Raw genomic sequence first — 56670 nt, 5'->3', positions numbered from 1 at the left:
CTCCAGTCGACTTCGAACTTTGCAACAGACAGTACATTCCTGACATGGTTGTTGGGCGGGCTTAATTTCCAGGTAGAGCATCACCTTTTCCCGAAAGTAAGCCATATCCATTATCCTGAGCTGAACAGGATCGTCAAAGCAACATGCAAGGAGTATGGGATCATATACAATGAATACCCAACATTTTGGGCGGCATTTAACTCGCATTTTAAGGTTATTAAATCAATGAGAAAATAAAATTAGGATTATAATTAATTTTTGTTACCTTTGATTATAATCAGGCTCTGCCTACGCTTTCTGAAACCGATCAGTTAATCTATCTTTTTTAGTTTCGCATTTTCAGCTGCTAATTTGTTACCATCTAAACGATGCAGAAACTATTTGAGATTGGACTTCTTCAACCTCCTTTAACAAACATCCTTTCCTTGTCAACAGAATGATTATTGAAACGTTAGGTTTCAAAAGGAACGGCCACTGGCCCAACAGATTTTTTAATTAATTTTTATTACAATGCAAGAAGGAAAAGTAAAGTTTTTCAACAACACCAAGGGTTTTGGATTTATTACACCAAATGATGGCGGACAGGACCTTTTCGTACACAGTACGGGCTTAAGGGAAAACATTAGAGAAAATGACGATGTTATTTTTGATGTTGAACGCGGACAGAAAGGAATGAACGCCACAAATGTTCGTGTAATTTAAAAGTACTCCATTTGTTAATAATTGTTTGGCTTTGACTTAGGTTAAGGCCATTTTTTTTAAAAGCTATCAAGCTGAATGTGTTAAGCAAGAATTAGGAAGTGATTCAATAATATTTCTGAAACTGCTCTCGGAAACATTCTAAAATCAATAATTTCCGTCATACAATAACCTTTTTGCAGTTTTAACCATATTTAGGATTTGTATTTATATATATGATAAATAATTTATAGGTAGTTTTGGCTTATATATGAAAAAGAAAGAACGACAACATAATAAAAAGGATATATCAATAAAATCTCAACTTAAGGAGCCAAATAAAAAATACCTCAACTACCTTCAGGTACAGGCAAATAAAATGTCAGAGCTCCTAGGTGAAAAACAGGGAGAACAGTTTATGAAAGATTCTTTAAAAGAATGGCCACGCCTTTTAGAAAGAGAATTGAAAACTTTTAAAAAGTCTAAGGGTTAGAAAACCAAATATTCAATTATAGATTTATTATTATTAAAGTCTTTGATCAAGAATTTTTTTGGATTTCGGTTAATAAATCTAAAAATCTGCGGTACAAAAAAAACCTGCGATTATCTGCAGGGGCCACTTTACAAAACGCTCCCTTTTCTGTATTAGGGATTTCACTCAAATGCAAGAAATGGTTTTGTAACTCTCCTATTCTCGGACTGGCACCTTGACGAGTTTTCAAATATAACATGCCGCCGGCAGGGCATCATATTTCATTTGGGTTTTCACTCGCAATGATTCATGAGGTCTTTTGTAGTTGTAATCCTGAATCCATTCTTCTGAAAGTATCTGTATCCGCAATGTATCTTCGAATAGGAGGCATCAAGGATACTTTCCCGAAAATACCTTGAAATATTCAATGTATGGATTTTGCATAGGCATGCATGGTTGGATATACTGTATCTTTATTTCTTTGCTGGCACACCATCTCGAAATTCTCTGCTGATTAACTCTGCGCCGTTATCAGTTCGGAAACGTGAAGGTTTCCCTGCGTAAATTGCAGCCCAGGCATCAAAGGAATAGATGCCCTGTTTTTCCATTGCTCTTGGTCTGAGGTATTTAAATAGTAAGTACAGTTCTGTCAAAGAATTACTGATATTATTGCCGAGGGCTTATTGTTTTCCTTACAACATAAAATCAATTTTACCATAATACTATTTAAGATAATACCGAAAAGTTCACCATTTTGATTAGATACTAATTTGCGATATTTGTAGATTAGTTTACGGTAACAGGAAATGTCTGGCTTTAAGATATGAGTAAAAGGAGAACAGAGTTAACCCGTCAGTATTTTGATTTTTTAGACGGGCACATCGATGACGTGATAAATGGTCGTGCTTCGGCTTTCTTAGAGCTGAACCAAATTGCCGGACAATTATTCGTATCCCATAAACACCTCACCGATACGGTACAAAAAGAAACAGGAAATCATCCCTGTCATTTTTATGACTTAAAAATTCTTGAACAAGCAAAACAAATGCTTTTGGAAACTGAGAAATCGGTTTCTGAAATAGCTGGTATGCTTACTTATGACCCATCCAATTTTTCCAAATTCTTTAAGAAATTTGTAGGTCAAACTCCTGGACAATTCCGAAAAAAAAATAAAAATATAAAAGTTCCGAAAAGTTCACCATGAAATAAATATTACCTCTTGATACCTTTACAACATCAATTGTAAAATATTTAAAATCCAATAACATGGCAAGAAACGATTTAAAAGGAAAAGTAGTTTTAATTGCAGGTGGTGCAAAAAACTTAGGCGGTTTATTGAGCCGTGACTTTGCAAACAAAGGTGCAAAAGTAGCTATCCATTACAATAGCGACGGTACAAAAGCAGGTGCCGAAAAAACTTTGGCAGATATTACAAACGCAGGTGGAGAAGCATTTATATATCAAGCAGATTTAACGGATGTAAAAAACATCACCAAGCTTTTTGATGCAACAATAGAAAAATTTGGAGGTGTTGATATTGCAATTAATACAGTAGGTAAAGTGCTTAAAAAACCATTTGTTGATACAACCGAAGAAGAGTACGACAGTATGAGCGACATCAATACAAAAGTGGCATATTTCTTCATTCAGGAAGCAGGAAAAAAACTGAACGAAAACGGTAAAATCAATACCATTGTAACTTCATTATTGGCGGCATTTACAGGTTATTATTCCACCTACGCAGGAGCGAAAGCCCCAGTAGAACATTTTACAAGGGCGGCTTCCAAAGAGTTTGGTATTCGTGGCATTTCTGTGACAGCCGTTGCGCCAGGCCCGATGGATACACCTTTTTTCTACGGACAGGAAAGTGATGATGCCGTGGCTTATCACAAACAGGCATCTGATTTAGGTGGCTTAACTGACATCAAAGATATTGCTCCACTTGTGGAATTTTTGGTAACCGATGGTTGGTGGATTACGGGGCAGACCATTTTTGCAAACGGTGGCTATACCACTAGATAATAGCAAGTTATTTTTATTTATGAAAAGGTAAACAACATGGTCGTTTGCCTTTTCTTTTAAACGTGGAAGACGATGATCGTAAAACTAATCAACTCACTTTTAATAATATTCGCTGTGTTTATGGGAATAAAGCACGGTTGGAATATGCTTATGGCGAAACCTGAAATGTTGGAGACGTTTAGTAAATGGTATTTCAGTAAAAATGCAGTAGTGATCAATGGAGCCTTAACATTATTGGCCTCTGTCCTGATACTGTTTCCAAAAACCTTCTTTTGGGGAAATTTCCTCATGGCAGCAGGCATATTGATGATTATCAGTTTGCAGTTATTGACCAAAGATCTAAAAGGTGTTGCCGTGGAAATCCCTTTTTTATTGCTCAATCTGGTCATCATCTATTTGCAACATCCTTTGAAAAACTCATAAATGAACACATCAAGCCATGACAAAATACAACACTTTCTTCCGTGGACACGGCAAAAGATTTATATAATAATTTACTAGCATTGTGCCCAAGCTTTGTTTTATATTAGAGGTTGGAATGAGTTAGCCATTCAGTGGGTTCCTGTGGCGTTGATTGGTATAGCAAAGGCTTTCATATCAAGATTTTAAAACACACAAACCTGTAGCTATCCTTGGGAAGCATGACAAACTTGGGGTGCCATTATTAACAGTAATATCAGGTTGGATAATGACAAATGACTTTATTCGCGGTGGGTATAATGAGATAGAACAGCACAAAGAAATTAATTACTGAACTTTGCGTGGCTCCCAGCTTTTCGTTTCCAACTCCGTGAAACCAAAAGCTGGGAAAGCGTAAAAACAAAAAGTTACAACCGTGAGTATCTGAAGTACCTATAAAGTTCCTGAGTGAGAAAGTAATATGAATGATGAATTAAGATTGTTTCTTTCTGAAAACAAAAGGCAATAAATTCTTTCTGCCAAAAACAAGGTAACGCAAATTTTAGCACAACAATCAGGGCAATTAAAAGAGCTGAACAAACAAGGTGTCATCACAGATTATAATTATGTGGCATTGGAAAATCAATTGAAGGATTTGTACGACCGGCAAGGCAAGGCCGAAAGTCTCAAAAACTTTCCTTACCTCCTGTTTTGTTAGACACAGTCGAAAGAGAATGAGGCTTAAAGCCTAACTGACTGATGCACGCAGACAGTATGTGCCGCGATGAAGTATACGCCATAGAGCTTTGGAAATATTTGGACCTTTCCACTTGGGCGACTTAAACGGCTTCCCGTTGCAGGCATAACAGGAATGAACCCTTTTGCACATCACATTCCCGAGGACGGTGCTGTCATCGTTTTTTCGCACCTCTATTGGCATTACCAAAGACCGAACAATCGGAGAAATTCATCCTATCGGGCAAAGTAATAATTGCGATTGTTGCGAAGCAGTAAAAGGAGCTTTGGGGAAATTGCATGATGGATAAATTATTAAAGAAACACTTAGTCATTAAATTTTCAGATGAATACCTTTGTGCAGATTTTCAGGCATTAAAAAGTAAGATTTTTAAAAGCGGAAAATCAAATATTTGAAGCTACCGAAGTAATTTCCTAAGCGACAGAAGTCTTCGATCAAGAATTTTTTTGGATTCGGTAATAAATCTCAAAATCTGCGATACAAAAAACCCTGCGATAATCTGCAGGGTCCACTTTACAAAACGCTCCCGTTTCTGTCTTAGGGATTTCACTCAAATGCAAGAAATGGTTTGAGTTTAGACTTACTTATAAAGTAAATAGTTAACATCGTGAATGAGACGATATCAACTTTGGTAAGGTATGCCTTTAATTACCCTCCTGTATAAACCTTCGGATATATTCCTAGATTATATACTTCTTCTTCGATTTTAATTAGCCATTGTTTGCCATCTACTGTATACATTGTCCACATTTCCCCTGTTATTTCGTTAATTTGGATGTCAGGTGAATAAAAGGGTTTTCCTTTGATAGTAACGGGAAAAGTTATTTTCTTCCGATTGGTCTCAATGCCTTCATCCAATAATCTTTTTGCGGTTTCTATTACGGTATCTATTGGAATCTTTTTCATATATGATAAACAATCAATTAAGATATTTGTGTTAAATTAAATTCTTATTTAATAAATCGAAACATTCTATTGTTCAAGTGTTCTATATATAAACATAAATATGAAAGAACATTCAAAGTTAGACGTTAGGGCATTTGTAAGTAGATATGCAGTTTGGATAGCCAAGACCAGAACTCAAGATGAAGCTGAGTTATATGCCCAGAAATTATTAAAGGAAAATCCTGAAATTCTAAAACTTGTATTAGAAGACATAAAATTGGTGGTTCAAGGAAAATAACACCCCATCCTTCTATAATAATCCATATTAATCCTCAATAGACGAGAATTGGAGATTAATATAAAAAGGTAATTCACACTACTCCAAAAAAAATTAACATAGGACATCACTAATCACGAATTGTACCCAGTTTAATTAAATTCATTTTTTAGGATTAAGTGGCAACCATATGCAAATTTTAAGCGCTAATATTGAATTCCTACCCAAGAACGAGTAAATAAAAACTCCTACCAAATTTAACAGGGTTAAGAATAAAAAAGCTATTAAAATTTAATATAAAGTTAATACTCTCATCATCCATATCAATCATTGTGCTAAAGAAAATAATTAACATCAAACTTTACTAGTTTATAGATAAACCAACAAATATGACAACCTTGGATTATATTGATTTTTTGTTTAAAATAGCCAACAAAAATGAAATTGACGTAATAACCGAGAATACCTGCCATGTTATTAGATTTAATAGGGCAAACCCCAGGTCACTTGCAGTTGAGGTTAATAGAGATTTCTTTTTTTTCAAATAATACTATTTATATATTGATGAAAATAAATATAAAATTAACATTCAAGTGTATAGGACTATAAGGGATAAAATAAGAAGGTTAGCTTATTGAATTCAAAATAGTCAATTATTTACCTTAATAACTTGCGATTCATTGATTTAACCATCTATACTTCACCTCGATAATAACTAAATAACTAAAATCAACCTTTCATGAAATATCGATATAATCATCCCCATGATCATGCTTGAAGAACTCAACATCTTCAAATTCATTTGCTAAGACCTTGATCATTTCGTTTATCTTGCCTTGATGGTATGCCAAAACATCCTCTCTTAGCATTAACCATTTTTTTGACGGTTAGTTGCTTTGTTATTGTCTGTTTCATTTCAGTTACAATTTCAAACCAATACAGTTTTTCTGAAAATATAACCTATTCAACATCATAATATATGGTATAAATGTAATGGTCCGAATCTGGATGGAGTGAATGGTTATCAATACAGTGATCGAGGTATTCAATGTAGATGTACCTGTGCTCATCCCTAAGATCCTCTTGGATATTACGGATTATTCGTCTAAGGTAGCCGGGATCTTCTCCTTTATCCATTAGTTCCTTGGACACTTTAAAGGTGGTTGTGATGGTTTGTTTCATTTCAATTACTACAACAATCCATAACCGGTTTTGTTATTTTAATCGATATTGAATGGAAACACCTAGTATCCTTACTGTTCACATTATTGACGGTTTTTATGTAGAGGTTTTATCGTCCTACTACTATAGGGTCGGGATATGTTGGGGAATATTTGCCGTCTCTAGCATCGCTTCACTGGTGATTAACTTTTTTGACCATTAGCAACCTATCTATAAAAGCAGCTTATTCAATTCCAATAGTTTCATTGGGGCATGAATAGAAATTGGCTGAATCAGGATATCGATATTTTATTAAATATTCATAATTGGTATTTGAAGAAAATTCATTGGAAAGATTAATTTCCAAACATTAAAGGATACTGAGGCACAGAGGAAACTTCCAGAATACTTAGCATCCATTGGTCAATTATATCAGCTTAAGCTCAAAGGCAGTTCTGACCAATACAGCAGTATTCTTTGCACCCAGTTTCAAAAGCAGGTTCTTTCGGTAACCTTTGATAGTTTCAGGGCTAAGGAAAATCCTCTCGGCAATTTCACTGTTGGTCAGCCCTTCAGCTATGAGCTTCAACATTTCCCGCTCCCGTTGGCTCAACCATAGGTGCGTTTCATTGGGCCGTTTCATCATTATATCTATTTCATGGCAAAGAAATGTTCCTCCATCACATACAGCCTCTATTCCGGCAAGCACTTCTTCAGTCATGGCGTTTTTGACCAGGTAACCAGAAGCCCCGTTATCCATCATCTGCCTGACAACACTGTATTCATTGTGGGTTGTCAATCCCAATACTCTAATTTGTGGGTAGATTTCCTTTATCTCTTTGCATAATTCCAATCCACTGATATCGGGCAGACCCACGTCCAGGAGCAATACCTCGGGTTTCCAGAATCCAATGGATGCCCTGCATTCGGAACCACTGTGTGCGACACCGACCACGTGGGCGATCCCTGAATCTTCTATAAGACTGCGCAGTCCTTCGGTCAGGATCTTATGGTCATCTACAATGGCTACACTAATCATTTCCTTCATTTTTTGATAGTTCAAGTTCTACATGTACTTCTGTCCCTTTTTCCGTGGAGTAAATGTTCAATTCTCCCTGAAAAGCATCTACCCGCTGTCGGATGTTCCTGAGTCCCATTCCTTCGGTGACCGTTTCCCGGTCGTATCCCTTGCCATCGTCCTGTACGGTGAAGGATAGCCGATCGGGCTCCTGCACCAGTTGGACATTTATCTTTGTTGCTTCGGCATGTTTCAACGCATTGTTGACCAGTTCATGGATACAGCGGTAGACCATAATCTCCAGTTTTTCCGCAAGCCGCACCTCATCCCCGAAATAATGAAAATCGGCAATGGGTATGGACGTGCAGAAATCTGTCAGGGAGACCTTAAGTCCGTAGCGCAGTAGGGATTCGGGCATCATGTGGTGCGCCACACGGCGGAGTTCCTGAATGGAATCGTCCAACATACCCAAAGCGATCTGGAAACGTGTTACGTCCACTTCCTCCAGTAAGGCGTTGCCCTTTACCTGCGGCAGGTTTAGCCTCACTGCGGAAAGCATACCGCCCAGGCCATCGTGCAGATCCTTGGCCAATCTTGTCCGTTCGGCGGCTTCACCATCGAGCGTTGCCTGCACAGCAACCAATTGTTTTTCCTGTTGTGTCCTCTTAGTTTCCTCCTCGGCAAGCTTGCGCCGACTTACAGCTAGACGGTAGCGTACAAATCCGAAGGCCAAAATAACCAAGAGAATGGCTGCTCCAGCAATTCCGAGCCAGATATAGAGCTGTTTCTGGCCCTCCAGCACTTCTATTTTGAGTTCTTTCTTTTCGGTCTGGTATTTCACTTCCATAGCAGATAGTGAGTTTTGATAGGTTTCATTGCTGTAATTGTCTAGAAGTTGGCGATAGTTCTTTAAATACTGCTCAGTAAGTTTTGGTCGTCCCAGATAGGCGTTTGCCTGGAGCAGATTGGCATAGGCATTCATCGCAACATTCGAGTCCGTGGAATCGGTTTCCAAACTCTCTAATGCGTATTCAGAAGTTCGGACATAATCATCCAGATAAAAATAGGTGTTAGACACATCGATCAACGCATGTGCAGTCAGGTTAGGAAACCCAAGGGCCCTAGTTTTTTGCAATGCAGCTTGTGCCATGGGGAGAGCCGTTCGAGGGTCACCGTAGTAGTAATATATTCTAGAGAGCATCTGCAGGGCCGAAGCTTCGTTGAAACTGTCATTTATTGTCTTACTGATCCGTAGTGCTTTTTCTGCATATTGAAGAACATCCTCCTTTGCCTTATTCTGATGTAGTAATATATCACTCAATGATATATATATATTAGCCAGTGATGCCTGGTTGTTTTCTTTTTTGGCGAGTTGCTCCGCCTGTTTGAAATATATAAGAGCAGGAGGATAGTTTTTTAATATCTGGTAGATACCGCCTATATTGGAGTATACGCTGCATAGACTTTTTGTGTCTTTTTTACCTTCCAGAATTTTGGCGGCATTTAGGTAGCTTTCCAGGGAATTGTCATACAAACCCTGCACCTGATATATGGCACCCTGAGTAACGGCGATGATAGCTTCAAATTTATTATCATGTAATTGCCGAGCGAGCGGCAGGGCTTTTCGAAGATAAATTTGGGCCGTATCATAAACGCCACCCCTATAGTAGCTGGCACTTATATTGGAGTACAGCTTGAGCATACTCCTTTTATCTTCACTTTTCTCCGCTAATGCTAAGCCTAATTTACCATAGTTTACGGATTTATGAAAATCCAGATCCCTATAACCTATTACTAGCGAATTGTAAGTATTAATCTGGTCCGCCACATCACGCTTTTTTATCTTGAGTTGCCGCTCCAGCGAATCCAGTTTTTGCCCCAAACCTGTAATCGGAACGAATGCCAAGACCAGGCATAGAGCCAACCAACTTATATGTTGTACTTCCCTAAGTATATATCTTCCCGTCATACGAATTTGATTATCAGGTTTCTCTCAACACAAAGATAGCCATATTCGGCCTGGATAAAAACACCCTTTTGGGGGTAACGCAGATAATAAAGATGCCCTAATTTTGACCTAACAAACGATAAATAGGAAGAACAATAGCCTGTATCCGTTTGGACAATTCTATAAACTTTAACATAAGAGATATGGTAGGAATTATGAAAACAATAATTAACAGGGTAGTCTGGACCTGTATGGCCAGCGTAATCTTCACTTGCTGTGATAAGGCGGACGGTGCCCAAGGGGAAACCAGGCCAGAGAAAGGCTATGTCACCGGTAAAGTTGTCGATGGAAAGGGCGAGCCCATTGCGGGCGTCAACATTCTCGTGGACAACATGGCATACCATGATTCGCAGACAAAAGGCGTTACCGACGAAAAAGGGATGTACAAAATAAAAATTTTCCAGGGCGCATGGAAGGTGTACGCCAATTTTAAAACAACTTACAACGGGAAAAACTACTCCATACAAGCATATCCAGACGAAAGTAGCGTTGTGGGAGAAGAATGGGTAGTGCGCAACTTCACCTGGAAACTGGAAGGGGTTGACCCGGACAACGATTCGTATCGCTATGGAGGAAGGATTACTGTGCATTCGGCGGATGATTTCTATGAGAGCGAAGGAGATATCGAGCTCATTTTTACGCCTGTCGGCCCGCTCATTGACGGCTCAGCAGGTAAAATACTCAAAATTACGGGCGGTGATCATTATTGGTCCGAATACGGTTACATATCCGATATTCCTGTAGGGCGCTATAATGTTACAGCCTCTTTGAAAAAAGTGGGAGGGAATGTACCTCTAAAAATTCAGGACTGGTATACCAAAGGCGCCTTTGTTTCAACCCTGAAGCTAGATTTCCAACCCGATATCTCGGATTTCCGTCCCACAATCAACGCTTCTATTGCCATTGGGTATTAAAAACATTAACTATTAAAAATATTCTAAGATGAAAACAACAATCAACAAAATAGTATGGCTATGTTTCATAGCGATCGTCTCGGTTTCCTGTTCGAAAAACGATGACTGTGACCCCGAGGATGAAGACAGTCCCTGTTATGCGGGACCAACTGCAGGTAGCGACCTGCTGTTGATAGAAGAAAGGACAAACGGAAAAACGGAGATGAGATTTGAATACAATGACAGAAACCAAGTTGTGGTGCGGCATGTTCACGGCGTGGAGGGAAACGTCACACATGAAAACTTCACCTATAATGGGGATAAGCTCATAAAAGTGGAACGAAGGTCGAATGGGGAGCTTGTCATGAGCGAGGAATTCACTTACGGTGCTGGTAACAGGCCCACGAAGGGAATTTATAAAGACAATAAAGGGAGGGTCCTGGCCAATATCACTTATGCTTATTCAGGAAATAAGGTTACTGAAAGGTCCTTCAATAGGGAAGGCCAACAGGTTGGGATCAATTCCTATACCTTCGATACTATCGGAAAGAATATCATTAAACAGGTGACCGGCATCCAGGACATCAGCTTAGTTACCATTGAATATGGAGATTATGACAACAAACCGTGTCGCTATACGAATTACCCTTGGGCATGGAAGGTGGGTTCGGCGAACAATGCCCGTTCGCAATCTTTGTTCTCACAGGTGGGCGGAGGTGCAGTCGCCTCAAGGAATGACCGGTGGGAGTACACCTATAATGCTGCCGGTTATCCCCTTACAGCGAAAGTGTTAGATAAGGCATCGGGAAAACTGGTGGAAACCCGGACATTTACCTATAAAAAAGCAAATTAATAAAGAAGGTTATTTACAATACAAAAGAAAATGAAAAGAGCTATTTTTATTCTCATGGCACTTATCGCCACAGGAACTTATGCCCAGCAATTTCAAAAGGGAATTATGGCAGTGAATGCCGAAATTGGTCTGGGAACCGCTCTGGGCGGTCCTGGGAAAGCCCGTCCAGCCATCAGTGCTTCTGTAGATCGCGGGATATGGGATATTGGTTGTCCGGGAATAATTAGCCTTGGCGGCTACGTTGGGAATACAGGCTATAAATAAATGAGGTTGAGGGCCCCATCAAGGCCAGGAAGGGCTCGACCGAGACGGCCTCAGTGGTCGTTCAGAAACAGGACTATTATCCTTTCGGCAAGACCAAGGCCATTGTAACCGGGTGAATAAACAGCTATCTTTGCAATGGCAAGGAGAGACAATCAGAGTTGGGGGGACCAAATGGACTACAGAGCGAGGTTCTATGATGCCGAAATCGGCAGATGGAACGTGATTGATCCAATGTCTGAAATGTTTTTTTCTCATAGTCCTTTTTCATATAATTTTAATAATCCTGTATATTTTGAGGATTTTGATGGAATGGCACCAAAGCAAGGAAGAAATACTGATCCAATAAAACTTTATGGCAAGAAGGTGAATATGGACAATGCTCCCGCAGTATCTAGAGTTAATGGTGCAGGACATGCGCGTAATGGTCCTTGGTTCTGGTGACAGATGTTGAATCAAAATCCAGAAATGTTCAGTTCTGAAAATATTGCTGAAATCAGAGCAAAAAGATCTTCAAAGATAGATAATCAATGGATTAAGTACAACTCGGCTCATGCTGAATAATAGCATGGCAAATTAATACACTATCACATTGATCAGAGTAATATGGCTACTGGTATTCCTGAGAAAACTTACCAGAAATACTTTAAAGATTTACATGCGAATAGAGGAGGACGTTTAAAAGGAGGGTTGGGTAAGACTAGCAATGTTCTTGGTACGTTTGGTCTCGAATTCGATTTATTTAGTAGTGATCCGCATGCGTTGGGAATTCAATTTTCTGCAGGGAGTGAGTTGAATACATTATATTATGTCAGCGATTCTAAACTGTACTTTGTAGTGAACGCTCGGTCAAATATAAAAGATGGAAAAGGGAAAGTAATCGGTACAAAGATGACCTACACTACATTTGAAGGTTATTTTTATAATAAAACGACTCGTAAATATGAAGGGGTGAATAAGTTGGATACTTATGAAGCTGTTAGATATGAAGGAGAGGCGGCGAGACATTATTTACAGGAACTGGTGCTTTAAATGAAAAGATATATTATAATAGCATGATAGCAAGTGAATTTGTTGAAGGTCTGAAAGGTATCAATGTAAGATCTGACTTTTTGAAAAAACAAGGTGTTTCAGAGCAATTTATAGAGGATAGAAAAAGATCTTATTTTGATGCTTATAAAAGGGGGGGGAATATTTCTCAATACCCGTTAGTAGAGTTGGTAGAAAATTATGACTGTTCTAATCTTGAAATTGGCATGATTACATTTGATGAACGAATTGAAGAGAAAGGAAGATTTTTATTTTTTGGTAGATTTGAAGTTGACGATCTAGCCGTAGACATTACTACTGGCGGTGTGGTCATGCTAGAGTGTGGCCTGGATCATATTCTTTATGATTGTGCTCAGAATGATTCGAGTTTCTTGGAAGCGATTCTAAATACAGCTATTTTTCTTGAAAGAAGATGCTTTGAAGAAGGTCTTTACGAGAATGAAGAGGTAAATATACAGATGGCTGAAGAGTTTGGCGATATTGCTGGTGGCGAGAAGTATTATGATTTCTATAAGATGATGTTGGGTGTTTGATGTTCCCTTAATAATTTCTAGCTAAGCCTCCTTAACACCGATAGTAAAAGAAGGAACCCCCACAGTATCGATAACTCATGAGAGTTTTTCGGAAGGTAGTTCCTACTTAGACTTTCAGCATTTCGAAAAGACTCAATTACACCAGGTTTGGTAACGCCAAATCTTGAAGTGCATTCGGCATTAATCTACGGTCAAGAAAACGGAATGGAAAGTTGTCAATTCAAATAACCCTAAGCAGCATATCATTACTGCAATAGCTGTACTGATATTCGTTAATTTTAGGAGCTATTGCTCCTTTTTATAGAGTTCTGCAAAGCTGTCATCATAAAGTTTGTAATTAAACTCCTCCTACGGGAATAATAGGTTCCATTTCTCATTTATTTGGCCGATCATTCCCTTAAACCGAGCGTCTTTATTGGATTCAAATTTAATATTGATCGTGCTTACATTTCCCATGTGGCTTCTCAATTCCATTGGTTGGATGGCGTCATAGAAATTGGTGATATGGAAGTCCTTAATTACACCCATTATTGGGAAACACTTTTTCTTTGGCCTATGATCTTACCGATAGCTTCATTGGGGAAGTTGAATTCAAACATCGCAACCGCACATTCATTGATGACAGATGAACTTACTGTGTCGGAAGATGGTAGATTGTGACCGAAGATCAACTCTAAGCCATAGAGCTCCAGCTATGCAGTGTCTACAGACTTAAAGTATATCCGTTTCATTTTAGGATTCATCGAACCCTGAGGTTACATGCTTGAGTACCGAAGAACTTACCCGGTCCTCCATGGGTCTTTGACCTAGGCTGACATTTTTAATACTTGGGGTATTCCTCAGCTCTTCGATCAACGTTTTCCTTTTCGATCTGTAATGTTCAAAATCTCATAATTTATAGGGATGCCCATCGTGATCACTGCCTCCTTGTCAAATCCCAGTTCCTTATGGATTGTAAAGGCCCTCTGCTTGCCGATTATCAGTGCCGAAAAAATGAATACCTGCGCTACGGCAAATTGAAAGACGATCAGAGCCTTCCTAAGGTTAATCCTGCCCCTTGTAAGATTTAACTGTCCCTTGTTCCTAAAGATGCTCGCCGCATTTACCTTCGTAACGATCCAGGAAGGATAATCCCTCGCCATTAACATGGTAGAAATAAGAATGGATCCAAAAAAAAGGAGGAAATTGCTCGAATTAAAGAACTCAACTTTTGCCTGCTCGAAGAAGTCACCTAAGGTCCTTAATAATTAAAAAAGATGCAAGGATGGTTGTTTCAAGCATCATCTGAGAGATCAGATGACCGGCACTGCTTCCCAGGGCCTTACGGGCCTATCTCCTTATTTCTTTGCATCAGTTGCGCGGTGGTGAGGTTGATGTAATTCATACATGTGAGGACAATAGGAAAATGGCCGATCCAAAAAGTCCATATATAACTTTCTTGCGGATCCTGTCGATCCCCGTATCTTTGACATCTGTCGCAAAATGCGATTCCAAAAGAGGTAATTTCTCTATCTGACAGTTATAAACCTTTTTCTTTGGCACAAGTAACAAACTGAAAATACCAATTGACAGGTTCTATACGGTGTCGTTCAGTGGTTTAGTATTTTCTTCATAAAGCATAAACATAAAATTTTGCGAATATTTCTATGAGTTTGTCCATGAATGATTTCAACTGAAAGGAGAATAAATTATTAGGACTTACCCGAAGTTACAAAGCCATGCCGGAATTATTATTGAAATGTACGATCCTACCGTTTTGAAACATATAAATTGTGATTTCTCAAGTTTCTTCAATGATGGTGCATCATCTTATTCCTAAGAAGTAAACAAGGAATTAATATTTCAATAAGTAAGAGAACTTCAAGGTTCTTAAGTACTGAATTACAGTTCCTATTCCGATAAGATCAGGTCAGAAAAGTTTGTGACGAACAGAATTATTACTTCTATTAAAATATCCTATTTCTAAATATTCTACATAGATTCCTTAAATTTAAGTTCTCTACCTAAAGAATTGATTATGAATTCCTCAGAAATAATATCCAAATTGAAAGAACTTCAAGCAAGGGGAGAACACATGGTCTCCATATCGGAATTGTTGGACTTTATTCAGCGGCGAAATGAAGAGCTGCTGTATGGAGTAGACCTTTTTAATGAACGGTTTTCCTTAGACCCACAATTAGTAACCCTTTTAAATGACCATGGAATAAATACGGTAGGTGATTTATGCAGTAAATCCATAACCGATCTATTGAGAATAAAATCTTTTGGTAAAAGGAGGGGCTACCAAATCTATGATTTTCTGAGGCAGTTTAATCTAAAATTGGCTCCCTGAAAAAATCTTCATTATGGAAAAGAAATTAACTTGCTTATGCTCAAAAAAGGTCACGAATCAGACGATGATAATCAACAATTAAATCCTTCTAGAAGCTCATCTCAAATCCCGGTTTCCTATATCGCATTAAAATGGACTTTCTTCGGTCAATATTGACCATATCTTTATATCCAATTATTTCTTAACCAATAAATAAGCTAGGGATGGTGTATCGGAGATGCGCCTCATTTCATGGAATGCCAAATCTTCGATATCCTTCTTTATCTGATTGAAGTTTATGATTACCTGCTCCGCGGTGAGCTGGCGAACGATTGGAATCTTTTTATAATCTTTAATCTCCCTTTCCAATAAATAATGATCATTGATTATGGAACAATGAAATGCTTTGAGCATTATCTTGCTTTTTGGATTGTCGGCAACCATACCCACAAATTCACCGGAACTCAGCGAAGAAATCCTGGATGCAGGTATGGCGAACTCGAGCTGCTTGGAACGACTGATGGAGGTGTCGGCACTGTTCAGCGAATAGCTTTCCCTGTCCTGCAATATCTTTCCGAAACGCTCGGAAAGCTGTTTTGCCGTATCTCCATTTACCTGCCCGGACAACACGTTTCCAGATATGTTCATGATCACGTCGGACTGCTCACGGCCATAATCTTTGCGCAGTTGACTTAGATCTTGAACGGCGATGCTGGTGGAGACTAAATTGTCGCGGGCCGTTGCGATCAGACTATCGATATTATTGAGGTATATTGTTGGAAACTCATCAAAGATCAAGCTTGACTTCATCTTTCCTTTCTGATTGACCAATTTGACCAATCGGTTGATGTACAGGGAAAGCACGGCTCCATAGATCTGAATTTTCTGGGGATTGTTGCCCATGGTCAATATCTTGGGCTCCTGCGGGTTATTGATGTCCAAGGTAAAGTCATTTCCCGAAAGGATGTAATATAATTGGGGCGAGGAGAGCCTTGCCAAAGCAATCTTGGCCGATGCAATCTGTCCTTCGAGTTGATCCATGGCATCATTGAGGTAAGCGTTGATGAAGGGATTGACGAGTACCTCGATTTCCCTATCGGCGCGCAGAAGAGAAAATAAGGTGTCGTAATCCAGCTGCAACAGTTCAATGGCATGGGGAAGCGTACAAAATTCCCCCTGTCGATAACGCCGTAAATACCAAATGATGGCCGTCAGGAAATTGATGGGAGACTCCACAAAAAAATCTCCCTGGCGCTTTATCCATTCCCGGTTCAGTCCCAAAAGAATTGTCCGAGCACTTTCCGCTGCGTCAGTAATGTCGATCATGGAGCTAGGATCAAGGGGATTGCAACGACTCGACCGGCTCAGGTCATCGAAATTGATGCTGTAAAATTTTAAGGGACTAGCGTTAGTTCTGCAATACTTCAAATAATGATTATAGGCAATGGTCGTCAAATCATCGAACTTGAAATCATAGATGAACATCGAAAATCCTTTTTGAATATGCTGGCTTATAATGTGCCGAATGATGAAATAGGATTTACCTGAACCTGGACTTCCCAGAACCAATATTCCTCGGAATGGATTAATGATGTTGACCCAACTTTTGCGCACCTTATTCTTTAGCAGGTAGGTCGCCGGCAGGTTAATGGAATATTCATTTTCCAGGAGTTCTTCATGCTGTGGAAAGGTTTCATTTTCCCTGTTAAAAATGTCGGATTGGACTATTTTAGCGGAAATTACCCTAGTCATCCAAGTACCGCCCATTAGAAAGGTCAAAAAGCCGCAACTTGCCAGCAACATATATCCATATAACCGTAGCTCATAAGCAAGCGGTATTTGGAAAGCTACATCGCTAAAGAAATATAATAATAACCCGATTAATATATAGGCAATGGGTTTTTGATAAGTGATTCTATCCTCTTTTTTTCCTTTTGCACCCATCAAGGAAATCAATAAAAATCCCAGTGCCAGCATCTTCGAGGTCAGCATGCTGTTGAATAGACCGGTCCTGTGCAGCATCAGCATGATGCGATCGGTGAACGCATGTTCCCAACCTATCTCCCTAAACCAATTGTATCCTTTCGCATAGAAGTGAATCAGGAGCGATGCGATTGCTATCCAACGTGTGAGGTCGACTATCTTTCGAAGTGCCTGTTCATTTTCTCCGGTCTGTAGTGCCATGCTCGGTCATTTAATTTATCTATTGCTCATCTATTAATCAACTATAAAATCTTCCTTTCCCAACCCATCAATACTGGATTTTTCTCTTCTTCTTTTTCTTACGTTTCTTAAAGGCATGGGGAATATAATCTGCTGAATTTGGCGCATTGAAAAGTGTTTCCAAAGGGTTTTTAGCTATCGAAAGAATATTCATAGAAATACCGGTCGAACCATTAACCTTATTTGGTTCGGATCTAGCTGGGACAATATTCAACCTAACGAAAGGACGGTCCTGAATCTTTATGGAATTCTCTTCAAGAACTGGATCAGCCAAACGTGCTAATATAGCCTTGGCGCTGTATTGCTTGCCAAGCTCGCTTCCATTGAATACGCACTTGTTCTTGTGATCTACATAGGTAATGCCATACACAACCCCACTGGCACTTTCTCGGATCACCACATCAATGGCCTGTCGAAGAAGCCTTCCCTTAAATTCCTCGATATCCTTAATTTGACCTTGAATAGCCTTATCGATGGAGTATATTGTCCGTATCTTGTGCTGATTTCGAAATGGTTGCTTTTGCTCAAAGCGACCCTGTAAATTCTTTAATGTGGGTCTGCTGTATAAATCACTAGCCTTGATGGGGACGCCAACCTTATTACCATGCTCATCCATTAGACCATACAGCAAACCCTTGTTGGTATAGATCCTAGAACGTTCGCTTCCTCGGTCTGCTAGCACATTGAACTGGCGAAGAATTGCATTCAACTGATGGAGATTACTAAAGCTGTAGGAATTCAGTACCTCCTCCAATACATGCTGAATGGCTGCTCGGGTCTCACTCCGTCCATAATGTACCTTGGCGAGATCAATACCTTTGGGAATATGCGACAACTTCAGCGTACTTTGACCTGCTTTGACCAAATTGAATTCCCGCTCAATCAAAGACCTGATCTTTTCGGACTGGTTGCGGCCCATGTTGTGCATGTCGATGCGACTTCCATCGGAGCGTACCTTGATACTTACTAAATGAATATGAGGATGTGCAGCATCAAAGTGCCGGTAAATGAGAAAAGGCTGATCCGAAAAACCGATCCCTTCCATATAACGTTTGGCGATCTCGATCAGCCTATCATCAGATAGATCCTTTTCGGTCGGATCAAAGTTCAAGGAAATGTGAACGCTATTGCGCATAACCTTGCTGTTCAAGGCTGCTTGCTGCAAGAGCCTATTCAACCGCATGGAAGAACTCATCTGATGCGCGTCCATCGGATAATTTATAGCGGAAAGGCACCTTGCCACTCCAAGCTCAATTTTGTTCTCATTGTACAAAAATATCCGGCGGATGGAACTTCCAGTCTTGATCACTGCAACCATGTTTCCCCCATCTTTTGAATGAGCAGTTTAATCTCCGCTAGCTTATTGGAAAGTAACCTAGCCTGGAGCTGATGATTCAGGAGCCAAGATTTCAGATCTGATTGAGGAGAGAAGGTATGCAGCTTCTTTACCGACTGATTGAGATTGATTCCAATGGCATTGAGTTCATTACGAAGCTGAATGAGCAAGATCATGCTCTCGTCCAAGGACTTATTGCGATAGGACCTGATAATTGGCTTTCCTAACAAAACCGAACGAGCATATTCACTCAGCTTTCTACAGGTTGAACCTCGCCACAGCTGCCCCAATTTATGGAATTCAGAAACTGTTAATCGAATACCTACGATTCTGGTTCTGTTTTGACTATTACCCTCCATCAAATTCTTTTCTTCACTATTCCATCAAAACACCTTAATCCACAAAACCACGAGTTCCGAGTCAGGTTTACCATTTCGATTGTTGAACAACCGGACATCTTGCCGATTGCAAAAGAATCAGCAATCATTTTAAATAAACTTATAACAAATAATAACAAATATTATTACCTCATTAAAAATTGAAGATGATTTAAGGAAAAATAATTTGACTTTTTGTTGTGAAAATAGGGTGTTAATAGAATCATTGGAGTATCGTTAATAAGCTTATAATTTATTTGATGTTAAGTTATATTTCATAGGGAAGTCGATTTTGCTCGTTATCTACTGACGGTGAAAGTATTATTTGTGATGGATTCCGTGTTGCCTTAAATCACTCACTATACTTTTTTTACCTTAACGCTGCACAACTTATTTTAGCAGTGATACTCATTTCTTAGAAATTATTCAAGGGAAATAGTAAGAAACCTCCCAATATTATCTCTTAAATTCTCGCTTGCCTACCGAAAGTCTCGAACCATTGAAAATTGAGAGATTAACTTCTTTAATAATCTTGTCCTCATTATGAAATGATAATCTTTGTTGAGTTTTCTTGATATTTGTCCTTCCTCTCTCATCTTTTGTAAGGGACTTGAAAGTCTTGTTGAAATCGAAATCTATCAATCCTTTGATATGTAAGTTTTCTTCGTGACAACATTAAGGAGTCTGAAAAAGAGATTAAAGTCAACAAACTCAATATGTATAGGTGATGAGGGGCTAAGTATGCAGTAGAATCTAATATGCTTCTTCCCTTATCTCTATTTTCGCCGAGGTTAATTAACTCTGTATTGATATCTTTAAACCTATCCTCTAAAAGATCAAATAGATAAGTAGAGTATTATCCTGAGTGTAGGTTTGGACTTTATTTTAAGCAGGAAATTGAATCTGGCCCAAATATGTTGTAAAATTGTTATTTTTATCTAAAATCGAAATAAAGGAAGAAACAAAATCTAGGAATAACAAGAGAGTCAGTAAGTTGCCTTATTGAATATAGGAAGGAACAGAACTTAGAGTTTTACTAAAATGGAGAGTAAGAACATTGCTTTTTTTGAGCATGGTCAGCTAAGCAAAGTAAAGGAATATCGATTCGATCCAGATCGGATGCTTAAAGATTATGTCAAAGAATTCCTGATTGTGGAGACTTCAGATTTGGTTAGTTTAGAAACCCTGCCAAGTACATCTGTATCTCTAAATTATATCATTAGTGGTTCGATAGAAATGAAACAAAAAGGTGATGCAACGATCAAATTGCCAAAGGCTTTTGCTTTTGGTGTAGCTAGAACTTCCTTACATTTTGGTTTCTCTGAAGGTACGACTTTAATTGCCATTATCTTTAATCCAGGGATGGCTTCTTCCTTAATTAGCTGCCCAATAAATGATTTTTTTGAGAAGTTTATTGCTTATAGTAATTTTTTAAATCCAAACCAATTAACCCAAATTGAGCAAATATTTGCTGAACAGAGTAAATATCCTGATCTGATAAAAAGGATTGAAAAGTTCCTGCTCGTTGAAATCCTATGTACGCAAAAAGAAGATATCATTAAAGAAGCCGTACATGAAATCATTCATAGTCAGGGGGCTACTTCCATCAAAAAAATAGTAGATGAATTAGCCGTAAGCCGGGATTCTTTTGAAAAAAAATTCAGGAAACAAGTAGGAACTTCTCCGAAAAAATTTTCAAACATTGTGAGGTTCAGGAACCTATTTGAAAATGGACATAAATATGCCACTCTTACTGAAATGGGACTAAATGCTGGTTACTATGATCAATCTCACTTTATTAAAGATTTTAAAGTAATTACAGGCAAAAATCCATCCAAATTCCTGTAACCTAACATATCCATCGATTCTTGAGGAATAAACCATTGATATTTTGGACATGATAATCCAAAAAAAAATTTATATTATGATTATTAACGTACGTTAATATTTCTGTAGTACTGGTGTATTTTGCCAAGACAAAATTTAACTCTCTTGTTAAAAAAATGATATTTTACAATTTCTAGTTTTTGAAATTCCATTTCTTTGTTTACCTATTTTTCATGGTGCGATGTATCTTTAGGAGAAAACTAAATCAGATGCTCGGATAATTGCCTACTGATTTATGATTAAGCGCTAGCACCTTTAAATTAAAAAAAACTATAATGTATTTTATTATGAAAAAAATAACCAAGATCATAATCGGATTTTATGCAGGAACGGTAACAGTGGCTTTTCTTATGCTTTTATATTCTTTTAAATCATTAAATGAAAATTTTGATGAAATTACTGTTAAACGGATTAATATAGTTGATGACAAAGGCATAAACAGAATGATCATTTCCAATCAAGAGCGGATGGAACCACCCATTTTGTTCGGTAAAAAATATAAGCGAGCTCTAAATCCTGCAGGGATTATATTTTATAATGAAAAAGGTGATGAATGTGGAGGGATTGCAATATCTAAAAATCCTGAAACAAATACCTACGCTCTGGCATTTGATTATGACAATGCGGATGCTATAGGTTTCTTGACCCAGCAAAATAATAATACCAATACTTTTAAATCAGGGATTGTAATTAATGATAAGGACTTGTCTGGCAAAATTGGGGGTAATACAAATCGTATCAACTTGATGACTGAAAATGGTAATTCTAGCTTGATTATTAATGGTCCAGATGAAAAACCTAGAATTATATTATCTGTTGACACCTTGGGGAATCCCATGATAAAAATGATGAACAATGATGGAGAAATAGTTAAGGAGATTGGTTCCTTAAGTGATAAATAACAGTAATCAAATTATTTGAGGAATCTCCTATTAGGCAAAATTTTTCATTCCACGTCATTAAGAATGTTCAGGAAGCACATCCTTGAGAAGGTTTATTGGAACATGGAGTACCCAAGGGATAATATTAACATCCAATTCCATTCTGGCAGGCTTTGACAGATACGAAATTATCTTGGACATAAAGTTTATTTTACATAAAGCTGATGTAAATTGGGAAAGGAGAGTGGTGAAACATTTGAAACTATGGATGTAACTCATGCTGTTGATAATTGTAGAATTGAATATTTTATCTCAAAGGTGAAAGAGTGGGGATGGCAAGTTCAATTTTAAATGATAAGTATTTTATTGAATGTCACACTTCGATATTCGAAAGGAGTTTTATTAATAACGATGAAGGATTTGTTGGAAAAGGATATATGCAAATCAATTTCATTTGTTAAAATAACAAAAAAACTTGTCAGTTTTTTAGCCCAATAGGCGAACCCTTCAGAATTTTTTAGCTAATGAAAATGAAGGATTTCCTTACAGAATGATAGGAAATATTAAATACTGAAATATATTAATTAACAGGCGTATGAAAACTAGGTTCGAAGCGGGTATTAACATTGCGATAAAAATACCCAAAAGTAAATATGAGAGTACGATTGCTTTTTATAGAGATATTCTTAAACTAGCTGTAGAAGAGAAACCGATTAGTAATCCAACAGTCTCTAGAACACATGAGGTATTATTTGGTGGAAATGTTATCTGGTTGGACTGTGTCGATAATTATACACATACTGAAACCTGGTTACAGCTTACAGTCCCTAATATCGAGGAGGCAACAAGCTATTTAGAATCACTGGGTGTACAAACTTGTGACGAAATTGAGGAACTTCCCAAAAATATGCATTGGATCCAAGATCCTGCAGGAACAGTATTCAACTTGCAGGAAAGATGATGTTGTTTCTTCTTTTTTAAGTTGGAAAAGAATGACTAAAATTTTATTATACAGTCATATATCCAATTTAAGCCTGCCTATAAAATAAAGTCTTCTTGTTAATTTAGGTAAAGAAATGAAATTTAGGATTGTGTGGAGACAATAATTCAATAGTATATATTTTCCTGATTGTGAACTATATGAACATTATAAAATTTATCAATCGTTGCTTCAAATCTTCCTATTTTGGAAAAAAAATGGATTGGGTTGAAATGACGCCTTTGCCAACGACAAGGTCCATATTGAAATGTAAGAAATGGGCAGATATATTTATCTAACATAGAACACATTGAACTGGACAATGCAGATTGCTAAAACAATTGTTTTCTGTTAGGAATGAAAAGATTCATTGGTCAAGATCTATTAATCAATTAATTTAGAGGATGAACATTCGAAAAGAAGAAAGTAAGGATTATAAGGAAGTTTTCAAGCTAATTGAAAATGCTTTCAAAGGTGAAAAATTCACTGATCACAAGGAACAATTTTTAGTTGAAAGGTTAAGAAAATCCGAATCATTCATTCCTGAGTTATCTCTGGTAGCTGAAATAGATGAACAGATCGTTGGATATATTTTACTGACTAAAATTAATATTATTGATAATAATTCAAAGGTAACATCTTCCTTAGCCTTAGCTCCTGTGGCTGTATTGAAAAATTTTCAAGGGATGGGGATCGGTGCTGGTCTGATAAAAAAGGCCCATAAAGTAGCCAAAAAATTAAATTATGGATCTATAATATTATTAGGCCATGAGAAATACTATCCGAAGTTCGGATACAAAATGATGAAAAATTACGGGATAAAACTACCTTTTGATGTTCCTGATGAAAACTGCATGTTAATAGAATTAACAGATAATGCATTGGATAATGTACAGGGAATGGTGGAATATCCAAATGAGTTTTACGGATGATTGGCGGGATCGATGCTCTGTAGTACAGGAGAGGTGTTTTTAATGCATCCACTGTTTTAAAAAAGCCTATTGCAAATTTGGCTTGTGCATTTTAATCCCTTTCAATATTTCACATTTTTTTGCCTTTCTTCCTTTTTTCATGTTCTGAATGTGTGAACGGTGATGCTTGATTCGTTGGTTTTAGATAGCTTAGATTAACTTTTTATTAAAACTCCGTTTTCTATTGAATCTAAAACAGCGTATCCGGTTTCGTTTATATGTTCAAAATTTTTTAAAATGAAAATGTCTGGAAGAGCTTGAGATATCTAAAAAATCAGCAATATGACTTTGGCCCTTGATTGTTATTCGCAATTTTCTGACACTTGGTGTATGCATCAAGATTCCAGGCCCTTTCATTAAGACCATTTCTCTAAGAGTCGATGAGTGTTTCCCTTTCGAGGTAGAAACTGAGTTCAGCTGTTTTTAATCCAGAATTTATCAGCAGGGAATTTTGAGATTGGTGTGCTGGCAAAGAAATAGAGATACAGTATATCTAACCAAGCAGGCCTATGCAAAAAGCTTACATTGAACGTTTCAACCGCACATTTCGGGTAAGTATCCTCGATGCCTACCTCTTTGAAGATTCTCTACAAGTACAGATACTTGCAGAAGAACGGATACAAAATTACAACTACAAAAGACCACACGAGTCATTGGGAGGGAAAGCCCCAATGGAATACGATTCCCTGCCGGCGACATGCTATCAATAGGGCATGTTTTACAATATGAAACGAAATGGGTCCCTAATTTTGAGGTATTAAAGGTTATTACCGATTATTTTAAGAAAGGTTTCAAACTAGATTATGAAGAAATGAGAAATCTTATATATGGCACGGTTCAATACAAACGTAGTTTTAACGGACGTTTATTTGACTGATGATGAGTTTGATCAAGATGAGCATGATGAAAACATTGACCTTTACCAATTTGAGGGAGAAGTATTTGATAGTGATTTCGAAATATTGGAAATTTAGTTACACCGAAAAATTACCAAAGCTTAAATGTAGCCGGCTCTAATTTGTAAAGCCGGTGGCGAAAAGACGCATTCTTCCCTTGGTCGGAACTGCCTTTTCGCATTAAATGGATCAACCACTTTGCTAAAATGTAAACCATTACAAATCCACTTTCTACATTTTATCAAAAAGGTTACGTTATTTTTATGTGGGATATTCATTATCCCATTTTTTGTATTGGCAAGCTTCTTTTCTTTCAGCAACTGCGATCAAAGAAAAGAAGCTAAAGAACGCCGCAACAGAAAAACGCGAGATTGTATAAACAGTTTCAACCAGTGAAATCAGTGTAAAACGAACACTGGAATGCTTCGACATTCATAGAAGTACATTTTACATTTGGTATCCAAAATATCTTAAGAACGGTTATGAAGGCTTAAAAATGAGCGCCAGAACATCTAAAAGACAATGGAACTGGATATCCTAACTTAACTTCCAGTAAAGATTAAGCATAAAACCTTCATCATAACTTATGAAACGAGAGCGAAAAATCTATGATCCAGCTTTTAAAACCCAGACCGTTCAATTAAGCAATCAACGAACTAATATCTAGGAAGGTATACTTTGTCCAGTACTATTTCAAGTGATATATTCTAATTTATGAATCTCTCCAATTCGAATCTGTAAAAATCACTTATCGTTCGTTTGTAGTCTCTAAAAGAATTATTTGCTTCTAAATTTTTATAGGTATCAAATTTCAGATTCTGAATCTGATTATCTGCTTTTAACCTAGATATTAAACTTATACTCAAACCAATTTTGGACAAATCAATACTTTTCTGATCGGTAGTTCCGTATATATATTCATTATACTCATCTTTAGTTATTAAATCGAAGTCATAGAGCATAACTATAAATTTACTCAACTTAAAACTTATGAAGTCATCTTCAATTTTTAATTTGACAATTGCTAGATTTACCTTCTCCGTTTCATTTTTTTTACTAAGATTAACATAGGTATTACTGATAGAGGAAGAGTCATAAGGTTCTTCTCCATATGTAGATCCAAAATATGTTCTAGGATTGCCATCTCTTATTCTTTTATCAAAATGTTTAACAAGTGTATTTATACTCTCATTAAGTGATGTTCGCATACTGACCTTTATGTGATACTCATAATAATTACGGGCAGCTTCATTCCCAATCCTCGAAAATTCATGATCAATAATTTGATAACTATCAATAAACATGAAATTAATTTTGTCAAGAACTCTAACGTCTTGCCAAAGTTTGCCCTTTATCTGGACTGAAGTCTGGCCTATGGCTCCATTTTTTCGCATACGTAAGTGTTTTTCATAAAATCTACGTGCCGCCTCATCAACATCCTTATAAAAAATAGATATTCCGCTTTCAATCATATAGTACTTTACACGTTCAACAGGATCGGTAGGATTGTTACCAAGAAAATTCTCCTGATTAACTATGGATTCAATTATTGCTTTCTTTTTTTGTATTTGATCTTTATTAACTTTTAATTTATCAAAATCAAACTGATCCATTGTCGGATTTTTTATCGTATCGTCAAATATTCTACCTCGAAGCAACTTGATCTTATTTAACATCTTACTACCCTTCCCATTAAACTCCTCACTGTTTATGAAATGAATTGGAGGAATCAGCTTTTCTAAATGATTTCCTTGAGATGTAAAAATACTATTTAGCCGATTTACACGACCTATCAAGTTTGTAAGCTCCTTACCCCCTAAACTATACGTATTCATAATGTAAAGGCTATCAATGGGAAGATTCATTCCTTCAAGAATAACACTGTTCGCAATGATAAATCGAATTCCAGGTATTTCTGAAAACTTCTTTTCGAGATATTCTTTTATAAGATCTGGTAATTTACCATGTAAATAAATGATCCCTTTTTTTAAGTAATCAATTACGTAAAATCTACTATGAACTTCCTTTTTCAATATTTCAATAAGACTCAAAATTTCAGCCGAAACAGGACTATTAGGCAAACTTTGATTCAAAAGTTTTGATAGCTTTTCAATACTTCGGGGACTATAGTTATATAAGAAATTTTTATGGGTACTAGTACTATAAATGTAATCAAACATATTCTTTGCATGGCCGTAATCAAAACTTTCATTAATAAATCTATTGTAAAGCGTTACAGCACCACTATGTCCTAATTCAAAAATATCTGGCTCTTTAATAGTAAAAGGAATTTTAAACTCTTTTATCTCTTGCTCATTTAGGATCTTTAAATTGTTTGAGTTATCAATTAGCGGTGACAAATAAACTATACGTTGTGCCGAATTCCTACTTTTATTTCGACGAATCAAACGTGATAACAATATGCTACGAGAATCTCCCTCAAACATATTATGAGCCTCATCAATAAAAACTAAATCAAAAAATTCCTCACGTTGCTTAGTCAATAATCTTAATGCTCGCTCCTGCGTAAAAACAGCTATAAAACTGGAATTACGTTCGTACATTTCATCATGAATTATAACCTTCCTACGCAGATTGGCCCCCTTTATCATTCTATACGTCTGCATCAACAGGGACTTAGTTGGCACTACAATTACCACTTTCGGAGTCTGCTCACCAAATTTTCTAATACAATCCACTATTATCGAACTCTTGCCGTAAGATGTTGGTGCAACGTATGAAATTTCATATTGCTCTTCCTTAAAGATTTTCTGTTTAGTGGCAAACTGGTGCAAAGTTTCAACATAACCCTCTTTTTCAGATTTAAAACGATCGAGTTCGATGTTTAGCAAAATATCACTAACCTTTTCCATCTTTACAAGTCCATCTTGCTGTATTGCGTTTACAATCGGATAATAACCAAAATCCGCTGAAAGATCATAAAGTGGTTTAAAGTCCCTAGTTGCTAAACCATACTTCAAAATTATCCAATAAGCAAATTCCGGATAGCTTGTGAATCTTGTGTCCTTTTGATAATGTTTAATAAATAAAATAGCACATGCTAGCAAATAAGCATTCTCATTGTCATCTAAAGAATGTGGAGCAATAGATAACTTTTTAATTAGTTCTCTAAATACTTTTATTTTACCCAAATGAGTTAAAGTGGACTTTTCTTTATTTGTCATGGCTAAGTTGTTGTATTAAGATAATCCCAAAAAATAGCTAATGACTTTTTTGTAAGACAAACTACTTTTATATTTTTGAAATGAAACTTACTAATTATAGTGCGGATATCAGATTCGATAATTGCTTTATCTTGATGTACCCAAGTGCCTTTCAGAAATATTGTTGAAGCCGGAATTATATTGTAATCTGTTAACGGTTTAGTTGCGAAAAAGTCTCTATTGGTTACGAACAAATCAGCTAATATTTTAATTTCCTGCCTGACAGTCCTGTCAGCTCCCACGTCAATCTGACTAGCATGCTGATACGCGTTATCCCACGGACTATTTTTCACAGACTTATCGCCTTGCAATTTACTTTTGAGATCATTATATGCTTCTTTAATCTTTCCTTTATGAGAAAGATTTTTTGTGTCAATATGACCTGATTTTGATTCCATTATCCATTGCTCGGAACCGATTAAATAGTAGCCATCGAATCCTTTCTTGATTGAATTCTCCTCTAAATTTAAATATAAAAACTGTGGCTGACACCCAATCTCATTTAAGAAGATATGAATAAAAAATTCCGCAATTGCTCCCATTTCAATATCGGAACCTCTTTTGGTAGAGAGATTATTAATTAGTTTTTGCTTAACTACCGCTAGGGGTGAGCCTGAACTACCTTCGCAAATTTTCACAAATAAAGAATCTAAGATTTTCTCTAGTTCATTATTTATATCTTCGATATCGATTATGTATAATTCATTTCCGTCAGCTAGATCAACATGACTGTAATTAATGGCTGTACTCAAATCTAATTAATTTAATTGGCTCGTATCATTGCTAATATAACAATTTAGTGTGTTAAAATACTTGCGCAATATAAAAATTAAGTCGTTCTAAAACAAAATGGAAACCTCAATAGAATATAAACTTCAAAAAAACACTTATAATGTGAAACGATATCACATAAAACCTAAAATCATGTGATTTTAGGGCAAACTGTGTCAAAAGAATAATTCAATAAGATTATTTACCTCGACTTTTTGTTTTTCTTTACCTTTTTTCATTTGTGTATTAGACCAAATAGTAACAACACCAAGAATAATTAAAATGTAGGGATCCATTTACCGATACGTTCTATAAATCGGACAAAAACAGATGCTTCAAAACTCGAAAAACCTTCTGCATCCATTCCATTTCTTCTGTAAAATTTTCTACGGTCTATCCAATATATTAGACCTATTCCTACATCCTTAGCCATATTTGTCAACCCATAGAACCTTGTTTTGATTTTGCTTATTTGGATTGATGATTTTCATATTATCCTTCTCATCAATATCTTGAACAGCCATAATTTTCATTTTCTTTTTATCCAATACCAATAAAATATCAGATAGCTGTTCTGAGGAGGGGTGTTTTTTCATTACGTAAATCTTCCATATCTTTTAATTATTATTAGAATAAGGGAAGATAAAAGTTGCCTCTAAGAGTTAGATTATAGAAGTAGTACTTGGCAGAAGCTGGCTTTTATTGGCTGTAGCTAAAGGGCTAGATGGTTGATATTCTGTAAAGTTCGACTCGAAATGGTTGGTAGGAGAGCTGTTTAATTATTAAGGTGAATTTGTGTATATTAAATTCTTGAATTATTATTTTATTTGATAATTTAAAGTGAACCTTATGTGAAACCAAAATAATAATATCTAATTTTCTTCTATAAAATGTATTGAATCAACATTAACATGAAGTAGATTAGCTGGTACCATTGTGATGAAAGAATAGAGATATCTGAAATTGAGAAGTCATGAATACTGGGGTATGTACAATGTAATTTACATACTTAATGAATTAGGTTACCTTTGTTTTCGAAACTAGCACTGAGAATAGATGATTAGAGAGCTTATCGGAATACCGGTGTATTATAAGACAAAGATAGGGCTATTAGAATTCAAGGTATTACAGAAGTATGCTGCTAATCACTTAGGGGTCAAAAGCATTTACGCTTTAAGAGATAAGTTTGAAGGAGAGAGGTATTATCAACAATTTTTACAACGTTCTTTTGCTGAGTTAGCTTTTCAGAGCTTCTTAGGTGAATGTGTTTTTAATATTGAACAAAAGGAAATAAAAGATTTTAAACCTAGTTTTAAACTTGGGGATAGTATAATTGAATTGGTAGATTGTTCATTTGAGATGCTACCTAAAGTACCAATTGGAGAATACGATGTATTAGTTATTTGCTTTGTAAACTTGACTTCTAGAGAAGTTTGGATTATAGGTAAATTACATTTCGAAGTTGCGAAAAAATAATGTAATAAAAATTTACTTAGCCCAATGTCTAAAAGATTCTATTATGGAGTACTGCAAGATCTAACAATTCTAGAATCACTTTAAATTTTATTGATTAATGTCATCTTTTTGAGGAATAGGCTCATTATTCATAAAAGCTTCAAATGAACCAAACGGAGCAAAATCAATATATATGTTCATGTAGTCTCCTTCCTCTCGCCAAATACGCACAGAGTCTGTTCCTTTTTTAGCCAACCACTCTCTGGTAACAACTTGACGGTCTTTAAGTCCCAATACATCTACTAACAGCCATTGTCCTAAGGCTGCTTGACCATAACGTTTGCCATTTTCATCACGTAGGATGTTACTTCCCGATTGAAATCCTTTCATGTTATCTCCAGTTACAAGGCCCGGTATAGATTTTCCGTTGGGCAGTTTAATATTGAAACGTACTTCAGGTCTGTTGGCTTCCCCTTTGGTTGATTTACGTTCATCAATTATGCTTAACATATCTTTTGTGAAAAAACTAGGATTTTTATCATGAAAAGCCTTTGGTATAGGTATATAAATTTCGTTTAACGGTCTAAGTGTTTCACTTCCTTTATTCTTTGGTGCCGCATTCCAAGCGTTCAAACCCGATTTGGAACCGACTTCTTTTGTTTCGTAGGAGTATAGTGGTAGATATGCCTCTATTATTGAAGTTTTAGTTTCTACTGTGGAAGAGTCTATTAAATGTAAAAAGGCTTTAAGTATAAACTCAAAAGGATCTTCAATTATCTTTACATCAAATTGATCCAGCAATAAAGTGTCGGATTTAGTATTGTCAAACTTTTGCCAAATCTGAGAGTCACCAAAAGTATATTTATAATCCTTATGACCATCAGACCAAGAAAAGGCAGTGGGAGAGGTGTTGAAGCTATTTAGGTTCCCAAGGTCGACAAGAGGGTAAGCTGATTCATTGATCACAAATCGGCCTTTATCTCTTGTTACGTAGTGATAAATATTATTTGTTTCAGATAGTCCTAGACGTAAATAGTCACTCTGCATTTTTTCATTTTTTATCGATGAAATTTTATAAGCCAGACTGTACGGATCAGATTTGTATTGATTTATTTCATCTTGATATCTTTTGAGTTGCATTACCTTTTGGAAAGAAGGCTTACTACTCATCCACGTTTTTAAACCTATTCCTACACGTATATCACCAAATACAGAAAGCACATCATGGGGGGTATTACCGATATCTACATTTTGGCTATTAAAAATTTTCGCAAAGACGGTTTCTTGAAATTTAGAGTCTAAATAAGGAATCATATCTCCCTGCTTTTGACGAAATAGATTAGTCAAAGCACCATAAACCTGTAAGAATTTTACATATTCATCTCGCTGTTCACTCGAGTACTGATCCCATATACTCATAATTTACAACATGACTTCTTTTATTTTTTCAGCTATTCGTTGAATTAAAGGCATTGTCACCGAATTACCAGCCTGCATATACAATTTGCTATCTGCCAATATATTTGGTAATACAAAGCTATCTGGATATCCCTGAAATGAGAAACATTCTCTTGGTGTTAATTTACGGATGCCGAATTCATCTCGAACTAAAGGTACATTGTGTCCACCTGCTCCCATATTAGCTGTTAGGGTAGGGCATACATTATTTTTATTTTCTCTTACGTAGACACGACGCCACTGGTATAATGTGTCTTTGGAAGTCATCGTACGATCTAATTCGGGATAATACATATGCGTTTTAGTATAATAATATTTGTCTGCCACTTTATTCTTTTCCATTATATCATGAATCGTTCTTGTTAATGGTATTGGGTGGGGAAAAGTAAATGCGGTATGATTAGGAACCTGTATAGGATCAAATGCTACGATAAATATACGTTCTCGATTTTGAGGAACATTAGCATGAGTCATCGAATTTAAAACATTAAAGTTTACGACATAGCCCAATTTACTTTCGAGTATTTCTTTAATAACACGAAATGTATTTCCTTTATCGTGAGTTAATAGATTTTTGACATTTTCTAGAAAAACAACTTTTGGTCGGTGATTTTCAATGATTTTCTCAATATCAAAAAATAGTGTACCCCTCGTATCTGAAAAACCTTTACGATGACCGGCAATAGAGAAAGCTTGACAAGGGAACCCGCCACACAAAATGTCAAATTTATTAGGAATAGCAACTTTTATTTCATCTTTGGTTATATCTCCAAAAGGAACTTTTCCATAATTCTTAGCATAAGTAAATTTGGCATTAGGTTCAAATTCACTTGAGAAAGTGCACCTTCCTCCAATATTTTGTAAAGCAAGTCTGAAACCACCAACTCCTGCAAATAAATCTATAAAGGAGAATTCAGTACGTTCTGATGGAGGAAAAGGGGCGGGAGCAATATCAAAAAAAGATAAATGGAATGCATCCGTTAATTCTTGAGAATCGACAGGTTGATGAAAACTTTCTTGAATTATTTTTTTTGTATATGCTATCGCACTTTCTTTCAGATGGTCTGATGATTGAGTTGGATCATTTTGCAAATAGTGTGTTAACGCTGCATCACCAAAGTCTAACGTATCCTTCTTTGATTGATGCTTTTTTGTTAATAACGATGTTATAGATATCTTCTCTTTCAATTCCATTTACCTAACTTCTTTCTCTATTTTCTTTCGCAAGTTACCAAATATTCATGAGATTTAATTATTTTCAATCATTTTTTTACTAAAAATATTAGTAAACAAATAATCGGGAAAATGTAACAGACTTAAACTTTGGTAAGTAATATTTCTGAAGGGGATACAAACTTTATTTCTATTTTATCCCCTATAGTTAACCCCAAATGATTAAACCAATCTCCAAGTAAAGTCAAATTCCCTTTACCTTGAAATTGTTTCGCATATATATTTCCCTTTATAGAACATCCTGCCGCTAATAATTTGACATCTTGTAAATAACCATGCGATGTATTAGTTATATATATAGCAGAGGTTCCCCGATTATTATTTGTAATAAATAATGAACGAGCTATATTAGCAGGGATCTGCAAATAGCCCTCCCCATATCTTATTCCGCGTGAATTGGTATGTCTGTGAGAGCCCTACTCTAAGTGAGCTCTTTTTAATGTTGTTATAAATTTGTCTCCCGCTTTTGGCATAATTTGATTTAATTTTTATTGTTTATTGATTTTCAATGTCAATTTTTTAACCAAAAATGTTAATTACATATATATTAAAACAATAATTACCTTATAGTAATAAGGTAATTATTTTTCGGGACAATCTGTCAGAGTTGAAAAAACATTTAATGTCTAACGGACACAATTTCATCGAATCCTTCAAATACATTTATGATTAATGTTGCCTCTAGCTCACGAGGAATGATTGTTTTTGTGTCATCTGGTAACGATATATTGATAAAGTATATCCTCGCAGAATATATTGTCCTTACTTTTAGGTTTGTGTATACCTTGTTTAATATTTAAGGACGACAATCTATTTCTACCGCTACTGTATTTTAATATTAGAAGTTAATAATTATATTCTGTATTTAGAACCGAAAAAACATGGAAGAATTATTTTTACAGATAATGGTGAATAATAGCTATTATAAAGTAGCTTCAAATTCAGTAAAAAAATCTTTTACCGAAACATTTTCAAAACTGCAAAGTCTATATATGGTGGATATTGGTACATCATATCCATTTCCTTCGCTTAATCTTGAAAGTGTTCCCTGTGATATTCCACTTTTTTTGGCATAATCATTTCTGCTAACTTCTATTCCTTTAATTTGAAATGGGGAGCAAAATCTGTTTTTAAGAAATTTCGCTAACTCCTGAAGATATGAATCAATCTCTTCCTTTTTATTCATTGGTTTTCAAGTAAATTAAAAAATAAGTGGTCGATTTGTTGACCAGTAAAAGTTTTATTTGTACTTTTGTGTAGTTAATTGAAAAAGCGACACGTAGAGTAGAGCTAGAGCTCTGCCAACAACGATGTTACTCTCGTCCGAAAACCGCTAAATTGAATACGAGAGGACTACGGTTCGCCATTTTCTACTGGAAATACTATCTTTACGATATATGACCAGTAGGGTGAGCCGTCTATAAGTCTTCTTGCATTCAAGATACGGGTCTCGTGTAGATCTGTTGATGGTTACTTAGCGGTTGCCAGGGCAAGAAGCAGGATGGTTCACACTATTGGTTAATTAGCAATTTGGCCTTCCTCCAAGCTTCTTGAGTTTCATCGTTTCATAAACCAAAAGTGATTATGATACGATTAAAAACTACCAAACAAAACCACCCAAACTCGATCAAGGATCGCGGTCTCTGGTTTTCCAGTAAACAACAAACAAAGAACATTATTTCAAGTCCCGAATAAATTAAAAACTAAGGAAGAGGGAGAGCATAGGACATTGATGCCTTTATCAAAAACATCAAACCAAAATATGCCCGAGATTAAAAAATCCCTGCGATAAAGATAGCCCGCCGGATTATAATCTCATATCTTCTTTTCCTGACCGACCTTCAATAACCTGACAACGCATGATTGTGAGGAAATAATTGGCCGGGTAGTTTTATTTTATTCTGACACAATAAATCTAACTATTCTTTTCCAATTTCCCAAAATGATTGTGGTCATCTTTTGTTCCTAAAAAGGAGTGAAGGTCGGTTCTTTTTGTTCATAATGAAGCTAGATGGATGAATAACTAGGGTAATTATTTTTTTCGGAAAAAGAAGCCTAATAGGTTTCAGGCTTATTGCCACAATCTCCAAAAGCTTTAATCCATAATAATAACCGATTTAATCAAATAAATTATGACAGATATAAATGTATATAGATTAGGAAATAATACCCAATCTAAAAAAGCTAATAATCCTGAATTTTTGTTTCTAAAAGCCCCAACAAGTCTCTTAAGCGGGGTAGTACTATTGTTTCATATGTTGTTGTTTAGTAAATCAGTTCTGGCGCAGTCTCCGAACCCGGAGGCTGCTGCTGGCTCTGGGAACCCGTCAAGAACCGTAATTGTAGGACAAAAAGTACCCACCGACTTTTGGGATCAAAAGCATACGATCTATGAAGATGGTAAAACACGGGTTATCACACTTAAAGAATTTAAAGGCAAAGTGTTGGTATTGGACTTTTGGTCTGTATCGTGTGGAAACTGTATTTTTCATCAAAAGGCTATATCTTATTTCAAAGAACAATATCCCGAAGACCTTGAAGTCATCATGGTCAATCCAATCAAAACCAAAGACGGTTTGAACCAAATTACCGCGTTTGAAGATAGGTTTCGCCAAGAATATTTCCCCCATGGTTTTCGGAGCATTATCTTGGATAAGGAACTTTCCAATCTATTTGCCGTTCGAGTTTTCCCCACCTATGTATGGATTACGCCTGGAGGTATGGTGCAAACTATTACGTATTGGAATTTTTTGAACAGGGATGCAGAGATGCGATTCCATAGAGGTAAGGGATTATGAAATCAAGGGACTTAATCTTAATAATTGCAATCCTATGCGGTTATGCGAATCAGCTATTTGCGCAGATGCCGATTTCAGGTAAAGTTGTTCAGCAAGATGGTTTAGGAATCCCTTCAGTGAATATTTTCAGCCCGATAAATCAAAAAAGCTACTGGACAGATGATGAAGGGAATTTTTCGATACACTTGAAAGCAAAAGACAAACTTGTGTTTACCCATCAAAATTATGACACGGTCTATGTTGATGTGGCTGACGATCAAAGATATCTGCGGGTCACCATGAACCGAAGGACCATCAGTATTGAAGAATTGCATATTATCGAAACGGGATACCAGAAAATTTCAAGGGAACGGTCCACAGGAAGTTTCGAACAAATGGGCAGGAAAGAAATTGCGCAACGCCCTAGCAGCAATATCTTTCAGAACATGGAAGGATTTCTCCCGGGGGTGATGTTCGATAAACGAAGCGGAGATAACAAATTTCATGTCCGTGGTATCAATTCATTGACTGAATCGATGATCGCTCCTTTATTGATCGTGGACAACTTTCCTTATGCCGGAGACATCAATGCAATCAACCCGCAGGATATTGAATCTATCTCAGTCCTTAAGGATGCCGCTGCCGCATCTATCTGGGGATCCAGAGCGGGAAATGGTGTGATCGTGATAACCACTAGAAAATCGAAAGAAGGAAAGGTTCAGGTGGAGGGTGGCCTTAATTACGTCATGATTGGAAAACCGCGTCTGCTCGATATTCCGACCTTGGATTCAAAGGCTTTCATGGAAATTGAAAAGGAATTGTTTGATCAGGGTATCTACGATGCATCGCTGAATGAAACCTCTGTGACTCGAACCATGCTGAGCCCATATGTTGAATTGCAGGACAAGGTAAGGAAAGGGGAGATCTCCGAAATGGAATCAGCAGAATTAACTGAAGCATTCGAGGGACAGGACTATCGAAAGGATCTATTGGAACATTATTATCGCCATACCTTCATGCAGAAATACAATATGTCTGCAACAGGGGGTACCCAAGATTTTAACAACCGAATTTCCCTGACCTATGATCGCGACCTTCAGGGTACAGTGACCAATAAATATGCGCGCGAAGGACTGGTATGGTCCGGATTGTATAAACCGGGGAAAGCCATATCGATTGATTACCTTTTGGCATTGAATGGGCAGCAGTCGACGATGAGCCTGGAAGGCTTGAACTACCCGTTAAGTCCCGGTGGTGGAAGAAGCACGCTATATCCTTATGCGTCCTTGGTCAATGGGGAGGGGAGGCCAATACCTATGGAAAGGCAATTTTCAAATGAATATTTAGAAAAGTTCAGCGACCAGCTTCCATATGACTGGTCATATAATCCACTGGAAAATATATGGGAGTCTACTAGAAACCATCAAACGATGCAAGTGCGGGCGAACTTGGGTATCAGTTATAAGCTGTTCCCATTTTTGACCCTGAGCGGTAAATATGCACATACGATCCAATCTGAGAGCGACCAGGACCATTATGGCAGGAATTCCTATTACGTGCGTAACCTTCAGAATACATATTCCTCGATGATCGATGGAAAGGTTTTTACGCCTATTCCCGAAGGTGGTATATTTGATGAAGGGAGATCAGCACAGGTCGAAAGGCGTGGGAGAATCCAGGCAGATATTGACCTGCCTTTTTTTAGTCACCATCGATTGACCTCGCTGATCGGTGGAGAGGTATCCGATCAACCCCGCGAGTCAGATTCCTATCGGTATTATGGTTACGATGAATCGATGAAGATCCATCAGTTTGTGGATTACCTGACGAACTACAATACCTTCCAGGGGATTCTGGGAAATACGACAATCCCAAGGTTCGGAGAACTATCATCAAAGAATACACGGATGGCATCATTCTTCGGAAATGCAGCTTACGGCTATAAGGATAAATATTTTTTGAATTTCTCGATGAGAAAAGACGCTTCAAACACCTTTGGCATCGGTACGAATTGGCGCTGGAACCCATTATGGTCATCTGGAATAGCGTGGAATGTCCATCGAGAAAAGTTCATGGAAAATGTACCGTTTATCAATCAGTTGAAGTTAAGGGCTACTTGGGGGCATAGTGGAAACTCCGGGGGATTGGGCACCTCACTGCCTGTAATCCTTGAAATCAAGAATTATACCCTGAACCCGGAGCGCCAAGCATATTTGTACAGCCTTCCTTATGTTGACCTGAAATGGGAGGACGTGCGCATGATGAACCTGGGCTTGGACTATAGCCTTTTTAATCGAAGAATTTCGGGAAGCCTGGAATATTTCAATAAAAAATCGACTGATATCCTTGCGCAAGATCTTTTGGAGCCCACTTTGGGCATGAACAGCATGATGAAAAACGTTGCCAATATGAAAGGAGAGGGCATCGATGTGAGCATAAATACCCTCAACATCCAGCGGAAATTTTCATGGAACACACAAGCCTATTTCTCCATGGTAAAGGATAGGGTGACGGACTACTTTGGAGGGAATAGGGAATCCAGGGATTATCTTACAGCGAGAGGCCTGAGCCTTTACCCGACCGAGGAGTGGGGACTGTATCCAATTTTTGGGTTGCGGAGTTCTGGTTTGGACACTGAAGGGGACCCGGTCGGCATGTTGAACGGTGCACCCTCCAAAGATTACGTCAAGTTGAACGCAGATTCCCTTCAGAACCTGAAATATTTTGGATCGGGGATTCCGAGGTTCCATGGTTCCCTCCGGAATACATTTTCTTATAGAGGAATCACGCTGAATGTCAATATCATCTTTAAGGGGGGGAATTACTTTTCCAGAAATACAGTGAACTATTCTAGCTTGGTCAATGGATGGACTGGCCATACTGATGCACAATATCGATGGCGGAAACCGGGGGATGAAGCTAAAACCGATGTGCCGGCTTTAAAAATTCCATTGAACTCCAATCGGGACTTCTTTTATATGTATTCCCAGAGAAATGTGGAGCCAGGTGGATTCATCCGAATCCAGGATATCAACCTCAACATTCCAATCCCATTGGGAAGGACGTTGGATGCTTCGGTGAGCATCTATATGGGAAATGTGGGATTGCTATGGAGGGAGAATAGCACAGGATTGGATCCAGAGAATTTGTACATGCCGGCACCGCGAACCTATTCAATTGGATTGAATCTAAAACCTAGGAAATGATGAAAACTAAAATAATTGCATTATTGGGGCTATGCATAATCATGGTATCCTGTAAAGATTTCTTGGCCCTGAAGCCAGAAACCTCCTACAGTCACCCCGAAAGCTTGGAGGATATCAACGCCCTATTGAACTATGAATCCAGGGTAAATGGAAATTACCTTGGAAATATCGAATCGGGTACGGATGATTTTGAGATTGATTTCTCCAGTTACAGCACCCGTTCGGCCTATTATCAAGAGTTATACCGATGGGATGAAGAACCATTTTCGGAGGACGGTGGAGCAGGTGAAAACTGGTTATTTCCCTATGAAACCATTCTATATGCCAATGTTGCACTTGAATCCCTGGAAAGGGTGAAAGGTGGGGAACCATCCTTGAGGAAGCGATTGGAAGGCGATGCGCTTTTTATACGAAGCTATCGGTTCTTCCAACTGTTGCAGGTCTATTCTCCACCATATCTGGTGGGAGACCAGGACAGCCCCTACGGAATTCCACTCCGCCTCAGTTCAAATGTCAATGAACCGTCGGTCAGAGCAACTGTGAAAGAGGGATATGGGCAGATCATTGATGACCTGAACAAGTCGATCCAATTGCTCCCGGAAGAGGTAAACTATAAAACTAGACCCAATAAATCATCGGCATATGCGCTCTTGGCCAGGGTACTGTTGTCAATCGGTGATTACGAGAATGCACTTAAAAACGCACAACAGTCCCTGCAACGAAATTCAAAATTGGTGGACTACAATTCGATGGACCTTTCTGCAGTCTATCCCTTTATGCCCATGAATGACGAGGTCATTTACCATGGTAAAAGCAGTGCATCTGGTTCCTTGATGGCATCGTCGAGGCTGACGATCACACAGGATCTATTTGGTATGTATAGCGATGATGATCTACGGAAGACGGCATTTTTTGTTGCCCGAACTCCGGGTAGATATCGATTTAAAGGTTTCTATAACGGATCCGCAGCGAGCTACTTTGCCGGCATAGCAGTAGATGAAATGGTGCTGATTGCAGCTGAATGCCTTATTCGGGAAGGAAAAGTAAATGAAGGCATGGAGATGCTCAACATTCTGCTTGCCAATCGGTTCGACAGGACTACTTTTGTTCCCCGAACAGCCAGCAACGAACTGGAGGCACTTCGGATTGTTTTGGACGAAAGGAGGAAGCAACTGCCTTTTCGGGGTATTCGCTGGACGGACTTACGACGGTTAAACCGGGATCCAAGGTTTGCTAAAGCCATCAGAAGGAGCTTTCCTGGTGAGGATAGCAAACCTATGGAAACCATATTGTTGCCTGAGGATCCAAGGTATTGCTATTATATCCCTCCTCAGGTCATTGAAAAGAGTGGGATGGTGCAGACCAAGCGATAAAATAAAAGAAGGCAGGCCTAAGCCTGCCTTGATTAAGGTTTAATTCACCTACTTACTTTAATCTACCTTCTCTCTCAAAGCAGTTACGGTTTCGTTAGTTGAGGGAGTACTAGCAAAGGCATCGTTGATGCGATCTTTTACTTTGGAGGAGCCCGTGGCGATTGCGCTCATATCAGGATATCCCGCTGTATTAGGTGGTGCGGATATGGTACATACTTCCTGTTGCTGACCTTCGCAGGGTTTGTTGGGATCGGGGCTCAGGGAATATTTGGTTGAATCGAGCCTGGAATCGGTCGAATTTCCATGGAAATACCAGGTAGCTGGTATTTGTTTATCCAAGTCCTGAACCTTTTCTGTAGCAAAGGAGTTGAGGAACATTGACACTGCCACTGAGCCAACGATCAGCAGGGAGGCAGTTAGAAGGGATTTTAAATTTAGGATTTTCATGATTCATGAATTTATCTTTAACGGATATGTTTAATCTTCAAGGCCATTCTGGTTCCTGGAACCATGGAATGGCCCTTATCGTGAAGGTAGCGGACTTTTTGGGGAAATATTTTGGAAATTTCATAAATCTAATTTTAGTTTCGGAACCTAAAATTATGTGTATAAGCCTTATGACAGGTAGACCTTTTTGGGGAATAATCCAAATATGATTTATTTAGAAAAGGAAGATTCCCCATACTGTTTTCTGTAGGATCCCATCGTGGTTCCAAAAGTCCTCTTGAAGATCCTGTTCAAGGTATTGGTGTCTGCATACCCAAACAGGATTGACAGCTCTAGCAGGGGAATGTCGGTCTGGACCAGGATTTCTGAAATTCTGTGAAGGAGGGCTGATTTTATATGCCTACGAACAGTTTTGCCGGTAATTTCCTTGAACCCCAGTTCCAGACTGGAAACACTGATCCTATTCCTCTTTGCCAAGTCGTTCAGGTTTGGTCTTTCGTTCTTCTGGAAATCTTCATGGATCATTTGATTGGTACATTCAACAATTGATCGGTAAAAGCTGGGCCTGGTCTGTGTATCCAATTGCTTAAAATATATGTGCAGAATTTCAGAAACGTGTTTTATCAAATCGACATTTAGCTCTGTCCTCTGGGTATAGGATCCAATCAAACCTTTTAATTTATTCAAAAATGATGTCTTGAATCCGACAGGATCCAGGGAAGTCAAAAGAAAACTTTTCTGTTGAAACATGAATTCGGTAGAGCGGAACTGATTGGGAGAGATGAAAGGCAATATTTTGGGATGTATACTGATGGTTAAAACTTCTGCAGGAAATCTTAAGGGCAAAGCAAGATAAGTTCCTTTCCTGGCAAAAAGGAAAATAGCCTCCCTCTCTAAAAGTTTTAAATTGGATGCCGCTTCCTTTTCTGAAGAATAGGCTACCTGCCCCTGTAAACAGATAATGAGGACATAGGTATGCCTTTTGGCAATAATGGTTATGGATTGATGGGAAGCCGACCCACGTAGAAGGTGGTGTTCGACTAAGAGCAGATTTTTGGAGAAGCTTGCTGTCGCTACCTCCAGGCCATCGCTCCTTTTAACGATATAGGGGCTTGGTAGAAATGTTAAAATGGATTGTTGGGCAAATTGATTTGATTGGATCTCAATCGATTCTTGACCAGTTAATCGTAATTCAAAAGCAATGCTATTTTTCATGATACTCTATATACCTCTTTGAGGAGCTTTGTGTAGTGGTCATCTTGATATCGGCCATATTCTTCGCTCCAATTGAACCTGATCAAATTTTTTCAATTTTATATCGTTAACAATGGAGACTGCTTGGGCAATCGGAATTTTTGGCTGCACATTTAAATGATCCAAAGCCTTTCCAAGGCGTTCGAGCAAATCACCAGTTAAAGAAATAGTTTCTAATTGTAACTCATTGTAGCATGCCAACAGCCTTTCCTCTGAAACCCTTCGGAAACGCTCCGATGTCGGACGGTGGCCATCTAAGACAAATGGGAACTCCACAGGTAAATGGAAGAATAAATCATAATGGCTCAAGGTATAAGTCTTGGCCATCTTTTCAAAACCAGCAAGCAACAGTTCAAAATCCCGAAATTGGCGATAGTTCTTGAGTTTCTTCCACAGCATGGTCCAACTATTCTCCTCGGGATAAGCACCGGTGATCAGCCTGGTGCTGCCATAGAGCCATTCCTGAAGTGGACAGCCGTCGCTGATGAAGCCTGTGGACAATCCAGCTTCGGCATGCACGCGCCGCTCAAAGCGTTCCATCCCCAAACGAAGCAACTGTGCATAGGAACAATCCTTTAGCGAGGTGCCCGGAAATAACCAAGGAAGGATCTCACGCATGGTTGGGGCATGGGTCGTTGGAATCCCGGTAGCTAGGGAAAGGGCGAGCGAGAGGCTGGTCTTTCCAGTGCAGTAGGTCCCGCTGATCACGATCCGGGGCTTATGTTCAGGGCATCTCATGGCAAATCTTAAATTTTGCATCCATGTTGCCCATCTGGCTCATGAGCGAAACGGTCTGCCAAGCTTTCCCTCGCAGCATGGTCTGCTGGCGGTGGTCGAACTGCAGATCAACGCGGTAACAATCGGATCGGTAGGGTCGCTTAAAGTCGATTTCCATGCTCCGAAGCCAAATATTTGGACATTCCATCCGATCTTTAGACAGCAGGGAATACAGCAGCACCTGCATCAGCTGTCCCGATATCCGAACGCTGTCCAAAGGGCTAAGGGGATTGTCATAGGCACTGAATCCCCATACATCCGAAGGATACGGTAACGGTCCTGATAATTGGGCAGAAATGGATTCAGTCTGTAGGTCCATGTGGATTTGGTCCAATTCGAGGTTGCGCTGCCTGTAGAGATCTCGGTGGAGGGAACCTTCTCCAAAAGGCCAAAGATCAAAATCCCGAAAATCGATTTGGGTTGGGCCGGGATGGTCGATAACGATACGCACCTGGGCATTTTGGATCTTTAGTTCCAGGCTTGTCAAGCCAATGTTGATCGAATTGAGATCCTGATGGGATTCAGCAATGGATATTTCAAACGGAACGGTCATCCCGCTCGTGATGTCCATTGATTTTCTTATTTGGAGCGTAAGGTTCCGCAGGATGGAACGATTAATTTCATGCCTGGTCAGCCGTTTCTGCTTGATGAGTATGCCTTCTGCCAAAAATAATCCCATGGCAACATATTCCATACTTCCCAAGTGTAGTGCCTGTTGGTTTGGCCTTTGCGGACCATCATAATGAACGAAAAAGGACCCACGGATCTTGTTTTGTCCACCCAGGCTGAAATTGGAAACCTGAAATTGGAACCTGCTGAATCCAAAGGAAAAATAACGGGTCTGGGAAGGACCCAATATGCTGTCTAAGCTATCAATTGGCTGTTTCATGGTTAGCTGTATTGCTTTTAGCTAAAAGTAGGGCAGGGAACAATGATAATTTTGGCGAATGCCGTAAGAGGTTCAGTGACATCCGCTGTTTCTGCAACTATTTAACTGATTCAAATAATTATTAACCAATGCAGCAAAATGATTGTTATTTTAATTATTAATTTATATTTTGCGAATTCGTCTAGTTTTTGAACCTAAATTTTCCAGTTATGGATATTCAAAAATTGTTATTTGAGGAAATTCGCTCAAGGATTTCCAATCCGGCCGCCTGGTCAAAGGAACTTTCCGAACTGCTGCACCTGGGCAGGGATGCGGTTTACCGCAGGGAGCGTGGTGATGTGCAGCTCACTGCCAGTGAACTAGGGATGCTCTGCCGCCATTATGGCATTTCGCTGGACAGTTATCTGCTTAGTGACCGGCACAATGTAGTATTTAGGCACACGAGCCTCAACCATCAGGATAGCTATAACTATACCAAATATATCCACCAGATGCTTCTCCAACTTCAGCACATGGTTTCTTGCGAGCAAAAGGAGATTATCTTCTGTGCCGACGACGTCCCAATCTTCCATTTTATGGAATTTGCCGAGCTAACCTATTTTAAGCTCTACTCCTGGAACCAAGCAGTGCTGAACCTTGGGGTCAGTTATGAGGATTTTGTTTATGAACTCAAAAAGCAGCACCTGGAACCGGTGTTTAAAAACCTACATGAAACCTACTGCAGGATCCCATCCAGGGAAATCTGGTCAAGGGGCACGATCGGGCCAATCCTGGAACTCCTGGAATACCATTATGACATCGGTAGCTTTCGAAATCAGGATAGCATTGGCCTGCTACTGGAGCAGCTCGGCCATCTCATAACGAATCTAAAAAGATGGACCAAAAGGCAGGAAAAACACGAGGGTGTGCACTTTGACCTCTACCTATCGCCCGTGAACCTGGGCATAAGCCAGATGCTGTGCCGATTTGATGGCGAGCAGTCCGTATCGGTCAAGCTCTATACCATCAATAGCATCGCTACTTTGGACATGAGGTACGTTACCGAAACCATTGATTGGATCCGTGGCGTATTGAATAAGTCCAGCTGCCTGAGCAAACTTTCGGAAAAGGAGCGGATCCATTTCTTCAACCATTTGGATGGCTGTATTGATGACCTGGCCGGTCGATTGAACCTTCCTCAGGCCTGAGCATAGGGATGATTGTCGATTGGAAAAAATTTTTCATGCAGTTCGGTGATTATGGGAAAGGATTTAACGGAAAAATTGATGGCACTGGTTGGATGGTACGATTCCGCTTCAATGTGTGCGAATGGTGGTTTACTTGTGGATACATCTCTATCAGAACTACTGACCCAAACCGCAATATCAATCCAACGAATGTACTTCTTACGAAAAAAGGAATACCAATTTGAAAGGGAATTCAGGAAAGTACGGAATACAATCCTTTATATGTTGAAGAACCTTTCAAAGGAAATTGAACCTGATGGTTTACAAGGCAGGCCTTTCGAATGTGTCAATCTATTGGAGACATTTTTAGGGGAAATCGATGAACGGTTTTCCCAGCATTTGAACGGAAATGATCCCTTGAGCAAACGGATGGTAAAGGCATTCCAAAGGGAGCTTGACGAGTCTTTTGACCCCGCTCAGGTGCCCCTTCCAACCAATGCAGGAGATACTATCGATTTGCTCAAAAAGGTCCTCAGTGAACGGTTGGAACAGAATCCTAGCTATGGCGTATTGAAAAAACTGAGAGTCTTTATGGATAGATTTAAGAAGCATGTCCCTCAGAGTTTCCATCACCCTCCGTTAACCTGGGTCGATGCGAACCTGATCCTGTTGGATTATCGGGATGGGCTGTACCTGAGCAGTTTACTCGAAAGGGTTAAAAGGGGAATCGAAAAATCGGATCCCAGTGAGCAGATTTCCTTTATGGAATCATTCGGTAAATACCTTCTGATACTGAAGAAAACCTCAAGGTTGAACGGTGTCAGAAAAAACCGAATGATAGGGTTGTTGGAACAGTTTATCGAAAGGTATTTGTCCTCTGAAGACAAAAAAGGGGTTCGACCTCCATTTCAGGATGGAGTCAAGGCCAAGCAAAGTGGTATGGAGAAAATTACCTGCAACCTTTCTGCTGACCAGCTTGCGCTCATCCTGCGTGCCATGGATGAAAGCCGATTGGTCGGAGCCAAATCCATGAACGCGGTCTTTCGGCAAATCATCCCATTCCTAAGCACCGACCGGAAGGTAAATCTTTCCTATGGAGCGGTCCGCAGCAAAGCGTACTCTCCAGAAGATAGGGACCGACAGGTTGCTGTTGGACTGCTGGAAAAGATGATCGAAAAGATCCAGAGCTATTGAAACCTGCTATTATCCCTAACTTACTTACTTAATTACTTACTGCATCTCGTTTAAGGACCGAATCAAACGATTTATCCATTTGAATGTTCTCTGTTCTAACTTAAGATCGGTTCCTATTCCTAAACTTGCTGAAGAAGGGAAGTAATGAGCGGATCAAAGAACTTAACTTTCAAACTGGCGGAATCAACATAACCCATCAACTGAACTATCATTAAGTTGAAAGTTAGCCTTATTTATCCATGCACAGCGGGTTTGCTTTTAAGTTGAGAATTTTCAAATTCCATAAAAAAAGGCTTATGGGACCCTATCCTATAAGCCTCAATAAGGTGGAATAAGCTCGTAATTATAGCCTTCCGGAATCCTTGAAAGAATAATAACCATCTGGTGTTATGATCAGATGGTCAAGTACGCGGATGTCCAGCAAGCGTGCTGCCTGGTCGATCTTCTTTGTGAGCAGGATATCAGGGTCACTGGGAACCAGGTTTCCCGAGGGGTGGTTGTGCACCAGGATCAAAGCTGAGGCATTCGCCTTGAGGGCTACGGTAAATATCACTTTGGCATCCACTGGGGTGGCATCAATACCACCTGCGGAAACTTGATAGATTCCTAACACCCTATTTCCCGTATTGAGCAATAGAATCTTAAATTCTTCTGCATACTCTATCCTTTCTGCATTCCAGCAGGTGAGCAGTAGGGAATAAACCTCTTTGGAAGATGTGAGCTTTGGTCTTTGGGAAGGTCGAACTGGGTTTTGGTAAGATATGCGTACTTCGGCAACCTGTTGCCATTCCTGTTGATTTTGTTGAGTTTCCATAGTTTTCAGTTTTAAGTTTACGAATGGAATGAATTATGGCATCTGGTGCGGATGAAGGGAAGCAAGGGCAAAAAGCAACGGAATAAAGGAAGGGAAGTTGGCTGGGACAGCGTTTATGCCGGAATTTTTTGTTCCGCCACCGACCCGAAGTCCGGACTTCATGGCAGAATTCTTTCCAGGGAGTAAATGATAAAATGATCGCTCTGGAAACAATTTGGGACGGGAACAGGGAACAGCAGAGGAACAAGAAGAAAGTTGTTCTTTTTTGCCAAGGCATCAACCGCTTACTTTGATCTTAGCAACGGACAGGTGTCTGTTTATTAGAATGATAACCAATACGTAAAGCGTCATGAAAGAACTGAACTGGAATCACTTTATCTTGCTGGCTATGGCATCGACCATGCTCTATTATTTGATTTTGCTGGTCATTTTTTACCGCAGGAGGTTTTTGAGTTTTTTCGAAGGGCAACTCAAGGCAATCGAAGGTTCAACTCAGCAATTTACACCTTATCAAAATACTAGGAATGAACGAGCTGAAGCTAGCCAAGAGGATCAAGACAAAGATTTTCAGGTGGAAATGGAATTGGACCGGTTCTGCCAAAAACTCAGAACGATCTTTAAGCAATCGCGAATCGAGGGTAGTGCAGAAGATCTCCATATCAACATCTTAGGCCTGCTTATGCAATATCCCTTATTATGTCAAGTGGAATTAAGGCCTTCCATTGAGGAAATGATTCTTCAGGAATCCAAGGATATGCAAGGGGAGCTTAGCCAAAAACAGATGGATCGGATCTGGAAATCGATCGCATAAAAATATAGCGGATGTCCCCTCACAGCACCAGCAGCGTTGGGGCAATTGGAGAATAGGGAGAATGGTTGCCTGTTGACCGGGACATTCCGCTTACCAAAAAAAGTAAAACTTAACCCACATAGTGATGAAGAAAATTGAAGGGAATCCAAGGAGGTGGAAGCAGCAATTGTGCAAATTGATTTTTATTGCCTGCTTGCAGGTTCATGAAATTGCTTTTGCCCAAGATGGCCTGGCAGGCATCAATGAAGCCAATGAGAAGGTAAGGAGCTATTTTGATTCCGGCACCAAGTTGATGTATGCCGTAGGGGCTATACTAGGACTTATAGGAGCGGTCAAGGTATTCCAGAAATGGAACAATGGAGATCCTGATACGGGAAAGGTCGCGGCGGCATGGTTTGGAAGCTGTGTGTTTTTAGTGTTGGTAGCAACGGTCATCAAATCGTTTTTCAACGTATAGGAAAATGGCAAGTGCAGTTTACCCGATCAATAAGGGCATCAATCAACCCCTAGAGTTCAAAGGACTCAAAGCGCAGTACATCTGGTATCTGGCTATCGGATTACTCCTGTTGCTGTTCCTGTTTGCGGGGCTTTATTATCTGGGAGTCCCAAGTATGCTATGCTTGGCAATCATTATAACCTTGGGATGCATTCTTTTTATCCAAATATTTCGCTTTAGTCGGAAGTATGGGCAGTATGGTCTGATGAAAAAAATCGCCAAGTCACAGTTACCTAAAGCTATAAGGAGCAGAAATAGATCCGTCTTTCGTTTGGAAGAAAGATTTAAATAATAGTAATCAAATCACTTAAGTAAGTCCCTAAAATATAAGATACAGATATGGCAAAGGAGAGGTCGATGGAAGCGTTGTTTCCAATATTGGAAATTGAAGGTAATGCATTGGTCAGTAAAATGGGCGATCTGACGTTGGCCTATGAACTGGTGCTTCCAGAAATATTTACCTCAAGCGAACAGGATTTTGAGGATTTTCATCAAGCTTGGGTGCGTGCTTTGCGGCTGCTACCCAAGCACAGCATCCTGCATAAGCAGGATTGGTTTCTAGAAAGTGTCTTTCGAGCAGAATTTCGACCCGATCCTAACAGTTTTATGAGCCAATCTTCAGACCGACATTTCCATGAACGTCCATTTCTTGACCATCGATGCTTTTTGCTACTCAGCAAATGTGTCGAACCTAAACGAATTGTCAATTCGCTTTTTTCGAACCTGATCAAGCCTAATCTTGTTCCACGAAACATTTTGGAGGATGACTATGCGGAACGTTTTCGGGAATGTTGCCAGCAATTCGTGAACATCCTTCAAGAAACCGGACTTTGCCGAATTCGAGATATGAGGCATGATGAGCTAGAGAGTACATTGAACCAGGCAGGACTGCTGGAACGGTACTGTACACTTTCGTCAGGCAACGATCCACTCTTGCTACGTGACATTGATCTAAGCAATGACATTCGAATTGGCGGAAAAGAGGTAGGCTGTTATACCCTCGGTGATGCGGAATCCCTTCCATCGCTGTGCGCAAGCCGCATGAACTACGATAAATACAGCACAGACAGGAGCAAGTTCAGCGTGGGTTTTGCTTCGCATTTGGGACAACTGCTTCCCTGCAATCACCTGTATAACCAGTATATCTTTTTGGAAGATGCCGAGCAGACCTTAAAAAAAATGGAAGGAAAGCGTTTGCGTCTACAATCCCTTGCAGCTTACAGTCGGCAGAACCTTATTGCTAGGGATGCGACCAATGCTTTTTTAAACGAAGCTTTTGCGCTGCAGCATCAAGCTGTCAAAGCGCATTTTAATATCCTGATCTGGTCAGAAGAGGAACAACAACTTAAAAAAGCAAAGCAACTGCTTTCATCCTCCCTTGCGAGCATGGACTGCCGGATCAAAGAAGAAACGGTAGGAGCAGCTCAAATTTTCTGGGCAGGGATACCTGGAAACGCAGGTTCTTTTCCTATGAACGAATGCTTCGATACCTTTACCAACCAAGCCAGCTGTTTTTTGAATCTGGAAACAGGCTATCGAAGTTCGATTAGTCCTATTGGTATCCGACTTGGAGACAGACTTAGCGGAAAGCCACTCCATGTTGACATCAGTGATGAACCTATGGAAATGGGGATCTGTACGAATCGGAATAAATTTATCTTGGGACCTTCAGGAAGTGGAAAATCCTTCTTTACCAACCACATGGTCCGAACTTATTTTGAACAAGGCTGCCATGTGGTTTTGGTGGACGTTGGACATTCCTACCAAGGACTTTGCGAGCTGGTTGGAGGCTATTACTTTACCTATACCGAAGACAATCCAATCCGGTTCAATCCTTTTTACCTAGGACAGGGGGACCAGCTGGATACCGAAAAAAAAGAAAGTATTAAGACACTGCTGCTCGCGCTATGGAAAAAAGATGACGAAGCTTTTCGCCGTTCAGAATATGTTGCCTTATCCAACGCCATCAGCGGTTTCTATGAATATCTTGCCCTAAAGGACGGAATTTTCCCCTCTTTCGACAGTTTCTTTGAGTACCTCCATGGCACTTTTCGTCAAACGGTGGCTAGGGATCGTGTGAAGAGGCAGGATTTCGATATCGATAATTTTCTCTATGTTCTGCGTCCTTACTATGCAGGAGGTGAATTTGACTACCTTCTCAATGGCCAAGACAAGTTGGATATGCTCCACGAAAGGTTTATAGTCTTTGAGCTGGACAACATTAAAGACCACCCGATTCTATTTCCCGTTGTTACCATCATCATCATGGAAGTTTTCATCAGTAAGCTTCGAAAAATGAAAGGTGTGCGTAAGATGATCCTGATCGAAGAAGCGTGGAAAGCCCTGATGAAGGAAGGTTTTGCTGAATATATCAAATACCTTTTCAAGACGGTCAGAAAGTATTTCGGTGAGGCGGTCGTGGTGACCCAAGAAGTTGATGACATCATCTCTTCGCCTGTGGTCAAGCAAGCCATCATCAACAATAGCGATTGCAAGATTTTGCTCGACCAAAGTAAATATCAAAACAGATTTGATCAGATCCAAGAACTCCTTGGTCTGACCGAAAAAGAAAAGGCACAAGTGCTCTCACTGAACCGAGCGAATGATCCTAATCTGAAATATAAGGAAGTCTTTATTAGCCTTGCAGGTGTCATTAGCAAAGTTTACCGTACGGAAGTGTCGAAGGAGGAGTATCTGGTCTACACGACCGAGGAACGCGAAAAATTTCGCCTGCGAAGTTACATGGATGCTCAGCATGGGGATGTTCAAAGTGCTGTAAAGGCTATGGTTAAAGATATCATCCAGTAAATAACTGATCAGTATATAAACTTTAATTAATCGGTATATAGGGTTATGAAAAAGCATTTTATCGTAATTATGTTGCTTTTTTTGTTCATGCATATTGTGCCAAACCGGCCAACGGCCAGTGCACAATTGGTCCTTTCAGAAGTCATCAAGGCGGCGATAAAAAAAGTAGTCAAGGCCATGGATTTGAAAGTTCAGCGGCTGCAGAACAAAACAATCTGGCTTCAACAAACACAAAAAACAATAGAAAATCTACTCTCCAAAACTCGTTTGGACGAGATTGCTGCCTGGAGCTTCCGTCAAAAGGAAACATTTGCATCCTATTATGAATCGCTCATGAAGGTAAAGTCGGTCCTACTCCAATTTAATCAGGTGAAGGAGATTATTCAAAAGCAAGTCGCTATGGTAGGAATCTATCAGCGAACTTGGAACGACCTTAAAAAGAAAGAATATTTTACAGCAGAGGAACTGGACTATATGGCCAAAGTCTATGCCGGCATCTTAGCGGAAAGCTTAAGTAATGTCGAGGAGCTTACCAGTTTGGTGAGTTCCTATTCTTTTCAGATGAGTGATGGTGAACGCATGAAATTAATCAATGTCCTAAGCGATCGAGTCGAGGATAATTACCAGAGCCTTTTACAGTTCAACCGGCAGAATAGCTTGCTCAGCCTGCAACGGAGTAAATCCTTAAAAGAGGTTCTGCGAATCAAAAAACTCCATGGAATCCCTGATAAAAATTTAGAACGATGAGAAAATGGATGGCCTTGGCTTGTGCAATCCAGCTGACCATAAGCCTAGTTCAAGGGCAAACGCTAAAAGAATGGATCCGGCAGAAGAAGACCCAGCAAGAATACCTGCTGACCCAGATTCTTGCCAACCAAATGTACCTGGATCTTTTGACAAGAGGTTACCGTGTATTTCGTACTGGAATGGGCATCGTAGCCGAATGGAAGCAAGATGAATTCAGGCTCCATAAGACTTTTTTTAGATCCCTTGGCCTTGTGCGACCTGCTGTACGTCGATTCGGAAAAATTGCTGAGAGTACGGCCATCCTGATGGAAATTGTCGCTATGCATCGCCGGCTGAGCAAACGCCTAACAGGAAGTGAACTTTCCCAAGTAGAAAAGCAATATATGCAATCTTTGTTGGAAGGTATCTTAAGGAAAAGCTTTAGGAGTTTTGATCAGGTTGTGGAATTACTGGAGGAATCCTTTGACCTAGAAGATCAGCAAAGATTGATTCGTTTGCAGCAAATTCATGAGCATTTGAAAGAGCATATCCTAATGATCCGGGAAGTGGAGATAACGATGAATTACTTGGAAAATAATAGGATTAAGCACCTGAAGCAATCTTCTGATATGCAAAGGCTTCATCAACAAAAGTAAAGAAAATGAAAGCGATAAAACCGATAATTTTTGCATTATTGATGATCTTGGTTCAGGCACTGCCAGCTAGGTCACAATCCGCTGAGGTGGTTCAGCTACTGCTCAATGTGGAGAAGCTGGCGCAGTTCAAAACCATTTTCAAGCAAATGAAACAGGGCTATAACATCCTTCAAGGCGGCTACCGTACTGTTAAGGATTTGAGTGCCGGTAATTTCAACCTACACAAAACCTTTTTGGATGCACTGCTTCGCGTAAGTCCAACGGTGAGACGATACCATAAAGTTGCCGACATCATTCAAATGCAGCTGAATATCCTCGAAACTTGCCGTACTTTCAACAGGCAACTAAATAAGAAAAATCTTTTTCAAGACGGGGAACTGAGCTATCTGGTAAAGATTTATCAAGGCCTGTTAGACCGCTCGTTAAATAACTTGGAGGAGCTGGTGATGGTCTTAAGCGACCGAGCGCTCAGCATGAACGACTCCGAACGGCTCCATGCGATCGATGGAATCCATGATGAAATGCAAGAGATGACGATTTTTCTAAGAAAATTTTCCAATGATTCCAAATTGCTGCTGCTTCAGCGCAAGAAGGAAGTGAATGATGTAAGATCCATTCGAAAGCAAATTGAACAACCTTAAAATTCTGGATGATGAAACCTTTACTAGTATACTTGGGCTTGATTCTATTTGGTTCTATGATTCCCTTGGTATCCAAGGGGCAGGGAATTGCCCAGGAAATGCAGAGTATGCATACTGTCTTGGAGCAGCTATACGCGGAAATGATGCCCCTTTGCAGCACACTGATCGGTGTAGCCCAAGGGATTGCGGGATTTGCTGCGACGTGGTATATCGGTTCTAGGGTCTGGCGGCATATTGCCAATGCGGAACCGGTGGATTTTTATCCCTTGCTTCGACCATTTGTCATCGGCTTCTGCATTGCCCTGTTTCCATCGGTCATTTCGCTGATCAATGGCGTGATGAATCCGGTCGTATCGGCTAGTTCGGCAATGGTGAAAGATTCAAATCGAGCGATTGAAGTGCTGCTTGAAAAAAAGGAAGAAGCCATCAGGCAAACCGATTCTTGGCAAATGTATGTAGGGGATACCGGAGAAGGAAATCGTGATAAATGGTATAAATATACCCACGGTGAAGATCCTTCATCAGAGGGAATGCTGGATGAAATTGGCAATGATATCAAGTTTGCCATGGCCAAAGCATCCTATAATTTCCGCAATTCAGTCAAGGAATGGCTCAGCGAGGTCCTGCAGATCCTGTTTGAAGCCGCCGCACTATGCATCAATACGCTGCGAACCTTTCAGTTGGTGGTGCTATCCATTTTAGGACCCTTGGTATTCGGCATTGCCGTGTTTGACGGCTTTCAGCATACCCTGACCGTTTGGATCGCCAGATACATCAATATCTTCCTTTGGCTTCCTGTTGCCAATATCTTTGGTGGTATTCTGGGCAAAATCCAGGAAAATATGCTCAAGCTTGACCTCTCACAACTCGCCGATCAAGGAGATACCTTCTTTAGCCGGACGGACCTAGCGTATTTGGTTTTCCTGATCATCGGTATCGTGGGTTATTTCAGCGTGCCTTCGGTAGCCAACTATATCGTGCATGCGGGAGGTGGTTCGGTGCTGGGTCAGAAAGTTGGAAGCCTGATATCCAAATCCAGTCAAGTGGTCCTCAGTGGGGGCGCTGCTGCAGGGGGAATGGTCATCGATGCCTTAGGTTCAGCCCATAATAAAATGACCCAAGATCTGTCGGGAAGCAGCCAGTCGGATCCTTATTTCCCCCAGGAAAGAAAGGGGGATTCCTATATGGACAATAAATTGAAAGGGCAGTAATCTAGGAGTAAGAATTATCCAAAACTAAGTAAGGTGCTTGATTAAGGTTAGGATTTAAAAGGAGGAGATATGTTTGGAAAATTAAGAAACTTGGATCGTGCATTTCAGCAAGTACGTCTTTTCAGTCTATTGGCAGTATCAGGGAGCCTAATATTGAGCTTTTACGCACTGTATCAGAGTTTCAGGTCAGTACGCGGCATGCAGGACCGAATCTATGTCCTTGCACAGGGAAAAGCCATGGAGGCTTACGCCAGCAATCGCGGAGAAAATTTTAACGCCGAGGCAAAAAGTCATATCGCAAATTTTCACCAGCTGTTCTTCAATTTGGTACCCGACGAGCAGGCTAACCGTAAGAATATCCGAATGGCGCTGTACTTGGCGGACCAGCGTGCCCACCGCGTCTTCTCGGACCTCTTGGAAAGCGGATATTATACCAACTTGGTTTCGGGAAATGTCAGCCAGAAGATCGCAGTTGATAGTATCCAGCTTTTTGGACGTCAACTGGAGATGCATTTTCGCTTTTTTGGTAAGCAAACCATCACCAGAAGTAGTCAAGTCGTCGTTCGCTCGCTCATTACGCAGGGGACTCTAAGAGAAATCGAGCGATCGGACCATAATCCGCATGGGCTACTGATTGAACAATGGAAGACACTGGAAAACAAGGATATTGAAGTCACCCAAAGAAATCGATAAATCCATATTAAAAATGTAAGAATCTTGGAAGGAGGGGAAGATGGAAAGGTTGGATATGGTTCTTAAAGATCGGCATGCAATCGCACTAAAAAAGAGATCAGTGGCGTTGCCTCGAGATCCCGTGTTTTGCTTTATTACGGTCTCAAGTGTGCTGGTGCTGGTACACATCAATCTACTAATACGTTTAATAGAAATGGTTCCGGCAGTATATCGCGTGCCGCATGAATTTCACCTGCATCGAAGCACACAGCTGAATTTTCCTCCTCCTATACAGCCCATCATTCTAAAACACGATACTTTACAAATGGATCCCTGCTATTACCCATAGAATTCCCACGACTTTTTAAGTAAAAATAAACACCAAAATAAATCGCATGAATAAAATGAAACAATTTCGATGGAGCCGGCGGAAGCAGCAGCTGCTTTTTGCCGCCCCACTATTGATCCTTCCTGTCGCCGCTATGGGATTTTGGAGTATAGGAAACCTTGGGCAACATAAAAAGGAGTCCTTAGACAGCTTAAAAAATGGGGCCTTGTTGGATATTCCACAGGCACAAGTTTCCAGTAAAGGAGAAGCGGACAAAATGGATCTTTATGCAAATAGCGTATTCCTTGAGGATGGTCAACCTATAACATCTGTTCCTCTGAACCAGAATTGGAACCAGCAGACGGGCGACAGCATTCAAGACGGAGCATTCTCGTCAACAGACGATGCTTTTATGAACCTCGAGACAGCAAATGAAGGTTCTCAACAAGCGGCAATGCTGGAAAAAAGCTTGCTTGCGCTTCAGGCCCAGCTGAACCAACAGAGACCTCCCTTGCAGGAAAATCGATACGAAAACATACCAAGGCCCTTAACTTCTCCCATTTCTTCAGATGTCGAAAGGCTTGAGCTATTGATGGAAAAGATGGAAACGGGGAATACGGAAGACCCAGAGCTCGCTCAGCTTTCGAGCATGCTCGAGAAAATCATTACGATTCAGCATCCCGAACGCCTGCAGCAGGAAATGCAGGAAGAAGCCTTGGCACTACAACCTGCTATTTATGGAGTGACTTCTGAACGGGATCTTGTGCCGCGAAGTTTGATGCTGGATACCATTGTTGAAGGTGAAGTAGAGAGATTTTTTGGACTGGGTGATTCGGGGGAAATGCAGCTGCAAAAGGAAAATGCCATTCAGGCTGAAATCTACGGAGAACAAACGGTTGTCAATGGATCCACCATAAGGATAAGCTTGAGAGAGGATGTTCAACTTGCTGGTTCAAAGCTAAGGAAAGGCAGCATGCTATTCGGTGTGGTCGGCCTGCAAGGCGATCGACTTCAGGTCAAGATCAGTGGAATTCGTATGGATCAGTCTTTATTGCCCGTGGAACTAGCGCTCTTTGACTTGGACGGGATTGCGGGCATCTATATTCCGGGATCCATCACCCGCGAAGGTGCCAAGAACGCTTTAGATCAAGGGAT

The 56670-nt window shown here is 39.3% G+C and carries 64 protein-coding genes (2 of these 64 only partly in view); 41 read left to right on the top strand and 23 right to left on the bottom strand.

From position 1 onward, the window contains the following. From ACWIB3_RS09060 to ACWIB3_RS09050, 3 genes are all read left to right on the top strand, one after another. Positions 1-237 carry the 3' end of a fatty acid desaturase family protein gene (locus ACWIB3_RS09060; protein ID WP_454291428.1) on the top strand. It extends 825 nt beyond the left edge of the window, so only the last 237 of its 1062 coding nucleotides appear in the window; the start codon falls outside the window, past its left edge; the stop codon is at positions 235-237. A 273-nt stretch (positions 238-510) separates the two neighbouring features. After that, positions 511-702, top strand: a complete 192-nt coding sequence (locus ACWIB3_RS09055; protein ID WP_454291427.1) for a cold-shock protein — start codon at positions 511-513, stop codon at positions 700-702. 247 nt (positions 703-949) lie between these two features. Then, positions 950-1171 (top strand): hypothetical protein, encoded by a 222-nt coding sequence (locus ACWIB3_RS09050; RefSeq protein ID WP_454291426.1) that lies wholly within the window; start codon positions 950-952, stop codon positions 1169-1171. Between the two features lie 225 nt (positions 1172-1396). Here the strand turns inward: ACWIB3_RS09050 and ACWIB3_RS09045 are convergent, their stop codons facing one another. Both ACWIB3_RS09045 and ACWIB3_RS09040 read right to left on the bottom strand, forming a co-directional pair. Beyond that, positions 1397-1519, bottom strand: a complete 123-nt coding sequence (locus ACWIB3_RS09045; protein ID WP_454291425.1) for an integrase core domain-containing protein — start codon at positions 1517-1519, stop codon at positions 1397-1399. Between the two features lie 104 nt (positions 1520-1623). Next, complete coding sequence (locus ACWIB3_RS09040; protein WP_185217765.1) at positions 1624-1803, bottom strand: hypothetical protein; 180 nt, start codon at positions 1801-1803, stop codon at positions 1624-1626. Positions 1804-1973: 170 nt separating this feature from the next. Between ACWIB3_RS09040 and ACWIB3_RS09035 the strand changes: the two genes are divergently transcribed. From ACWIB3_RS09035 to ACWIB3_RS09020, 4 genes are all read left to right on the top strand, one after another. After that, complete coding sequence (locus ACWIB3_RS09035) at positions 1974-2354, top strand: helix-turn-helix domain-containing protein (protein ID WP_454291424.1); 381 nt, start codon at positions 1974-1976, stop codon at positions 2352-2354. A gap of 62 nt (positions 2355-2416) precedes the next feature. Continuing rightward, positions 2417-3172 carry an SDR family oxidoreductase gene (locus ACWIB3_RS09030; RefSeq protein ID WP_454291423.1) on the top strand — a complete coding sequence of 252 codons (756 nt, stop codon included), beginning with the start codon at positions 2417-2419 and terminating at the stop codon, positions 3170-3172. Between the two features lie 72 nt (positions 3173-3244). Next, complete coding sequence (locus tag ACWIB3_RS09025) at positions 3245-3595, top strand: hypothetical protein (protein WP_454291422.1); 351 nt, start codon at positions 3245-3247, stop codon at positions 3593-3595. A gap of 790 nt (positions 3596-4385) precedes the next feature. After that, the gene (locus ACWIB3_RS09020) at positions 4386-4559 is read left to right on the top strand and encodes a hypothetical protein (RefSeq protein WP_185217949.1); all 174 of its coding nucleotides are present in this window, start codon (positions 4386-4388) and stop codon (positions 4557-4559) included. Between the two features lie 417 nt (positions 4560-4976). Here the strand turns inward: ACWIB3_RS09020 and ACWIB3_RS09015 are convergent, their stop codons facing one another. Further along, positions 4977-5234, bottom strand: a complete 258-nt coding sequence (locus ACWIB3_RS09015) for a hypothetical protein (protein ID WP_185217769.1) — start codon at positions 5232-5234, stop codon at positions 4977-4979. 100 nt (positions 5235-5334) lie between these two features. Here ACWIB3_RS09015 and ACWIB3_RS09010 point away from each other — a divergent pair, with 100 nt between their 5' ends. Further along, a complete protein-coding gene (locus tag ACWIB3_RS09010) occupies positions 5335-5511 on the top strand; it encodes a hypothetical protein (RefSeq protein WP_185217770.1) in 177 nt (58 codons plus the stop codon). 716 nt (positions 5512-6227) lie between these two features. On the opposite strand, the gene ACWIB3_RS09005 is transcribed toward ACWIB3_RS09010, so the two are convergent. The 4 genes from ACWIB3_RS09005 to ACWIB3_RS08990 all read right to left on the bottom strand — a co-directional run bounded on the left by ACWIB3_RS09005 (position 6228) and on the right by ACWIB3_RS08990 (position 9638). After that, positions 6228-6359, bottom strand: a complete 132-nt coding sequence (locus ACWIB3_RS09005; protein WP_262890814.1) for a hypothetical protein — start codon at positions 6357-6359, stop codon at positions 6228-6230. Between the two features lie 91 nt (positions 6360-6450). After that, complete coding sequence (locus ACWIB3_RS09000) at positions 6451-6672, bottom strand: hypothetical protein (RefSeq protein ID WP_454291421.1); 222 nt, start codon at positions 6670-6672, stop codon at positions 6451-6453. 406 nt (positions 6673-7078) lie between these two features. After that, complete coding sequence (locus ACWIB3_RS08995; protein ID WP_185217772.1) at positions 7079-7699, bottom strand: response regulator; 621 nt, start codon at positions 7697-7699, stop codon at positions 7079-7081. Then, entirely contained in the window at positions 7683-9638 is a 1956-nt protein-coding gene (locus tag ACWIB3_RS08990; RefSeq protein WP_454291420.1) for a tetratricopeptide repeat-containing sensor histidine kinase, read from the bottom strand. The genes ACWIB3_RS08995 and ACWIB3_RS08990 overlap by 17 nt, the downstream gene beginning before the upstream one ends. A 230-nt stretch (positions 9639-9868) precedes the next feature. On the opposite strand from ACWIB3_RS08990, the gene ACWIB3_RS08985 reads away from it, so the two are divergent. The 8 genes from ACWIB3_RS08985 to ACWIB3_RS08950 all read left to right on the top strand — a co-directional run bounded on the left by ACWIB3_RS08985 (position 9869) and on the right by ACWIB3_RS08950 (position 13927). Next, a complete protein-coding gene (locus tag ACWIB3_RS08985; protein WP_454291419.1) occupies positions 9869-10591 on the top strand; it encodes a hypothetical protein in 723 nt (240 codons plus the stop codon). 28 nt (positions 10592-10619) lie between these two features. Then, positions 10620-11423, top strand: coding sequence for a hypothetical protein (locus ACWIB3_RS08980; protein ID WP_454291418.1), 804 nt, complete (start codon positions 10620-10622; stop codon positions 11421-11423). A 54-nt stretch (positions 11424-11477) separates the two neighbouring features. Then, the gene (locus ACWIB3_RS08975) at positions 11478-11687 is read left to right on the top strand and encodes a hypothetical protein (RefSeq protein ID WP_454291417.1); all 210 of its coding nucleotides are present in this window, start codon (positions 11478-11480) and stop codon (positions 11685-11687) included. 135 nt (positions 11688-11822) lie between these two features. Next, positions 11823-12128 carry an RHS repeat-associated core domain-containing protein gene (locus ACWIB3_RS08970; RefSeq protein ID WP_454291416.1) on the top strand — a complete coding sequence of 102 codons (306 nt, stop codon included), beginning with the start codon at positions 11823-11825 and terminating at the stop codon, positions 12126-12128. A gap of 3 nt (positions 12129-12131) precedes the next feature. Then, positions 12132-12248, top strand: a complete 117-nt coding sequence (locus ACWIB3_RS08965) for a hypothetical protein (RefSeq protein WP_454291415.1) — start codon at positions 12132-12134, stop codon at positions 12246-12248. Positions 12249-12290: 42 nt separating this feature from the next. Continuing rightward, the gene (locus ACWIB3_RS08960) at positions 12291-12716 is read left to right on the top strand and encodes a hypothetical protein (RefSeq protein ID WP_454291414.1); all 426 of its coding nucleotides are present in this window, start codon (positions 12291-12293) and stop codon (positions 12714-12716) included. A 23-nt stretch (positions 12717-12739) separates the two neighbouring features. Beyond that, entirely contained in the window at positions 12740-13267 is a 528-nt protein-coding gene (locus ACWIB3_RS08955) for a hypothetical protein (RefSeq protein ID WP_454291413.1), read from the top strand. A gap of 381 nt (positions 13268-13648) precedes the next feature. After that, positions 13649-13927 carry a hypothetical protein gene (locus tag ACWIB3_RS08950; RefSeq protein WP_454291412.1) on the top strand — a complete coding sequence of 93 codons (279 nt, stop codon included), beginning with the start codon at positions 13649-13651 and terminating at the stop codon, positions 13925-13927. Between the two features lie 191 nt (positions 13928-14118). Here the strand turns inward: ACWIB3_RS08950 and ACWIB3_RS08945 are convergent, their stop codons facing one another. Then, positions 14119-14409, bottom strand: coding sequence for a hypothetical protein (locus ACWIB3_RS08945; protein ID WP_454291411.1), 291 nt, complete (start codon positions 14407-14409; stop codon positions 14119-14121). Positions 14410-15284: 875 nt separating this feature from the next. Between ACWIB3_RS08945 and ACWIB3_RS08940 the strand changes: the two genes are divergently transcribed. Next, positions 15285-15599 carry a DNA-directed RNA polymerase subunit alpha C-terminal domain-containing protein gene (locus tag ACWIB3_RS08940; protein ID WP_185211808.1) on the top strand — a complete coding sequence of 105 codons (315 nt, stop codon included), beginning with the start codon at positions 15285-15287 and terminating at the stop codon, positions 15597-15599. A 174-nt stretch (positions 15600-15773) separates the two neighbouring features. Here ACWIB3_RS08940 and mobC read toward each other — a convergent pair whose 3' ends face one another. The 3 genes from mobC to ACWIB3_RS08925 form a co-directional block, all read right to left on the bottom strand. Then, positions 15774-17762 (bottom strand): conjugal transfer protein MobC, encoded by a 1989-nt coding sequence (gene mobC, locus ACWIB3_RS08935; RefSeq protein WP_454291410.1) that lies wholly within the window; start codon positions 17760-17762, stop codon positions 15774-15776. Positions 17763-17829: 67 nt separating this feature from the next. Beyond that, positions 17830-19119, bottom strand: a complete 1290-nt coding sequence (locus ACWIB3_RS08930) for a relaxase/mobilization nuclease domain-containing protein (RefSeq protein WP_454291409.1) — start codon at positions 19117-19119, stop codon at positions 17830-17832. Next, entirely contained in the window at positions 19107-19496 is a 390-nt protein-coding gene (locus tag ACWIB3_RS08925; protein ID WP_454291408.1) for a plasmid mobilization protein, read from the bottom strand. The genes ACWIB3_RS08930 and ACWIB3_RS08925 overlap by 13 nt, the downstream gene beginning before the upstream one ends. A 1059-nt stretch (positions 19497-20555) precedes the next feature. Between ACWIB3_RS08925 and ACWIB3_RS08920 the strand changes: the two genes are divergently transcribed. The 8 genes from ACWIB3_RS08920 to ACWIB3_RS08885 all read left to right on the top strand — a co-directional run bounded on the left by ACWIB3_RS08920 (position 20556) and on the right by ACWIB3_RS08885 (position 25669). Continuing rightward, the gene (locus tag ACWIB3_RS08920) at positions 20556-21362 is read left to right on the top strand and encodes a helix-turn-helix domain-containing protein (protein ID WP_454291407.1); all 807 of its coding nucleotides are present in this window, start codon (positions 20556-20558) and stop codon (positions 21360-21362) included. 326 nt (positions 21363-21688) lie between these two features. After that, complete coding sequence (locus tag ACWIB3_RS08915) at positions 21689-22303, top strand: hypothetical protein (protein WP_454291406.1); 615 nt, start codon at positions 21689-21691, stop codon at positions 22301-22303. A 574-nt stretch (positions 22304-22877) separates the two neighbouring features. Further along, on the top strand, positions 22878-23243 hold the full coding sequence (locus ACWIB3_RS08910) for a VOC family protein (protein WP_454291405.1): 366 nt from the start codon (positions 22878-22880) through the stop codon (positions 23241-23243). Between the two features lie 422 nt (positions 23244-23665). Then, positions 23666-24193, top strand: a complete 528-nt coding sequence (locus ACWIB3_RS08905) for a GNAT family N-acetyltransferase (protein ID WP_454291404.1) — start codon at positions 23666-23668, stop codon at positions 24191-24193. A gap of 548 nt (positions 24194-24741) precedes the next feature. Next, positions 24742-24942, top strand: a complete 201-nt coding sequence (locus ACWIB3_RS08900) for an integrase core domain-containing protein (RefSeq protein WP_454291403.1) — start codon at positions 24742-24744, stop codon at positions 24940-24942. After that, entirely contained in the window at positions 24930-25109 is a 180-nt protein-coding gene (locus ACWIB3_RS08895; RefSeq protein ID WP_454291402.1) for a DUF1281 family ferredoxin-like fold protein, read from the top strand. Before ACWIB3_RS08900 ends, ACWIB3_RS08895 begins: the two co-directional genes overlap by 13 nt. After that, the gene (locus tag ACWIB3_RS08890; RefSeq protein ID WP_454291432.1) at positions 25060-25206 is read left to right on the top strand and encodes a hypothetical protein; all 147 of its coding nucleotides are present in this window, start codon (positions 25060-25062) and stop codon (positions 25204-25206) included. The genes ACWIB3_RS08895 and ACWIB3_RS08890 overlap by 50 nt, the downstream gene beginning before the upstream one ends. Before the next feature lie 319 nt (positions 25207-25525). After that, on the top strand, positions 25526-25669 hold the full coding sequence (locus tag ACWIB3_RS08885) for a helix-turn-helix domain-containing protein (protein ID WP_454291431.1): 144 nt from the start codon (positions 25526-25528) through the stop codon (positions 25667-25669). Between the two features lie 166 nt (positions 25670-25835). Here ACWIB3_RS08885 and ACWIB3_RS08880 read toward each other — a convergent pair whose 3' ends face one another. The 3 genes from ACWIB3_RS08880 to ACWIB3_RS08870 form a co-directional block, all read right to left on the bottom strand. Beyond that, positions 25836-28313, bottom strand: a complete 2478-nt coding sequence (locus ACWIB3_RS08880; protein ID WP_454291401.1) for a DEAD/DEAH box helicase — start codon at positions 28311-28313, stop codon at positions 25836-25838. Between the two features lie 2 nt (positions 28314-28315). Beyond that, complete coding sequence (locus ACWIB3_RS08875) at positions 28316-29104, bottom strand: hypothetical protein (RefSeq protein WP_454291400.1); 789 nt, start codon at positions 29102-29104, stop codon at positions 28316-28318. A gap of 444 nt (positions 29105-29548) precedes the next feature. Further along, positions 29549-29719, bottom strand: coding sequence for a hypothetical protein (locus ACWIB3_RS08870; RefSeq protein WP_454291399.1), 171 nt, complete (start codon positions 29717-29719; stop codon positions 29549-29551). 460 nt (positions 29720-30179) lie between these two features. Here ACWIB3_RS08870 and ACWIB3_RS08865 point away from each other — a divergent pair, with 460 nt between their 5' ends. Continuing rightward, entirely contained in the window at positions 30180-30599 is a 420-nt protein-coding gene (locus ACWIB3_RS08865) for a hypothetical protein (protein ID WP_454291398.1), read from the top strand. Positions 30600-30686: 87 nt separating this feature from the next. On the opposite strand, the gene ACWIB3_RS08860 is transcribed toward ACWIB3_RS08865, so the two are convergent. The 4 genes from ACWIB3_RS08860 to ACWIB3_RS08845 all read right to left on the bottom strand — a co-directional run bounded on the left by ACWIB3_RS08860 (position 30687) and on the right by ACWIB3_RS08845 (position 34455). After that, positions 30687-31997 carry a hypothetical protein gene (locus ACWIB3_RS08860; protein WP_454291397.1) on the bottom strand — a complete coding sequence of 437 codons (1311 nt, stop codon included), beginning with the start codon at positions 31995-31997 and terminating at the stop codon, positions 30687-30689. Between the two features lie 3 nt (positions 31998-32000). Beyond that, the gene (gene dcm / locus ACWIB3_RS08855) at positions 32001-33230 is read right to left on the bottom strand and encodes a DNA (cytosine-5-)-methyltransferase (RefSeq protein ID WP_454291396.1); all 1230 of its coding nucleotides are present in this window, start codon (positions 33228-33230) and stop codon (positions 32001-32003) included. A gap of 122 nt (positions 33231-33352) precedes the next feature. Next, positions 33353-33655, bottom strand: a complete 303-nt coding sequence (locus ACWIB3_RS08850; RefSeq protein ID WP_454291430.1) for a hypothetical protein — start codon at positions 33653-33655, stop codon at positions 33353-33355. A 536-nt stretch (positions 33656-34191) separates the two neighbouring features. Continuing rightward, positions 34192-34455, bottom strand: coding sequence for a helix-turn-helix domain-containing protein (locus ACWIB3_RS08845; protein WP_454291395.1), 264 nt, complete (start codon positions 34453-34455; stop codon positions 34192-34194). Positions 34456-35401: 946 nt separating this feature from the next. Here ACWIB3_RS08845 and ACWIB3_RS08840 point away from each other — a divergent pair. The 3 genes from ACWIB3_RS08840 to ACWIB3_RS08830 are packed head-to-tail and all read left to right on the top strand — an operon-like array spanning position 35402 to position 40625. Beyond that, complete coding sequence (locus tag ACWIB3_RS08840) at positions 35402-36067, top strand: TlpA family protein disulfide reductase (protein ID WP_454291394.1); 666 nt, start codon at positions 35402-35404, stop codon at positions 36065-36067. Then, positions 36064-39252 carry a SusC/RagA family TonB-linked outer membrane protein gene (locus tag ACWIB3_RS08835; protein WP_454291393.1) on the top strand — a complete coding sequence of 1063 codons (3189 nt, stop codon included), beginning with the start codon at positions 36064-36066 and terminating at the stop codon, positions 39250-39252. The genes ACWIB3_RS08840 and ACWIB3_RS08835 overlap by 4 nt, the downstream gene beginning before the upstream one ends. Continuing rightward, positions 39249-40625, top strand: coding sequence for a RagB/SusD family nutrient uptake outer membrane protein (locus ACWIB3_RS08830; protein ID WP_454291392.1), 1377 nt, complete (start codon positions 39249-39251; stop codon positions 40623-40625). The genes ACWIB3_RS08835 and ACWIB3_RS08830 overlap by 4 nt, the downstream gene beginning before the upstream one ends. A gap of 57 nt (positions 40626-40682) precedes the next feature. Here ACWIB3_RS08830 and ACWIB3_RS08825 read toward each other — a convergent pair whose 3' ends face one another. The 4 genes from ACWIB3_RS08825 to ACWIB3_RS08810 all read right to left on the bottom strand — a co-directional run bounded on the left by ACWIB3_RS08825 (position 40683) and on the right by ACWIB3_RS08810 (position 43992). Next, positions 40683-41015 (bottom strand): hypothetical protein, encoded by a 333-nt coding sequence (locus ACWIB3_RS08825; RefSeq protein WP_454291391.1) that lies wholly within the window; start codon positions 41013-41015, stop codon positions 40683-40685. Between the two features lie 267 nt (positions 41016-41282). After that, entirely contained in the window at positions 41283-42287 is a 1005-nt protein-coding gene (locus ACWIB3_RS08820) for a helix-turn-helix transcriptional regulator (protein ID WP_454291390.1), read from the bottom strand. Between the two features lie 39 nt (positions 42288-42326). After that, positions 42327-43064: an ATP/GTP-binding protein gene (locus tag ACWIB3_RS08815; protein ID WP_454291389.1), complete on the bottom strand. Its 738-nt coding sequence runs from the start codon at positions 43062-43064 to the stop codon at positions 42327-42329. Further along, positions 43051-43992, bottom strand: coding sequence for an AvrD family protein (locus ACWIB3_RS08810; RefSeq protein WP_313258267.1), 942 nt, complete (start codon positions 43990-43992; stop codon positions 43051-43053). Before ACWIB3_RS08810 ends, ACWIB3_RS08815 begins: the two co-directional genes overlap by 14 nt. A gap of 209 nt (positions 43993-44201) precedes the next feature. Between ACWIB3_RS08810 and ACWIB3_RS08805 the strand changes: the two genes are divergently transcribed. Together ACWIB3_RS08805 and ACWIB3_RS08800 are read left to right on the top strand one after the other, a co-directional pair. After that, on the top strand, positions 44202-45179 hold the full coding sequence (locus ACWIB3_RS08805; protein ID WP_454291388.1) for a helix-turn-helix domain-containing protein: 978 nt from the start codon (positions 44202-44204) through the stop codon (positions 45177-45179). Between the two features lie 51 nt (positions 45180-45230). Further along, a complete protein-coding gene (locus ACWIB3_RS08800; protein ID WP_454291387.1) occupies positions 45231-46352 on the top strand; it encodes a hypothetical protein in 1122 nt (373 codons plus the stop codon). Positions 46353-46695: 343 nt separating this feature from the next. On the opposite strand, the gene ACWIB3_RS08795 is transcribed toward ACWIB3_RS08800, so the two are convergent. After that, the gene (locus ACWIB3_RS08795) at positions 46696-47166 is read right to left on the bottom strand and encodes a JAB domain-containing protein (protein WP_454291386.1); all 471 of its coding nucleotides are present in this window, start codon (positions 47164-47166) and stop codon (positions 46696-46698) included. Between the two features lie 349 nt (positions 47167-47515). Between ACWIB3_RS08795 and ACWIB3_RS08790 the strand changes: the two genes are divergently transcribed. From ACWIB3_RS08790 to traM, 10 genes are all read left to right on the top strand, one after another. Continuing rightward, positions 47516-47977, top strand: a complete 462-nt coding sequence (locus ACWIB3_RS08790; RefSeq protein ID WP_313258260.1) for a hypothetical protein — start codon at positions 47516-47518, stop codon at positions 47975-47977. Positions 47978-48101: 124 nt separating this feature from the next. Beyond that, a complete protein-coding gene (locus ACWIB3_RS08785; protein ID WP_254529362.1) occupies positions 48102-48434 on the top strand; it encodes a DUF4134 domain-containing protein in 333 nt (110 codons plus the stop codon). Positions 48435-48438: 4 nt separating this feature from the next. Then, on the top strand, positions 48439-48765 hold the full coding sequence (locus tag ACWIB3_RS08780; protein ID WP_313258255.1) for a DUF4133 domain-containing protein: 327 nt from the start codon (positions 48439-48441) through the stop codon (positions 48763-48765). A 47-nt stretch (positions 48766-48812) separates the two neighbouring features. Continuing rightward, positions 48813-51281 (top strand): TraG family conjugative transposon ATPase, encoded by a 2469-nt coding sequence (locus ACWIB3_RS08775; RefSeq protein ID WP_454291385.1) that lies wholly within the window; start codon positions 48813-48815, stop codon positions 51279-51281. A gap of 45 nt (positions 51282-51326) precedes the next feature. Then, positions 51327-52028: a conjugal transfer protein TraI gene (locus ACWIB3_RS08770; protein WP_313258250.1), complete on the top strand. Its 702-nt coding sequence runs from the start codon at positions 51327-51329 to the stop codon at positions 52026-52028. Next, on the top strand, positions 52025-52663 hold the full coding sequence (locus ACWIB3_RS08765; RefSeq protein ID WP_313258248.1) for a hypothetical protein: 639 nt from the start codon (positions 52025-52027) through the stop codon (positions 52661-52663). The genes ACWIB3_RS08770 and ACWIB3_RS08765 overlap by 4 nt, the downstream gene beginning before the upstream one ends. Before the next feature lie 5 nt (positions 52664-52668). After that, the gene (locus ACWIB3_RS08760; RefSeq protein ID WP_454291384.1) at positions 52669-53304 is read left to right on the top strand and encodes a TerB family tellurite resistance protein; all 636 of its coding nucleotides are present in this window, start codon (positions 52669-52671) and stop codon (positions 53302-53304) included. Between the two features lie 8 nt (positions 53305-53312). Next, positions 53313-54515, top strand: coding sequence for a conjugative transposon protein TraJ (traJ, locus tag ACWIB3_RS08755; RefSeq protein ID WP_313258242.1), 1203 nt, complete (start codon positions 53313-53315; stop codon positions 54513-54515). 69 nt (positions 54516-54584) lie between these two features. Further along, a complete protein-coding gene (gene traK, locus ACWIB3_RS08750; RefSeq protein ID WP_313258239.1) occupies positions 54585-55208 on the top strand; it encodes a conjugative transposon protein TraK in 624 nt (207 codons plus the stop codon). Between the two features lie 383 nt (positions 55209-55591). Next, positions 55592-56670, top strand: partial view of a conjugative transposon protein TraM gene (traM, locus tag ACWIB3_RS08745; protein ID WP_313258236.1) — the 5' portion only. It continues 154 nt past the right edge of the window; the window shows 1079 of its 1233 coding nt (coding positions 1-1079); its start codon is at positions 55592-55594; the stop codon falls past the right edge of the window.

The sequence above is a fragment of the Sphingobacterium sp. NPDC055431 genome (assembly GCF_053644255.1).
Note: the sequence above shows the minus strand (reverse complement) of the source record. Positions and strands in the feature narration are given on the sequence as shown.

What these genes read in the sequence shown, in the direction of transcription:
- ACWIB3_RS09055 (WP_454291427.1), top strand. Translation starts at nt 511, where the DNA reads ATGCAAGAAGGAAAAGTAAAGTTTTTCAACAACACCAAGGGTTTTGGA.
- ACWIB3_RS09050 (WP_454291426.1), top strand. Translation starts at nt 950, where the DNA reads ATGAAAAAGAAAGAACGACAACATAATAAAAAGGATATATCAATAAAA.
- ACWIB3_RS09035 (WP_454291424.1), top strand. Translation starts at nt 1,974, where the DNA reads ATGAGTAAAAGGAGAACAGAGTTAACCCGTCAGTATTTTGATTTTTTA.
- ACWIB3_RS09030 (WP_454291423.1), top strand. Translation starts at nt 2,417, where the DNA reads ATGGCAAGAAACGATTTAAAAGGAAAAGTAGTTTTAATTGCAGGTGGT.
- ACWIB3_RS09025 (WP_454291422.1), top strand. Translation starts at nt 3,245, where the DNA reads ATGATCGTAAAACTAATCAACTCACTTTTAATAATATTCGCTGTGTTT.
- ACWIB3_RS09015 (WP_185217769.1), bottom strand. Translation starts at nt 5,234, where the DNA reads ATGAAAAAGATTCCAATAGATACCGTAATAGAAACCGCAAAAAGATTA.
- ACWIB3_RS09010 (WP_185217770.1), top strand. Translation starts at nt 5,335, where the DNA reads ATGAAAGAACATTCAAAGTTAGACGTTAGGGCATTTGTAAGTAGATAT.
- ACWIB3_RS09005 (WP_262890814.1), bottom strand. Translation starts at nt 6,359, where the DNA reads ATGCTAAGAGAGGATGTTTTGGCATACCATCAAGGCAAGATAAACGAA.
- ACWIB3_RS09000 (WP_454291421.1), bottom strand. Translation starts at nt 6,672, where the DNA reads ATGAAACAAACCATCACAACCACCTTTAAAGTGTCCAAGGAACTAATG.
- ACWIB3_RS08995 (WP_185217772.1), bottom strand. Translation starts at nt 7,699, where the DNA reads ATGAAGGAAATGATTAGTGTAGCCATTGTAGATGACCATAAGATCCTG.
- ACWIB3_RS08990 (WP_454291420.1), bottom strand. Translation starts at nt 9,638, where the DNA reads ATGACGGGAAGATATATACTTAGGGAAGTACAACATATAAGTTGGTTG.
- ACWIB3_RS08985 (WP_454291419.1), top strand. Translation starts at nt 9,869, where the DNA reads ATGGCCAGCGTAATCTTCACTTGCTGTGATAAGGCGGACGGTGCCCAA.
- ACWIB3_RS08980 (WP_454291418.1), top strand. Translation starts at nt 10,620, where the DNA reads ATGAAAACAACAATCAACAAAATAGTATGGCTATGTTTCATAGCGATC.
- ACWIB3_RS08975 (WP_454291417.1), top strand. Translation starts at nt 11,478, where the DNA reads ATGGCACTTATCGCCACAGGAACTTATGCCCAGCAATTTCAAAAGGGA.
- ACWIB3_RS08970 (WP_454291416.1), top strand. Translation starts at nt 11,823, where the DNA reads ATGGCAAGGAGAGACAATCAGAGTTGGGGGGACCAAATGGACTACAGA.
- ACWIB3_RS08965 (WP_454291415.1), top strand. Translation starts at nt 12,132, where the DNA reads ATGTTGAATCAAAATCCAGAAATGTTCAGTTCTGAAAATATTGCTGAA.
- ACWIB3_RS08960 (WP_454291414.1), top strand. Translation starts at nt 12,291, where the DNA reads ATGGCTACTGGTATTCCTGAGAAAACTTACCAGAAATACTTTAAAGAT.
- ACWIB3_RS08955 (WP_454291413.1), top strand. Translation starts at nt 12,740, where the DNA reads ATGATAGCAAGTGAATTTGTTGAAGGTCTGAAAGGTATCAATGTAAGA.
- ACWIB3_RS08945 (WP_454291411.1), bottom strand. Translation starts at nt 14,409, where the DNA reads ATGGCGAGGGATTATCCTTCCTGGATCGTTACGAAGGTAAATGCGGCG.
- ACWIB3_RS08940 (WP_185211808.1), top strand. Translation starts at nt 15,285, where the DNA reads ATGAATTCCTCAGAAATAATATCCAAATTGAAAGAACTTCAAGCAAGG.
- mobC (WP_454291410.1), bottom strand. Translation starts at nt 17,762, where the DNA reads ATGGCACTACAGACCGGAGAAAATGAACAGGCACTTCGAAAGATAGTC.
- ACWIB3_RS08930 (WP_454291409.1), bottom strand. Translation starts at nt 19,119, where the DNA reads ATGGTTGCAGTGATCAAGACTGGAAGTTCCATCCGCCGGATATTTTTG.
- ACWIB3_RS08925 (WP_454291408.1), bottom strand. Translation starts at nt 19,496, where the DNA reads ATGGAGGGTAATAGTCAAAACAGAACCAGAATCGTAGGTATTCGATTA.
- ACWIB3_RS08920 (WP_454291407.1), top strand. Translation starts at nt 20,556, where the DNA reads ATGGAGAGTAAGAACATTGCTTTTTTTGAGCATGGTCAGCTAAGCAAA.
- ACWIB3_RS08915 (WP_454291406.1), top strand. Translation starts at nt 21,689, where the DNA reads ATGAAAAAAATAACCAAGATCATAATCGGATTTTATGCAGGAACGGTA.
- ACWIB3_RS08910 (WP_454291405.1), top strand. Translation starts at nt 22,878, where the DNA reads ATGAAAACTAGGTTCGAAGCGGGTATTAACATTGCGATAAAAATACCC.
- ACWIB3_RS08905 (WP_454291404.1), top strand. Translation starts at nt 23,666, where the DNA reads ATGAACATTCGAAAAGAAGAAAGTAAGGATTATAAGGAAGTTTTCAAG.
- ACWIB3_RS08900 (WP_454291403.1), top strand. Translation starts at nt 24,742, where the DNA reads ATGCAAAAAGCTTACATTGAACGTTTCAACCGCACATTTCGGGTAAGT.
- ACWIB3_RS08895 (WP_454291402.1), top strand. Translation starts at nt 24,930, where the DNA reads ATGCTATCAATAGGGCATGTTTTACAATATGAAACGAAATGGGTCCCT.
- ACWIB3_RS08890 (WP_454291432.1), top strand. Translation starts at nt 25,060, where the DNA reads ATGGCACGGTTCAATACAAACGTAGTTTTAACGGACGTTTATTTGACT.
- ACWIB3_RS08880 (WP_454291401.1), bottom strand. Translation starts at nt 28,313, where the DNA reads ATGACAAATAAAGAAAAGTCCACTTTAACTCATTTGGGTAAAATAAAA.
- ACWIB3_RS08870 (WP_454291399.1), bottom strand. Translation starts at nt 29,719, where the DNA reads ATGAAAAAACACCCCTCCTCAGAACAGCTATCTGATATTTTATTGGTA.
- ACWIB3_RS08865 (WP_454291398.1), top strand. Translation starts at nt 30,180, where the DNA reads ATGATTAGAGAGCTTATCGGAATACCGGTGTATTATAAGACAAAGATA.
- ACWIB3_RS08860 (WP_454291397.1), bottom strand. Translation starts at nt 31,997, where the DNA reads ATGAGTATATGGGATCAGTACTCGAGTGAACAGCGAGATGAATATGTA.
- dcm (WP_454291396.1), bottom strand. Translation starts at nt 33,230, where the DNA reads ATGGAATTGAAAGAGAAGATATCTATAACATCGTTATTAACAAAAAAG.
- ACWIB3_RS08845 (WP_454291395.1), bottom strand. Translation starts at nt 34,455, where the DNA reads ATGAATAAAAAGGAAGAGATTGATTCATATCTTCAGGAGTTAGCGAAA.
- ACWIB3_RS08840 (WP_454291394.1), top strand. Translation starts at nt 35,402, where the DNA reads ATGACAGATATAAATGTATATAGATTAGGAAATAATACCCAATCTAAA.
- ACWIB3_RS08835 (WP_454291393.1), top strand. Translation starts at nt 36,064, where the DNA reads ATGAAATCAAGGGACTTAATCTTAATAATTGCAATCCTATGCGGTTAT.
- ACWIB3_RS08830 (WP_454291392.1), top strand. Translation starts at nt 39,249, where the DNA reads ATGATGAAAACTAAAATAATTGCATTATTGGGGCTATGCATAATCATG.
- ACWIB3_RS08820 (WP_454291390.1), bottom strand. Translation starts at nt 42,287, where the DNA reads ATGAAAAATAGCATTGCTTTTGAATTACGATTAACTGGTCAAGAATCG.
- ACWIB3_RS08815 (WP_454291389.1), bottom strand. Translation starts at nt 43,064, where the DNA reads ATGAGATGCCCTGAACATAAGCCCCGGATCGTGATCAGCGGGACCTAC.
- ACWIB3_RS08810 (WP_313258267.1), bottom strand. Translation starts at nt 43,992, where the DNA reads ATGAAACAGCCAATTGATAGCTTAGACAGCATATTGGGTCCTTCCCAG.
- ACWIB3_RS08805 (WP_454291388.1), top strand. Translation starts at nt 44,202, where the DNA reads ATGGATATTCAAAAATTGTTATTTGAGGAAATTCGCTCAAGGATTTCC.
- ACWIB3_RS08800 (WP_454291387.1), top strand. Translation starts at nt 45,231, where the DNA reads ATGGGAAAGGATTTAACGGAAAAATTGATGGCACTGGTTGGATGGTAC.
- ACWIB3_RS08795 (WP_454291386.1), bottom strand. Translation starts at nt 47,166, where the DNA reads ATGGAAACTCAACAAAATCAACAGGAATGGCAACAGGTTGCCGAAGTA.
- ACWIB3_RS08790 (WP_313258260.1), top strand. Translation starts at nt 47,516, where the DNA reads ATGAAAGAACTGAACTGGAATCACTTTATCTTGCTGGCTATGGCATCG.
- ACWIB3_RS08785 (WP_254529362.1), top strand. Translation starts at nt 48,102, where the DNA reads ATGAAGAAAATTGAAGGGAATCCAAGGAGGTGGAAGCAGCAATTGTGC.
- ACWIB3_RS08780 (WP_313258255.1), top strand. Translation starts at nt 48,439, where the DNA reads ATGGCAAGTGCAGTTTACCCGATCAATAAGGGCATCAATCAACCCCTA.
- ACWIB3_RS08775 (WP_454291385.1), top strand. Translation starts at nt 48,813, where the DNA reads ATGGCAAAGGAGAGGTCGATGGAAGCGTTGTTTCCAATATTGGAAATT.
- ACWIB3_RS08770 (WP_313258250.1), top strand. Translation starts at nt 51,327, where the DNA reads ATGAAAAAGCATTTTATCGTAATTATGTTGCTTTTTTTGTTCATGCAT.
- ACWIB3_RS08765 (WP_313258248.1), top strand. Translation starts at nt 52,025, where the DNA reads ATGAGAAAATGGATGGCCTTGGCTTGTGCAATCCAGCTGACCATAAGC.
- ACWIB3_RS08760 (WP_454291384.1), top strand. Translation starts at nt 52,669, where the DNA reads ATGAAAGCGATAAAACCGATAATTTTTGCATTATTGATGATCTTGGTT.
- traJ (WP_313258242.1), top strand. Translation starts at nt 53,313, where the DNA reads ATGATGAAACCTTTACTAGTATACTTGGGCTTGATTCTATTTGGTTCT.
- traK (WP_313258239.1), top strand. Translation starts at nt 54,585, where the DNA reads ATGTTTGGAAAATTAAGAAACTTGGATCGTGCATTTCAGCAAGTACGT.